58 protein-coding genes are annotated in these 42158 nt (G+C 68.3%); 48 read left to right on the forward strand and 10 right to left on the reverse strand.

Translation table 11 applies throughout. The features are described 5' to 3' along the window. On the reverse strand, positions 1-731 hold a 731-nt coding region (locus tag GTY56_RS01695; protein WP_161361827.1), incomplete at its 3' end, for a helix-turn-helix domain-containing protein. 202 nt (positions 732-933) lie between these two features. Then, complete coding sequence (locus GTY56_RS01700) at positions 934-1386, reverse strand: ATP-binding protein (protein ID WP_161361778.1); 453 nt, start codon at positions 1384-1386, stop codon at positions 934-936. Positions 1387-1541: 155 nt separating this feature from the next. Between GTY56_RS01700 and GTY56_RS01705 the strand changes: the two genes are divergently transcribed. Together GTY56_RS01705 and GTY56_RS01710 are read left to right on the forward strand one after the other, a co-directional pair. Further along, positions 1542-2420 carry a helix-turn-helix domain-containing protein gene (locus GTY56_RS01705; RefSeq protein WP_161361780.1) on the forward strand — a complete coding sequence of 293 codons (879 nt, stop codon included), beginning with the start codon at positions 1542-1544 and terminating at the stop codon, positions 2418-2420. Next, positions 2417-2599 (forward strand): DUF397 domain-containing protein, encoded by a 183-nt coding sequence (locus GTY56_RS01710; RefSeq protein ID WP_161361782.1) that lies wholly within the window; start codon positions 2417-2419, stop codon positions 2597-2599. Before GTY56_RS01705 ends, GTY56_RS01710 begins: the two co-directional genes overlap by 4 nt. Positions 2600-2672: 73 nt before the next feature. Here the strand turns inward: GTY56_RS01710 and GTY56_RS01715 are convergent, their stop codons facing one another. Together GTY56_RS01715 and GTY56_RS01720 are read right to left on the reverse strand one after the other, a co-directional pair. Then, the gene (locus GTY56_RS01715) at positions 2673-2966 is read right to left on the reverse strand and encodes a hypothetical protein (RefSeq protein WP_161361784.1); all 294 of its coding nucleotides are present in this window, start codon (positions 2964-2966) and stop codon (positions 2673-2675) included. After that, the gene (locus GTY56_RS01720; RefSeq protein WP_161361786.1) at positions 2951-3409 is read right to left on the reverse strand and encodes a hypothetical protein; all 459 of its coding nucleotides are present in this window, start codon (positions 3407-3409) and stop codon (positions 2951-2953) included. The genes GTY56_RS01715 and GTY56_RS01720 overlap by 16 nt, the downstream gene beginning before the upstream one ends. An 81-nt stretch (positions 3410-3490) precedes the next feature. On the opposite strand from GTY56_RS01720, the gene GTY56_RS01725 reads away from it, so the two are divergent. The 37 genes from GTY56_RS01725 to truA all read left to right on the forward strand — a co-directional run bounded on the left by GTY56_RS01725 (position 3491) and on the right by truA (position 29097). After that, positions 3491-4138, forward strand: coding sequence for a hypothetical protein (locus GTY56_RS01725; protein WP_161361788.1), 648 nt, complete (start codon positions 3491-3493; stop codon positions 4136-4138). A 325-nt stretch (positions 4139-4463) separates the two neighbouring features. Further along, positions 4464-4613: a hypothetical protein gene (locus GTY56_RS40255; protein WP_237524343.1), complete on the forward strand. Its 150-nt coding sequence runs from the start codon at positions 4464-4466 to the stop codon at positions 4611-4613. A 156-nt stretch (positions 4614-4769) separates the two neighbouring features. Beyond that, positions 4770-9329 (forward strand): DUF6531 domain-containing protein, encoded by a 4560-nt coding sequence (locus tag GTY56_RS01735; protein ID WP_237524344.1) that lies wholly within the window; start codon positions 4770-4772, stop codon positions 9327-9329. A gap of 12 nt (positions 9330-9341) precedes the next feature. Further along, on the forward strand, positions 9342-10091 hold the full coding sequence (locus GTY56_RS01740; protein ID WP_161361792.1) for a hypothetical protein: 750 nt from the start codon (positions 9342-9344) through the stop codon (positions 10089-10091). Next, a complete protein-coding gene (locus GTY56_RS01745) occupies positions 10088-10477 on the forward strand; it encodes a hypothetical protein (RefSeq protein ID WP_161361794.1) in 390 nt (129 codons plus the stop codon). The genes GTY56_RS01740 and GTY56_RS01745 overlap by 4 nt, the downstream gene beginning before the upstream one ends. 81 nt (positions 10478-10558) lie before the next feature. Beyond that, complete coding sequence (locus GTY56_RS01750; RefSeq protein WP_161361796.1) at positions 10559-11260, forward strand: hypothetical protein; 702 nt, start codon at positions 10559-10561, stop codon at positions 11258-11260. A gap of 415 nt (positions 11261-11675) precedes the next feature. Beyond that, positions 11676-11984 carry a 30S ribosomal protein S10 gene (rpsJ, locus tag GTY56_RS01755; protein ID WP_003948644.1) on the forward strand — a complete coding sequence of 103 codons (309 nt, stop codon included), beginning with the start codon at positions 11676-11678 and terminating at the stop codon, positions 11982-11984. Positions 11985-12001: 17 nt separating this feature from the next. Then, positions 12002-12646, forward strand: coding sequence for a 50S ribosomal protein L3 (rplC, locus tag GTY56_RS01760; RefSeq protein WP_033308969.1), 645 nt, complete (start codon positions 12002-12004; stop codon positions 12644-12646). Between the two features lie 7 nt (positions 12647-12653). Continuing rightward, positions 12654-13310, forward strand: coding sequence for a 50S ribosomal protein L4 (gene rplD / locus GTY56_RS01765; protein ID WP_161361798.1), 657 nt, complete (start codon positions 12654-12656; stop codon positions 13308-13310). Further along, positions 13310-13729 carry a 50S ribosomal protein L23 gene (gene rplW / locus GTY56_RS01770; protein WP_033308967.1) on the forward strand — a complete coding sequence of 140 codons (420 nt, stop codon included), beginning with the start codon at positions 13310-13312 and terminating at the stop codon, positions 13727-13729. The genes rplD and rplW overlap by 1 nt, the downstream gene beginning before the upstream one ends. Before the next feature lie 40 nt (positions 13730-13769). Further along, positions 13770-14606, forward strand: a complete 837-nt coding sequence (gene rplB / locus GTY56_RS01775) for a 50S ribosomal protein L2 (RefSeq protein WP_053674520.1) — start codon at positions 13770-13772, stop codon at positions 14604-14606. Between the two features lie 12 nt (positions 14607-14618). Further along, entirely contained in the window at positions 14619-14900 is a 282-nt protein-coding gene (gene rpsS / locus GTY56_RS01780; RefSeq protein WP_003992359.1) for a 30S ribosomal protein S19, read from the forward strand. Positions 14901-14942: 42 nt separating this feature from the next. Further along, entirely contained in the window at positions 14943-15290 is a 348-nt protein-coding gene (gene rplV, locus GTY56_RS01785; protein ID WP_033308966.1) for a 50S ribosomal protein L22, read from the forward strand. Continuing rightward, positions 15290-16120: a 30S ribosomal protein S3 gene (rpsC, locus tag GTY56_RS01790; protein ID WP_030317320.1), complete on the forward strand. Its 831-nt coding sequence runs from the start codon at positions 15290-15292 to the stop codon at positions 16118-16120. Before rplV ends, rpsC begins: the two co-directional genes overlap by 1 nt. 5 nt (positions 16121-16125) lie before the next feature. Further along, positions 16126-16545, forward strand: coding sequence for a 50S ribosomal protein L16 (rplP, locus tag GTY56_RS01795; RefSeq protein ID WP_003992362.1), 420 nt, complete (start codon positions 16126-16128; stop codon positions 16543-16545). Beyond that, entirely contained in the window at positions 16545-16769 is a 225-nt protein-coding gene (gene rpmC / locus GTY56_RS01800) for a 50S ribosomal protein L29 (RefSeq protein ID WP_010036720.1), read from the forward strand. Before rplP ends, rpmC begins: the two co-directional genes overlap by 1 nt. Beyond that, a complete protein-coding gene (gene rpsQ / locus GTY56_RS01805; RefSeq protein WP_030839660.1) occupies positions 16769-17056 on the forward strand; it encodes a 30S ribosomal protein S17 in 288 nt (95 codons plus the stop codon). Before rpmC ends, rpsQ begins: the two co-directional genes overlap by 1 nt. 133 nt (positions 17057-17189) lie before the next feature. Continuing rightward, complete coding sequence (gene rplN / locus GTY56_RS01810) at positions 17190-17558, forward strand: 50S ribosomal protein L14 (protein ID WP_003992364.1); 369 nt, start codon at positions 17190-17192, stop codon at positions 17556-17558. Positions 17559-17560: 2 nt separating this feature from the next. Continuing rightward, positions 17561-17884: a 50S ribosomal protein L24 gene (gene rplX, locus GTY56_RS01815; protein WP_003992365.1), complete on the forward strand. Its 324-nt coding sequence runs from the start codon at positions 17561-17563 to the stop codon at positions 17882-17884. Further along, complete coding sequence (gene rplE / locus GTY56_RS01820; protein WP_030839657.1) at positions 17884-18441, forward strand: 50S ribosomal protein L5; 558 nt, start codon at positions 17884-17886, stop codon at positions 18439-18441. The genes rplX and rplE overlap by 1 nt, the downstream gene beginning before the upstream one ends. Before the next feature lie 5 nt (positions 18442-18446). Then, a complete protein-coding gene (locus GTY56_RS01825; RefSeq protein ID WP_003948630.1) occupies positions 18447-18632 on the forward strand; it encodes a type Z 30S ribosomal protein S14 in 186 nt (61 codons plus the stop codon). A 240-nt stretch (positions 18633-18872) separates the two neighbouring features. Further along, positions 18873-19271, forward strand: a complete 399-nt coding sequence (gene rpsH / locus GTY56_RS01830) for a 30S ribosomal protein S8 (RefSeq protein WP_030839654.1) — start codon at positions 18873-18875, stop codon at positions 19269-19271. Between the two features lie 24 nt (positions 19272-19295). Next, positions 19296-19835 (forward strand): 50S ribosomal protein L6, encoded by a 540-nt coding sequence (gene rplF, locus GTY56_RS01835; protein WP_033308964.1) that lies wholly within the window; start codon positions 19296-19298, stop codon positions 19833-19835. A 3-nt stretch (positions 19836-19838) separates the two neighbouring features. Then, entirely contained in the window at positions 19839-20222 is a 384-nt protein-coding gene (rplR, locus tag GTY56_RS01840) for a 50S ribosomal protein L18 (RefSeq protein WP_007494754.1), read from the forward strand. A gap of 41 nt (positions 20223-20263) precedes the next feature. Further along, positions 20264-20869 (forward strand): 30S ribosomal protein S5, encoded by a 606-nt coding sequence (gene rpsE, locus GTY56_RS01845; RefSeq protein WP_009190144.1) that lies wholly within the window; start codon positions 20264-20266, stop codon positions 20867-20869. Between the two features lie 2 nt (positions 20870-20871). Then, positions 20872-21054: a 50S ribosomal protein L30 gene (gene rpmD, locus GTY56_RS01850; RefSeq protein ID WP_003974250.1), complete on the forward strand. Its 183-nt coding sequence runs from the start codon at positions 20872-20874 to the stop codon at positions 21052-21054. 2 nt (positions 21055-21056) lie between these two features. Beyond that, positions 21057-21512: a 50S ribosomal protein L15 gene (rplO, locus tag GTY56_RS01855; protein ID WP_030839644.1), complete on the forward strand. Its 456-nt coding sequence runs from the start codon at positions 21057-21059 to the stop codon at positions 21510-21512. A gap of 235 nt (positions 21513-21747) precedes the next feature. Beyond that, positions 21748-23061, forward strand: a complete 1314-nt coding sequence (gene secY, locus GTY56_RS01860; protein ID WP_033308963.1) for a preprotein translocase subunit SecY — start codon at positions 21748-21750, stop codon at positions 23059-23061. After that, positions 23061-23723, forward strand: coding sequence for an adenylate kinase (locus tag GTY56_RS01865; protein WP_161361799.1), 663 nt, complete (start codon positions 23061-23063; stop codon positions 23721-23723). Before secY ends, GTY56_RS01865 begins: the two co-directional genes overlap by 1 nt. A gap of 132 nt (positions 23724-23855) precedes the next feature. Then, positions 23856-24692 carry a type I methionyl aminopeptidase gene (gene map, locus GTY56_RS01870; RefSeq protein ID WP_161361801.1) on the forward strand — a complete coding sequence of 279 codons (837 nt, stop codon included), beginning with the start codon at positions 23856-23858 and terminating at the stop codon, positions 24690-24692. A 233-nt stretch (positions 24693-24925) separates the two neighbouring features. Further along, positions 24926-25147: a translation initiation factor IF-1 gene (infA, locus tag GTY56_RS01875; RefSeq protein WP_003948620.1), complete on the forward strand. Its 222-nt coding sequence runs from the start codon at positions 24926-24928 to the stop codon at positions 25145-25147. 59 nt (positions 25148-25206) lie between these two features. Beyond that, positions 25207-25320 carry a 50S ribosomal protein L36 gene (gene rpmJ, locus GTY56_RS01880; RefSeq protein WP_003974245.1) on the forward strand — a complete coding sequence of 38 codons (114 nt, stop codon included), beginning with the start codon at positions 25207-25209 and terminating at the stop codon, positions 25318-25320. Positions 25321-25513: 193 nt separating this feature from the next. After that, positions 25514-25894 (forward strand): 30S ribosomal protein S13, encoded by a 381-nt coding sequence (rpsM, locus tag GTY56_RS01885; protein ID WP_004984507.1) that lies wholly within the window; start codon positions 25514-25516, stop codon positions 25892-25894. Positions 25895-25958: 64 nt separating this feature from the next. After that, positions 25959-26363, forward strand: a complete 405-nt coding sequence (gene rpsK / locus GTY56_RS01890) for a 30S ribosomal protein S11 (protein WP_003956432.1) — start codon at positions 25959-25961, stop codon at positions 26361-26363. A gap of 125 nt (positions 26364-26488) precedes the next feature. Next, positions 26489-27511, forward strand: a complete 1023-nt coding sequence (locus tag GTY56_RS01895; protein ID WP_003966937.1) for a DNA-directed RNA polymerase subunit alpha — start codon at positions 26489-26491, stop codon at positions 27509-27511. A 173-nt stretch (positions 27512-27684) separates the two neighbouring features. Next, positions 27685-28170 (forward strand): 50S ribosomal protein L17, encoded by a 486-nt coding sequence (rplQ, locus tag GTY56_RS01900; RefSeq protein ID WP_161361802.1) that lies wholly within the window; start codon positions 27685-27687, stop codon positions 28168-28170. 72 nt (positions 28171-28242) lie between these two features. Further along, complete coding sequence (gene truA / locus GTY56_RS01905) at positions 28243-29097, forward strand: tRNA pseudouridine(38-40) synthase TruA (RefSeq protein WP_161361804.1); 855 nt, start codon at positions 28243-28245, stop codon at positions 29095-29097. A 7-nt stretch (positions 29098-29104) separates the two neighbouring features. On the opposite strand, the gene GTY56_RS01910 is transcribed toward truA, so the two are convergent. After that, complete coding sequence (locus GTY56_RS01910) at positions 29105-29974, reverse strand: hypothetical protein (RefSeq protein WP_161361806.1); 870 nt, start codon at positions 29972-29974, stop codon at positions 29105-29107. 74 nt (positions 29975-30048) lie between these two features. On the opposite strand from GTY56_RS01910, the gene GTY56_RS01915 reads away from it, so the two are divergent. From GTY56_RS01915 to glmM, 4 genes are all read left to right on the forward strand, one after another. Continuing rightward, positions 30049-30360: a hypothetical protein gene (locus tag GTY56_RS01915; protein WP_161361808.1), complete on the forward strand. Its 312-nt coding sequence runs from the start codon at positions 30049-30051 to the stop codon at positions 30358-30360. Between the two features lie 217 nt (positions 30361-30577). Then, positions 30578-31021, forward strand: coding sequence for a 50S ribosomal protein L13 (rplM, locus tag GTY56_RS01920; protein WP_161361810.1), 444 nt, complete (start codon positions 30578-30580; stop codon positions 31019-31021). A gap of 42 nt (positions 31022-31063) precedes the next feature. Beyond that, positions 31064-31576 carry a 30S ribosomal protein S9 gene (gene rpsI, locus GTY56_RS01925; RefSeq protein WP_053674532.1) on the forward strand — a complete coding sequence of 171 codons (513 nt, stop codon included), beginning with the start codon at positions 31064-31066 and terminating at the stop codon, positions 31574-31576. Between the two features lie 166 nt (positions 31577-31742). Further along, positions 31743-33101, forward strand: a complete 1359-nt coding sequence (gene glmM, locus GTY56_RS01930) for a phosphoglucosamine mutase (protein WP_161361812.1) — start codon at positions 31743-31745, stop codon at positions 33099-33101. A 108-nt stretch (positions 33102-33209) separates the two neighbouring features. Here glmM and GTY56_RS01935 read toward each other — a convergent pair whose 3' ends face one another. Together GTY56_RS01935 and coaA are read right to left on the reverse strand one after the other, a co-directional pair. Next, the gene (locus tag GTY56_RS01935; protein ID WP_161361829.1) at positions 33210-34145 is read right to left on the reverse strand and encodes a DUF389 domain-containing protein; all 936 of its coding nucleotides are present in this window, start codon (positions 34143-34145) and stop codon (positions 33210-33212) included. A gap of 31 nt (positions 34146-34176) precedes the next feature. After that, complete coding sequence (gene coaA, locus GTY56_RS01940; RefSeq protein ID WP_161361831.1) at positions 34177-35145, reverse strand: type I pantothenate kinase; 969 nt, start codon at positions 35143-35145, stop codon at positions 34177-34179. A 191-nt stretch (positions 35146-35336) separates the two neighbouring features. On the opposite strand from coaA, the gene GTY56_RS01945 reads away from it, so the two are divergent. The 3 genes from GTY56_RS01945 (at position 35337) to glmS (ending at position 39099) form a co-directional block, all read left to right on the forward strand. Next, entirely contained in the window at positions 35337-36344 is a 1008-nt protein-coding gene (locus GTY56_RS01945) for an efflux ABC transporter ATPase subunit, DrrA-related (RefSeq protein WP_161361815.1), read from the forward strand. Next, positions 36341-37156 carry an ABC transporter permease gene (locus GTY56_RS01950; RefSeq protein ID WP_161361816.1) on the forward strand — a complete coding sequence of 272 codons (816 nt, stop codon included), beginning with the start codon at positions 36341-36343 and terminating at the stop codon, positions 37154-37156. Before GTY56_RS01945 ends, GTY56_RS01950 begins: the two co-directional genes overlap by 4 nt. 95 nt (positions 37157-37251) lie before the next feature. Beyond that, on the forward strand, positions 37252-39099 hold the full coding sequence (gene glmS, locus GTY56_RS01955; RefSeq protein ID WP_161361819.1) for a glutamine--fructose-6-phosphate transaminase (isomerizing): 1848 nt from the start codon (positions 37252-37254) through the stop codon (positions 39097-39099). Positions 39100-39183: 84 nt separating this feature from the next. On the opposite strand, the gene GTY56_RS01960 is transcribed toward glmS, so the two are convergent. Continuing rightward, a complete protein-coding gene (locus GTY56_RS01960) occupies positions 39184-39543 on the reverse strand; it encodes a hypothetical protein (RefSeq protein WP_161361821.1) in 360 nt (119 codons plus the stop codon). A gap of 153 nt (positions 39544-39696) precedes the next feature. Here GTY56_RS01960 and GTY56_RS01965 point away from each other — a divergent pair, with 153 nt between their 5' ends. Then, entirely contained in the window at positions 39697-40068 is a 372-nt protein-coding gene (locus GTY56_RS01965; protein ID WP_031133117.1) for a holo-ACP synthase, read from the forward strand. 42 nt (positions 40069-40110) lie between these two features. Here GTY56_RS01965 and GTY56_RS01970 read toward each other — a convergent pair whose 3' ends face one another. Together GTY56_RS01970 and GTY56_RS01975 are read right to left on the reverse strand one after the other, a co-directional pair. Continuing rightward, positions 40111-40383, reverse strand: coding sequence for a hypothetical protein (locus GTY56_RS01970; protein ID WP_161361823.1), 273 nt, complete (start codon positions 40381-40383; stop codon positions 40111-40113). Between the two features lie 127 nt (positions 40384-40510). Continuing rightward, the gene (locus tag GTY56_RS01975) at positions 40511-41665 is read right to left on the reverse strand and encodes a hypothetical protein (RefSeq protein ID WP_161361825.1); all 1155 of its coding nucleotides are present in this window, start codon (positions 41663-41665) and stop codon (positions 40511-40513) included. Positions 41666-41861: 196 nt separating this feature from the next. Here GTY56_RS01975 and GTY56_RS01980 point away from each other — a divergent pair. Further along, positions 41862-42158 (forward strand): NAD(P)H-hydrate epimerase (locus GTY56_RS01980; protein ID WP_272923332.1); only part of this gene is annotated, 297 nt, incomplete at its 3' end.

Raw genomic sequence — 42158 nt, forward strand, 5'->3', positions numbered from 1 at the left:
GGGGCGAAGGGCGGTGGGGGTGGCAGTTGGGCTGTGAGGCGGTGGGCCAGGAGGGCGGCCGGGCGGTGGAGGGGCTCGGGTGGGAGGTCCGTCGTCAGGGCGTGCCGCACGGCGGCCGGGGAGGCGTCGCGCTCCAGCCAGGCGGCGACGCCCGGGGCGAGGTGGGCGGTGTCGCACGCGGACAGGAGGAGGCGGGGGTCTTCGCGGCGAAGCCGGCCGAGGAGGTCCGTGGCCTGCTGGAGGAGCGCCGGGGCGGAACAGGCCGGGCGCGGTACCGCGGGGAGGGGTTTGCCGCCGGGCTGCCTCGGCCGCCTCCTCGGGGCCGGGCGGGGCGCCTCCGGGCTGCTGTGCCCCGGCTGGTTGCAGGAGGTTGTGCGGGTGATGATCCGGCCGTCCGGGACGCGTTCGCGGGTGCGGCGGAGGTAGCCGTGCACCTCCAGTTCGCGCAGGGCGGCGGCGATGCGGGTCGTGCCCTCAGGGAAGCGGGCGGCGAGCGTCTTGATGTCGACGCGGGCGCCCGCGGGGAGCGACTGGATGTGCGTGCCGAGCCCGATCGCGAGCAGTGACAGCTCCGGGTGCTGGGCCAGGTGGTTGCCGATCACCGTGAAGCGGGTGGTGTGGCGGGTGTTGTCGTGAACCAGGCCGGCGTGGGGGTGCCGCCGGTTCGGGTGCTTCTTTGCGGCAACCCGGGTGTGGGCGTGCGTGGGCGCGTTAGGGTTCTGCGTATCCATCAGGAAGTTGGAGCCTTCCTCGGTGGTCAGGCCCTCGCACTGGGATTGCCGTCCCGGCGGGGGCCGTCGCATGTCTGCGGTTGTGTTGCGCTGAGCGTAGGGCAGGCAAGGACCCCCGAATCCAGCTGAGTTGCCGATGTTCACTCGCGAGGGTGAGGCAGCCCTGCGGCTGGGAGGAGGGGTGGGGTTGGGTCGGGTTCTTTCATCCTTGTGGTTCTTGGAGGAGGGCGCCTGTACCGCCGGAGCACGCACTTTCGGGTTCCGGTGCGAGGTCGATTTCGACCCAGACGGTCTTGCGGGGCGGCAGCCCTCGGGTGACGCCCCAGCGGTCGGCCAGCGCGTCGACCAGGAGGAGACCCAAGCCGGGTCGGGCTGTCGGCAGGCGGTCCGCGCGGGTGTCCGTCACCTCGATACGGAGGGTGCCGGCGACGACGTAGAGGAGCAGGCGGAAGTCACGGCCGGGGGTTCGGCCGTGTGTCGCCGCATTGGTCGACAGCTCCGCGACGACCTGCCGCGCAGGGTCCAGCGGCAACCCCCAGGAACGCAGTTGTTCCGTGGCGAGGAGGCGGGCCAGGCGGGCGCCGCGCGGGGTGGCCGAGAGCTGGAGGCTGAAGTTGCGGATCGGGGTGCGGAGTTCGGGGGAGTTCTGCTTCACGTCACTCAGCGTGGCTGCCCGCGCCTACCGTGAACAGTGACTCAGTGGGTGAGTACGGTGACTGTCCGGAGCTTGTCCGGCGTTGTCCGGGCTGTCGGGGCCGGGCGTACGGGTAGGGCGCTGGGCACGGTCGTACGACGGCGGAAGGGTGCGGGATGACGGCGGTCGAGGCGGACTCGGGGCGGCTCAAGGGCGAAGCGGACGAGCCGGGTTGGGAGGTCGATCCCGATGATGAGTGGGGTGTCGCGGTCATCGCGACCGTCGGGCGGCAGCTGAAGCTGCGGCGTGAGGCGGCGGGGATGCGGGCCGCCGAGTTCGGAACGGCGGTCGGGTACGGCGAGGACATGGTCTACAAGATCGAGGGCGGGAAGCGGATCCCTCGGCAGGACTATCTGGTCAGGGCGGATGAGGTGCTGGGGGCGGGTGGGCTGGTTGCGGCGGCTTGGGAGGACGTGAAGAGGGTTCGGTATCCCAAGAAGGTTCGGGAGCTTGCCAAGTTGGAGGGGCAGGCGGTGGAGATCGGGGTGTATGAGTGCAGCAGCGTCAACGGGCTGCTCCAGACCCCCGAGCACGCGCGGGCGTTGTTCGAGTCGTGGCAACCCGCGTACTCGCCGGACGAAGTGGAACGTCTAGTGGCTGCACGCATGGCTCGGCAGTCGGTGTTCGAGCGGTCGCCGGCACCTTCGCTGAGCTTCGTCCAGGAGGAGTCGACGCTGCTCCGCCCGGTCGGAGGCACAATGGTGTGGCGTCAGCAGCTTGAGCGTCTGCTGGAGGTGGGGCGGTTGCGTAACGTCAGGCTTCAGCTGATGCCGACGAGCAGCGAGGCACACCCCGGCCTGAACGGAAGGATCGAGGTGCTGAAATTCGGGGACGGCACCGCAGTGGGCCGGTCCGACGGCGCTTTCACCGGTCGGCCGGCCACTGATCCGAAGCACATCCGGATCCTGGAACTGCGCTACGGCACCATCCGAGCTCAGGCCCTTCCCCCGCGGGAGTCGCTGGCCTTCATCGAGCAACTGCTGGGAGAGACATGATCCGCAACGCTGAACCGGCGTGGTTCAAGAGCAGCTACAGCAGTGGCCCCGACGGCGACTCCTGCGTCGAGATCGCCATATCCCCCCACACCGTCCACGTCCGGGACTCCAAGCACGGCGAAGGCCCCCGGCTTGCGCTTGCGCCGGAGGCCTGGTCGGAGTTTCTGGCCTCCGTGTAGAGCATGACTTCGGAACCGGCGCGCGACGACCCTCTCGACTCCGCCGCTGGACGGTGGAGGAGCCCGAGGGAGCTCAGCGAGCCAGGCGAGGGCCCAGGAGCGGCAGAAGCCGGTCTCTGAGGAGGCCGCCCGCGGGCTCCATGGACATCCAGAGCAGTTTGTGGCGCGACCCGTCGGCCATGGAGAGCGTCATTCCGGAGGTGGTCAGGCCGCCGTGGATCCGGGCGTGCGTGATCTCGGCGAGGGGGAGCACCTTGTTGGTGCGGTGGGCGGAGCGGATGGCGTCGGGGTCGTGGGCAAGGGTCTGGAAGGTGTCCGGGGGCGCCAGTTCGGGCCCGACGAGCCCGACTGTCAGGGTGGCCGGCACGCCGCCGCGGATGCGGACCAACTGATCGGGGAGCAGCCACAGATCGCCGTGATCCAGTCCAGCCAGCCGGTCGTGCAGGTACGGGCGATGAGCTGCGCCGGCTCCATGCTGATCCGCCCGGCCCGGGCCACCGCCTCGTCGAGCAGCGCACCGAGCGCCTCCACGGAGGTGACCCGGCGGGACTCCTGGACGGCCCGGCCCTCGCCCCCGAGCCTGCCCTCGCTCGGCGAAGTGAAGTGGAGACGCGCGTGCCCGCTGCAGTGCACCTCCACCAGCAGCCGCACGGCCCAGCCCGCCGCCCTGAAGTGCAGTACCAGCCGCTCGCGCTCGTCGGCCCAGGGCACGGAGGACGCCTCGATCCCGTCCGAGAGCCACTGCGACCTGCGCCGCTCGATCTCCGCACCGGCCATGTCCATGGCTATCGCCTGTCTCGTCCGTCCCACGCCGCTGATCTTGTCGTACCTCACCCTCGCGCGATGGGACGATGGTCGGACTTGTGATCGAGTGAACGGGAGGCCGGCGCCATGGCCCGCTACATGGAGACCCTGACCGTCGAGCGGGGCGGTTTCCGGATCAAGGTGCCGGAGTCGTGGTGGGAGTTCGACGTACGGCCGGAGTCGCGGGACGACTCGATCCGGCGGATGGTGAACGAACGGGTGCAGCAGCGACCGGAGTTGGAGCAGTACCGGGACGCGTACGTGGACTTCCTCCGGAAGGCCGCCGCGGACGCGTGGAAGTCGGGCGCGATGTACTGCGGCTGCATGGCGGAGAGCTTCGGCGGGGACACGCCGATCACGGGTTCGGTGACCGTTTCACTCGTGGGCGGCCGCAACGAGCGCGGTGAGCCGTTGTCGAACGACCCGGCCGTCATCGCGAGCCAGCTCGCGGTCAAGGAGGCCAAGCGAGAGGGCGACTCCTGGCGCAAGGTGACGACGGTGGACATCCCGGGTGTCGGCCCGGCCGCGCGCACGCAGGGCATCGAGGACATCGCCGTACCGGGTGACGCGCTCAACCGCACGATCAGGGCCGTGCTGATGCAGACGTACATCCCGGTCCCGGGCCAGGAGGGCAAGGTCGCCCTGGTCGCCGGCAGCAGCCAGGTCCTCGACCTCGCGGACTCCTTCTTCGACATCTTCGACGCGATCACGTCGACGTTCCGGTTCACGGGCTGACGCGCCGGTGTCTCTCGGCTGGGACTGGGAGAGCGGTGAGGGCCTGCTGGGTCTGGACGACCCGGGGGCGTGGGACCTGGCCTTCGAGCGGGGCGAGGCGCGCCTCGGGACGGCGGTGATCGGCCTGGCGTTCCACTGCTCACCGCGGAGGCATCTCCGCGGATCGCCCGGGCCATGCGGCTGCCGGACGCCGCCCAGCGGGGGTTCGCCTTCACGGCGGCGGGCCACACGGCCCGCCTGAACGGGGAGTTGACGCCCGAGCTGTACGCGGCCCTGCGCGCCGAGGGACCCGGCGGAGTCGCCGAGCACCCCCATCAGGGACACCTTGACCTTCGTACCGTTCCGGAAGCTGCCGCCGTGGTTCAAGCGGCGGTGGTTGTACGTGGCGGTGCGGGACGGGCTTGAGGTCTGGTGGCTGCGGTGCGCCTACGCCGTCGAGGATGCCCGGCGGGCGGTACGCGGACACAGCTCCTGACGCCGGTCTCCGCAGCCTCCGTCGGCAGTACCGCCTTTCCGTCGAACGACTGTGCCTTGTAAGTTCACGTGTGCATACGGTTGTTGCTGGAGATATGCACGTGACGGGGGTTGCGGTATGGCAGGGCACAGGCCTGCGGACTGGCATGTCCTGGACTTGGACAAGGATCCGACCCCTGGCGATCCGCAGCGGGTGCGCACACTCGCGAAGCACCTGCACGACTTCGCCGACGACGTGTCCGATGCCCTCCGCCTGGTCAAGGGGATGGCGGGGGAGGGCACGCTCCTGGAGTGGGCGGGCAAGTCGGCGGATGTCTTCAAGGAGGACTTCGCCGACGTCCCGAAGAACCTCAAGAAGCTGAAGAAGTCCTATGAGATGTGCGGGGACGCGCTGGCGGACTTCTGGCCGAAGCTGGAGCGGGCGCAGTCGCTGGCGGACAAGGCGCTGCGCAAGGGGCGTGAGGCGCGCGACAGCCTTTCCTCGGCCCAGTCCCGTCTCACCTCGGCCGACTCGTGGGTGACACGGGCCGGCAAGGAGGCGGACAAATACAAGGACGACCCGACCGGCAGCAAAGGTGCCGAGAAGCCGGATGAGGCCAAGGTGCGGGCGGCGACGCGGGACGTCCAGCACGCCAAGTCAGCCCAGAGCAAGGCGCAGTCGGACGTCTCGGACGCGCAAGACGCTCTCGCGGCGGCGAAGAAGATGGCCGCGGATGCGCGCGCGATGCGTGACGAGGCGGCCCGTGAGGCGAAGTCGAAGATCGACGAGGCGTCCGATGCGGGGATTCAGAACCGGTCGTGGTGGGAGGAGGTCGGCGACTGGTTCACCGACAACTGGGACACCATCGTCGCCGTGTGCAAAGTCGTCGTGGCCGTCGTCGGGATCGTCGCGATGATCATCGGTGGACCGATTCTCGCCGCGATCGTGGTGGTGGCGGGACTCATCGTCCTTGCCGACTCGCTGTACAAGTATTCCAAGGGACAGGCGTCCCTATGGGATGTGGGATTCGCGGCACTGGACTGCATACCCGGCATGAAGGGCCTGACCACCCTCGGCAGACTCGCGAAGGGCATGAAGGCTGTCGGCAAAGGCGGTCTCAAGGCCATGGCCAAGGGGCTCAGGAGCGGTCTGCGCAGAGAGGCGGACGACGCCCTGGCCAAGAGCAAACCGGCGGAGGGCCGGTGCAAGGGTGGCGACCCCGTCGACATGGTCTCCGGCGAGATGCTGATGGAGCACACCGATGTCGAACTGCCAGGTCTGCTGCCGCTGATAGTGCGCCGCACCCACCTGTCCACCTACGCCTCCGGTCAGTGGTTCGGTCCCTCCTGGGCCTCGACGCTGGACGAGCGACTGGAACTCGACAGCGCGGGCGCCCTGTTCGCAGCTGAGGACGGAATGGTCCTCGTCTATCCGGTCCCCGCCCCCGGGGAATCGGTGCTCCCCCTCGAAGGACCCCGATGGCCCCTCGACTGGGACGGTGAGCCCGGTGCCCCGATCCGCATCACGAACCCGGCCACAGGGCGCACCCGTCACTTTGCGCCGACTTCCCAGCCGCCCTCCACCGCACAGAGTTTCACTCTCCCGCTCGCCGCAGTGACCGACCGCAACGGGCATCGGATGGACATCGACCGTGATGAGCGTGGCGTCCCGGTGGCCGTGCGCCATTCCGGCGGCTATCACCTGCGCATTCTCACCGACGATGCACGCATCACTCAGCTGCGACTGAGCGACCCGCAGGCCGGCCCGGACGGGATCACACTGGTGAGGTACGGCTACAACGCCGAGGGGCACCTCACCGAGATCTACAACTCGAGCGGTCTGCCGTACCGGCTCACCTATGACGATCGGGGACGTGTCACCTCGTGGACCGACCGTAAGGGCTCCTGGTACCGCTACACCTACGACGACCAGGACAGGTGCATACGAGGTGAGGGGGCGGAAGGCTTCCTCGACTGCGTCATTTCCTACGACACCGACGCTCGTGAGACCCGGTACACGAACGCGCTTGGGCACACCACGGTCCATCGCTACAACGAGTTCCTGCAACGTACGGAGATGATCGACCCGTCGGGCCGAACGGTCCGCACGGCCTGGGACCGGTACAACCGGATGCTGTCCTATACGGACGCACTGGGTCACACCACGACATTCACCTACGACTCACGCGGCAACCTCGCCGCCGTCACACGTCCGGACAGTCTTCGAACGACGGCTGAATACGACGATCTCGGTCTTCCCGTTCGACTGGTCGAGGCGGACGGGGCCGTGTGGGAGCAGCGTTTCGACGACTGCGGCAACCGTCTGAGGATCGTCGACCCGTCGGGCAACTCACGTCAGTACAGCTACGACGAGCAAGGCCGCAGCACTGCGGTGACCGACGGCCTCGGCCATGTGACCCGTATCGAGTGCAATGCGGCCGGATTGTCGATTCGAGAGACCGATGCGCTCGGAAACACGACGCACGCTGAACGCGACGCCTTCGGCCGTGTCGTCAGGGTCGTGGATGCCGAAGGCCGGGTCGAGTCCATGGGATGGACCGTGGAGGGGCGTCCGGCATGGCGTCTCGCCGCCGACGGTTCCCGGGAAAGCTGGGAATGGGACGGCGAAGGCGACCTCGTCGCCCACACGGACCAGCTCGGCCGCAGGTCGCTCATCGAGACCGGTCACTTCCACCAGCCGACCAGCCGCATCGACCGCAATGGCAGCGAGTACCGGTTCACGTACGACTCCGAGGTGAACCTGACCGAGGTCATGAACCCTCGGGGCCAGACCTGGAAGTACGTGTACGACTCCACCAACCGCCTGGTCGCCGAGACGGATTTCGAGGGGCGCTCGCTCACCTACTCCTACGACGCGGCCGGCCGCCTGGCCCGTCGCACGGATGGCGACGGCCAGGAGACCGTGTTCCTGCGCGACGAACTCGGCAGGACGGTCGAACAGCGCACGGGCGACCAGGTGTCGCGCTTCACCTACGATCCGGCCGGGCGGTTGGTCCGAGCGGTGAGCGACACCAGCACCCTTGAACGCGCCTACAACTCCTCCGGACGCTTGGTGCGTGAGGCGCTGGACGGTGCTGAGACGACCTACGCCTACGACGCACTGGGCCGTCGGACGGAACGACGCACGCCCAGTGGGATCACCTCGACATGGAGCTATGACGCCGTAGGCCGCCCGGCGTCTCTGCATGCGGCAGGGCAGACGGTCACCTTCGGGTTCGACGCCCTGGGACGGGAACGCGTCCGCGAGTTCGGGTCGTTCGCGTCGCTCACTCAGGCTTGGGACGAGCGCGGGCACCTGGTCGGACAGGAACTCCACGGCAACGGAATCCGCGGCCGAGCACTCCTGCAGAACCGCACCTACACCTACAGGCCGGATGGTCTGCTGTCCGGAATCAACGAACTCACAACGGGGCAGCGCAGGTTCGATCTCGACGCAGTCGGCCGCGTCACGGCGGTACACGCGCGAGACTGGACGGAGACGTACGCGTACGACGCCCTGGGCAACATCCAGGATTCGACCGCCCCCTCGTCGGGGGACCGCCCGACCGCGCGTGACTACGCCGGAACGCGACTTCGGCGATCCGGCCGTACCAGCTACCAGTACGACCAGCGAGGACGGCCTGTCCGCACCGTCAAGCGGCTCCTGAACGGGCAGAAGCGCATTGCCACCTACACCTGGGACGCGCAGGACAGGCTCACCGCCGCTGTCACACCGGACGGAGACCACTGGCGCTACCGCTACGACCCCACGGGACGGCGCCGCGCCAAGGTGCGGCTGGGTGCCGACGGCTCGGTCGTCGAGGAGACGCGGTTCACCTGGGACGGTACTCGCCTCGCCGAGCAGGTCAACGACTCTGGAGAGGCGCTGACTTGGGACTACTTCTCCGGCACGCATCGCCCGCTGACACAGATACGTCGTGGGGCGGACGGTGTCCGGTTCCATGGCGTGGTCACGGACACCGTCGGAGCTCCCACCGAACTCGTCGATGCCGAGGGCGCCGTGGCATGGCATCGCAGGACCGAGCTGTGGGGCCGGGAGCTGGAGCCACGCCCGGCAGATGTGGGCTCCGGTGTGCCGGTCGACTGCCCACTGCGTTTTCCTGGACAGTACGCCGACGCCGAGACCGGCTGGAACTACAACCACGCTCGCTACTACGACCCCGAAAACGGCCGCTACCTGACGCCCGACCCGTTGGGGCTTGCTCCGCAGCCGAATCACTACGGGTACGTCCCCAACCCCTTCTGCTTCATCGATCCGCTTGGCCTGGCACAACCCCGCGGCGGAAACGGAAGGTGGGTAAGGGACCCCGACGCACCGGACACCCGCCACAACCGATCTTCGGAATACCCCCATTCGTACTGGGACGAGACGCATGAGGACATGGTCACCCGATTCACCGACGAGGGCCGTGCAGCGGGTGGCTGGCCTCTCGATCAGAACGGCAATCGAATCCCGCGGGACCAGCTCACATGGCGAAACAATGCGGGTGAAGTAATTCCGGCAGACTCGAAGATCCTCACCTACGACCACAATCCGCGAGTGGTCGAACATTGGAATGAGACGGGTTACAACACCAATTATCCGGAACGTGAGGCTTGGTACAATGACACAACCGACATGGAGCCCATGACGCGGGCGGACAATGGCCGGGACGGTGCGCGCGCTCCCAGGTACCGTCAGGACACCGGGCCCAACTATTCCTGCAAGGGAGCATAAGGGGAGGTAGATGTGGATCCGGTTGCTGTAGTGTCCAAATTTCCCGGGGTAGAGGTCTTCGACGGAATCCCCGATGCCTGGCACTGGTCTCCTGTGTCAGGGTTGGATTTCGCCGCGGCGCTCAGTGCTGATGGGCGCCACCTCTTCCAGGTGAATGCTCGCGACACGTACGATCAGGCTCTGGTGGCTGCGATCCTCCGGACTGCACGCGAGAACAGTGCGCTGTTGCTGGAAAACGGTGCGTTGCTGAGTGCTCCCCAAGGTTTTCATCATCCCGGGCGCGACTTTGAGGTCATCGCGGCAGCACGGCCCGGAGTCCATCGCTACCACGAAGTTCAGCAGCCCGAGCTGCAGCAGGTCACATGGGCGGTATTCCCCGGCTACACGTGTGAGTTCGCCGATCCGGGCCGGTACTCCCTTGAAGACGCCCGGGAGAGCTTTATCCGGTTCCTTACACCGGCCGATCTCAACAGGGAGCCCGTACCGTTCCTGAGGCTCTGGTACGACAACACGGTCACCAAGGGCGGTACGGACGGGCCGGACGGAATCCTCGCAGCGGAGAAAACGCTGTATCGAGAGATCAAGCTGCTGGAAGGCGCTCCGGGAAGCTTCGTCCGCTTCGAGAACTTCCGAGGGAGCATTTTCCGGATCGAGTGGAACCCGGAGCGGGCCTGGACACTTTCCGAAGAGACGCAGAACAGCGGTCCGGAGCCTTTCGAGATCTCCGGCCTGCTGTCATTCGTGGAGCGGTCTCTGCGATGACCCAGCCCCGCCTGCGTGTCACCGTGGCCGACGACGACGTGTGGGACGGCCCTTCCGACCAGCAGATCCAGCGGCTTTTCGCCGGACTCAACGCGCGTCGGCACTTCCTCGTTCTCGAGCGGCTCGACGTGCCGGAGGGCGAGGTCGGGCAGCACTACCTGCAGATCGCGCTCCGCGACGATCTGACGCTGCTGCTCGAGACCCGGGACGGGAGCGCCATCGCACACCATCGCGCGGAAGTCGGCGTGCCGTCGGATCAGGGGGGCGCCGATCTGGTGGTCCCTGTGATGCTCGACTGGGCCGCGGGCCGACCGGGCTGGCGTACGGCACTGCCCTGGGTGCACTGGGATGCGGAGCGTGAATGCCCCTGGGGCGACCGGCGGTGAAGGCTCCCTCGCGTGGTCGCCCAGCCGGCTGGGCGTGGTGATGCGCGGGTACGGCCCGGACGCGCAGGACGACGAGGGGGAGTGGCTCTGACGCGCAGCCCGGCGTGCGACGACGGCCGGGTCCCCTCGACCCGGGCGGAGCCCATGGCGAGGGCGATCTTCGCCGCCCTCGGCGGCACCGTGGAGATCGGCGCCGTCCGCTCCGCCGGAACCTGGCTGCTCGCCGACGTCTCGGTCGGGGCCTTCCTCGCGCCCCGTGTGGAGGACCTGGGCCGTCTCATGGAGGGCGTGCGCGTGGTCGGGCGGTTCTCGGGGGAGGTCATGGCCATCGCCGACGAGCTCGGATACTTCCGGGACCACGAGGTGTCCGCCGCTTCCCTCCTGCTCTGGTCCGAGGGGATCACAGGGGTCCCCCAGCCGCCGGAGCGACTGGAAGAGCCCGCCCTGGTGCGCCGCATGTGCCGGATCGGGGTGGATCTTCAGCTGACCCGGTTGCTCCAGGCCCTCGTCACCGCCGCCCTCGCCGCCTGCACCGAAGCGGGGGAGGGGGCGGAGGCGATCTCCGGAATCGTCCGGGGCGCGACCCGCCTCGCCGACCCGGTGGAGGGCCGGACCACCCCTGCCGACATCCACCGCATGTGGCGCGTCGCCCACCTGCCCGCCATCCTCCGCCCGGCGTCCGACGCACCCGATTGGGGCAAGGCCGGCTACCGGGCCTACGACGCCGAGCTGGAGCGGCTCGTCGAGGGGGAGGGGCCCGGGCTCGTCCGGCCTTGTGTTTGACCTACGTCACCCCCGGGGTATTCTCCTCGGCTCGATTGGCGTAGCCCCCGCCCCATATGGCAGACTGTCCGAGTTGCTCGGTCGAGTGTTGATGCTGCGCGCCTCCCGCCGGGAGGACCGGAAGCGAGTCCCACAGTACTCGTCGCCCTAACTGCCACCACGGCAGCGCTGGGGCGGACGTACGGGAATCTTTCGGGAAGTGTCAGTGCGGCACCGGCCAGGCACCCGGTGGGCCTTCGCCCCCGGCCTGCGGTTCCGGAAGGGCCGTGTGCATTCCCAGCAGGGATGTTCGAACAAGGGACATCTGTGTCAGCGAGAGTGCGACACGCCCGACCGCGTGGGTCGGAGGAGCGGAAGGCAGCAACAGGAATCCACCGGGTTCCAGAGCGTTGAGAGACAGGACTACTGAGTAGCCATGGCGGGACAGAAGATCCGCATCCGGCTCAAGGCCTACGACCACGAGGTCATCGACTCCTCGGCGAAGAAGATCGTCGAGACGGTGACCCGCACTGGTGCGTCGGTCGCGGGCCCGGTGCCGCTGCCCACTGAGAAGAACGTGTACTGCGTCATCAAGTCGCCGCACAAGTACAAGGACTCGCGCGAGCACTTCGAGATGCGCACGCACAAGCGCCTGATCGACATCCTCGACCCGACCCCCAAGACCGTTGACTCTCTGATGCGACTCGACCTCCCGGCCGGTGTCGACATCGAGATCAAGCTCTGAGGCCGGTGATCTGAACGATGGCTAAGCAGATCAAGGGCATCCTGGGCGAGAAGCTCGGCATGACGCAGGTGTGGGACGCGAACAACCGTGTTGTTCCGGTCACCGTCGTCAAGGCCGGCCCCAACGTCGTCACCCAGGTCCGCACGAACGACGTCGACGGCTACGAGTCCGTCCAGATCGCGTTCGGCGAGATCGACCCGCGCAAGGTGAACAAGCCCCTCAAGGGTCACTTCGCCAAGGCCGACGTCACTCCCCGCCGCCACCTCGTCGAGATCCGTACCGCTGACGCCAGCGAGTACACCCTCGGCCAGGAGATCACCGCTGAGGTGTTCGAGGCCGGCATCAAGGTCGACGTGACCGGCAAGAGCAAGGGCAAGGGCTTCGCCGGTGTCATGAAGCGTCACAACTTCAAGGGCCTCGGCGCCGGACACGGCACCCAGCGCAAGCACCGCTCGCCCGGTTCCATCGGTGGCTGCGCCACCCCGGGCCGCGTGTTCAAGGGCCTCCGCATGGCGGGTCGCATGGGCAACGAGCGTGTCACCACCCAGAACCTGACCGTCCACGCCGTTGACGCGGAGAAGGGTCTGCTGCTCATCAAGGGCGCGGTTCCCGGTCCGAACGGCGGCCTCGTCCTGGTCCGCACCGCGGCCAAGGGGGCCTGAGGTACCGATGAGCACTGTTGACATCCTTTCGCCTGCCGGCGAGAAGACCGGTAGCGTCGAGCTCCCCGCGGAGATCTTCGGCGTGGAGAAGATCAGCATCCCGCTGATCCACCAGGTCGTCGTCGCGCAGAACGCCGCTGCCCGTCAGGGCACGCACAAGACCAAGACCCGTGGCGAGGTCCGCGGCGGTGGCAAGAAGCCGTACCGCCAGAAGGGCACCGGTCGCGCCCGTCAGGGTTCGACCCGCGCGCCGCAGTTCGCCGGTGGTGGCGTCGTGCACGGTCCCGTGCCGCGTGACTACTCGCAGCGGACCCCGAAGAAGATGAAGGCCGCGGCCCTGCGCCACGCCCTCACCGACCGGGCCCGCCACAACCGCATCCACGTCGTCTCCGGCGTCGTCGAGGGTGACAACCCGTCGACGAAGGCCGCCAAGACGCTGTTCGGCAAGATCTCGGAGCGCAAGAACCTGCTCCTGGTCGTCGACCGCGCCGACGAGGCCGCGTGGCTGTCCGCCCGCAACCTGCCCCAGATCCACATCCTGGAGCCGGGCCAGCTGAACACGTACGACGTTCTCGTCTCGGACGACGTGGTCTTCACCCAGGCCGCCTTCGAGTCCTTCGTGTCCGGCCCGAAGGCCAATGACACCGAAGGGAGCGAGGTCTGATGGCTATCCGTCACCCCGCTATCGCCTCCAAGGCGGCGAAGAAGGCCAAGGCCGCGCGCGTCGCCAAGGCGCGCCGCCACGCCGCCGAGGGCAAGAACACCGTCGAGACCCCGCTGAGCAAGTCCTTCACGGACCCCCGTGACGTGCTGCTCAAGCCGGTCGTCTCCGAGAAGAGCTACGCGCTCCTCGACGAGGGCAAGTACACGTTCATCGTGGACCCGAGCGCCAACAAGACCCAGATCAAGCAGGCCGTGCAGTCGGTCTTCTCGGTCAAGGTCACCGGGGTCAACACGATCAACCGCCAGGGCAAGCGCAAGCGGACCCGCACCGGCTTCGGCCAGCGCGCGTCCACCAAGCGCGCGATCGTGACCCTCGCTGAGGGCGACCGTATCGACATCTTCGGCGGTCCGACCGCCTAAGGGCGGTCCGGATCGTCCGATATCGGACGAGGACTGAGAAATGGGAATCCGCAAGTACAAGCCGACTACGCCGGGCCGTCGTGGCTCCAGCGTCGCCGACTTCGTCGAGGTCACGCGGTCCACGCCGGAGAAGTCGTTGGTCCGCCCCCTGCACAGCAAGGGTGGCCGTAACAACTCCGGTCGTGTGACCGTCCGCCACCAGGGCGGTGGCCACAAGCGCGCCTACCGCGTGATCGACTTCCGTCGTCACGACAAGGACGGCGTGCCGGCGAAGGTCGCGCACATCGAGTACGACCCCAACCGCACCGCGCGCATCGCGCTCCTGCACTACGCGGACGGCGAGAAGCGCTACATCCTCGCACCGCGTGGCCTGAACCAGGGCGACCGCGTCGAGAACGGTCCCGGGGCCGACATCAAGCCGGGCAACAACCTTGCCCTGCGCAACATCCCGGTCGGTACCACGCTGCACGCCATCGAGCTGCGTCCGGGCGGCGGTGCGAAGTTCGCCCGCTCCGCCGGCGCCTCGGTGCAGCTGCTCGCGAAGGAGGGCTCGATGGCCCACCTCCGCATGCCGTCCGGTGAGATCCGCCTGGTCGACCAGCGCTGCCGCGCCACGGTCGGCGAGGTGGGCAACGCCGAGCAGAGCAACATCAACTGGGGTAAGGCGGGCCGTAAGCGCTGGCTGGGCGTCCGCCCGACCGTGCGTGGTGTGGTCATGAACCCCGTGGACCACCCGCACGGTGGTGGCGAAGGCCGTACCTCGGGTGGTCGCCACCCGGTGTCCCCCTGGGGCAAGAAGGAAGGCCGTACTCGTTCGCCCAAGAAGGCGTCGAACAAGTACATCGTCCGCCGCCGCAAGACGAACAAGAAGCGCTAAGGACGGGTTGAGATGCCTCGTAGCTTGAAGAAGGGGCCCTTCGTCGACGACCACCTGATCAAGAAGGTGGACGCCCAGAACGAAGCCGGCACCAAGAACGTCATCAAGACCTGGTCCCGTCGCTCCATGATCGTGCCGGCCATGCTCGGCCACACGCTCGCGGTGCACAACGGCAAGACCCACATTCCGGTGTTCGTCACCGAGTCGATGGTCGGCCACAAGCTCGGCGAGTTCTCGCCGACGCGCACCTTCCGGGGTCACGTCAAGGACGACCGGAAGTCGAAGCGCCGCTAAGCGCGGGGTGGAATGACCATGACAGACACTGGAAGGACAACCATGGAAGCCAGGGCCCAGGCGCGGTACATCCGCGTCACGCCCATGAAGGCCCGCCGCGTGGTGGACCTCATCCGTGGCATGAGCGCCACGGAGGCTCAGGCGGTCCTGCGTTTCGCCCCGCAGGCCGCGAGCCAGCCGGTCGGCAAGGTGCTGGACAGCGCCATCGCCAACGCCGCGCACAACTACGACCACACCGATGTCGACAGCCTCTTCGTCTCCGAGGCCTACGTCGACGAGGGCCCGACCCTGAAGCGGTTCCGCCCGCGCGCCCAGGGCCGTGCCTACCGGATCCGCAAGCGGACCAGCCACATCACCGTGGTCGTCAGCAGCAAGGAAGGAACCCGGTAATGGGCCAGAAGGTAAACCCGCACGGGTTCCGGCTCGGTGTCACGACCGACTTCAAGTCGCGTTGGTACGCCGACAAGCTGTACAAGGACTACGTCAAGGAAGACGTCGCCATCCGTCGGATGATGACGTCCGGCATGGAGCGCGCCGGCATCTCCAAGGTCGAGATCGAGCGCACCCGTGACCGCGTGCGTGTGGACATCCACACCGCTCGTCCGGGCATCGTCATCGGCCGCCGCGGCGCCGAGGCCGACCGCATCCGCGGTGACCTCGAGAAGCTCACGGGCAAGCAGGTCCAGCTGAACATCCTCGAGGTCAAGAACCCCGAGACCGACGCTCAGCTGGTTGCCCAGGCCGTCGCCGAGCAGCTCTCCTCCCGCGTCTCCTTCCGCCGTGCCATGCGCAAGAGCATGCAGTCGGCGATGAAGGCCGGCGCCAAGGGCATCAAGATCCAGTGCGGTGGCCGCCTCGGTGGCGCCGAGATGTCCCGCTCGGAGTTCTACCGCGAGGGCCGTGTGCCCCTGCACACGCTCCGCGCGAACGTGGACTACGGCTTCTTCGAGGCCAAGACGACCTTCGGCCGCATCGGCGTGAAGGTCTGGATCTACAAGGGCGACGTCAAGAACATCGCCGAGGTCCGCGCCGAGAACGCCGCGGCCCGTGCGGGTAACCGCCCGGCCCGTGGTGGCGCCGACCGCCCGGCCCGTGGTGGCCGCGGTGGCGAGCGTGGCGGGCGCGGTCGTAAGCCGCAGCAGGCTGCCGGCGCCGAGGCCCCCAAGGCCGAGGCTCCCGCCGCCGCCGCTCCGGCTGAGAGCACCGGAACGGAGGCCTGACCGTCATGCTGATCCCCCGTAGGGTCAAGCACCGCAAGCAGCACCACCCCAAGCGCAACGGCATGTCCAAGGGTGGCACGCAGGTCGCGTTCGGCGAGTACGGCATCCAGGCGCTGACCCCGGCGTACGTGACGAACCGCCAGATCGAGGCCGCTCGTATCGCCATGACCCGCCACATCAAGCGTGGCGGCAAGGTCTGGATCAACATCTACCCGGACCGCCCCCTCACCAAGAAGCCCGCCGAGACCCGCATGGGTTCCGGTAAGGGTTCTCCTGAGTGGTGGATCGCCAACGTCAAGCCCGGACGCGTGATGTTCGAGCTGTCGTACCCCAACGAGAAGATCGCGCGCGAGGCTCTGACCCGTGCGGCTCACAAGCTGCCGATGAAGTGCAAGATCGTCAAGCGCGAGGCAGGTGAAGCGTGATGTCGGCCGGTACCAAGGCGTCCGAGCTGCGCGAGCTGGGCAACGAGGAGCTGCTCAACAAGCTCCGCGAGGCCAAGGAAGAGCTGTTCAACCTCCGCTTCCAGGCGGCGACGGGCCAGCTCGAGAACCACGGCCGGCTCAAGGCCGTCCGTAAGGACATCGCGCGGATCTACACCCTGATGCGTGAGCGCGAGCTGGGCATCGAGACGGTGGAGAGCGCCTGATGAGCGAGAGCAACGTGACTGAAGAGACCAAGACGGACCGCGGTTTCCGCAAGACCCGTGAGGGTCTGGTCGTCAGCGACAAGATGGACAAGACCGTCGTCGTCGCCGTCGAGGACCGCGTCAAGCACGCGCTGTACGGCAAGGTCATCCGCCGTACGAGCAAGCTCAAGGCCCACGACGAGCAGAACGCCGCGGGTGTCGGCGACCGCGTCCTCCTCATGGAGACCCGGCCGCTGTCCGCGACCAAGCGCTGGCGCGTCGTCGAGATCCTCGAGAAGGCCAAGTAATTCCCGCCAGGGAATTCCAAGGGCAAGCACATCCCTCCTAGGGGGACCCCCTAGGAATCGTTCCGCCAGGCTCGGGGCGGGTGTGTAAGTTGCGCACCCGCCCCGGGAACCGGCAGACAATCAGGAGATAGACGTGATCCAGCAGGAGTCGCGACTGCGTGTCGCCGACAACACTGGTGCGAAGGAAATCCTTTGCATCCGTGTGCTCGGTGGCTCCGGTCGCCGCTACGCGGGTATCGGTGACGTCATCGTCGCCACCGTCAAGGACGCGATCCCCGGCGGCAACGTGAAGAAGGGTGACGTCATCAAGGCGGTCATCGTTCGCACCGTCAAGGAGCGCCGCCGTCCGGACGGCTCGTACATCCGCTTCGACGAGAACGCCGCCGTCATTCTGAAGAACGACGGCGACCCTCGTGGCACCCGTATCTTCGGCCCGGTCGGCCGGGAGCTGCGCGAGAAGAAGTTCATGAAGATCATCTCGCTCGCGCCGGAGGTGCTGTAAGCATGAAGATCAAGAAGGGCGACCTGGTCCAGGTCATCACCGGTAAGGACAAGGGCAAGCAGGGCAAGGTCATCGCGGCCTTCCCCCGCGAGGACCGCGTCCTGGTCGAGGGTGTCAACCGGGTCAAGAAGCACACCAAGGCCGGTCCGACGGCTCGCGGTTCGCAGGCCGGCGGCATCGTCACCACCGAGGCGCCGATCCACGTCTCCAACGTCCAGCTGGTCGTGGAGAAGGACGGCAACAAGGTCGTGACCCGCGTCGGTTACCGCTTCGACGACGAAGGCAACAAGATCCGCGTTGCCAAGCGGACGGGTGAGGACATCTGATGACGACCACCACCAGCCCGCGTCTGAAGCAGAAGTACCGTGAGGAGATCACGGGCAAGCTGCGTGACGAGTTCAAGTACGAGAACGTCATGCAGATCCCCGGTCTCGTCAAGATCGTGGTCAACATGGGTGTGGGCGACGCCGCCCGCGACTCCAAGCTGATCGAGGGCGCCATCCGCGACCTCACCACGATCACCGGTCAGAAGCCGGCCGTCACCAAGGCCCGCAAGTCCATCGCGCAGTTCAAGCTGCGTGAGGGCCAGCCGATCGGTGCCCACGTCACGCTCCGTGGCGACCGCATGTGGGAGTTCCTGGACCGCACCCTGTCGCTCGCGCTGCCGCGCATCCGCGACTTCCGCGGCCTGTCCCCCAAGCAGTTCGACGGCCGTGGCAACTACACCTTCGGTCTCACGGAGCAGGTCATGTTCCACGAGATCGACCAGGACAAGATCGACCGCACCCGGGGTATGGACATCACCGTGGTGACCACGGCGACCAACGACGCTGAGGGCCGCGCGCTCCTTCGTCACCTCGGCTTCCCCTTCAAGGAGGCGTGAGCGAGATGGCGAAGAAGGCTCTGATCGCTAAGGCTGCTCGCAAGCCCAAGTTCGGTGTGCGTGGCTACACCCGCTGCCAGCGCTGCGGCCGCCCGCACTCCGTGTACCGCAAGTTCGGCCTCTGCCGCGTGTGCCTTCGTGAGATGGCTCACCGTGGCGAGCTGCCGGGCGTGACCAAGAGCTCCTGGTAATCCCCCTTATAGGGATTCGCAGGGCTCTCGGTAAGCACGTAGGGGTGGCAGGACGCCCGGCCCGCATGGCTTAGGCTTGTGGGGTTGGGCGTCTGCCGCCGCCCTTGCATCGCGGACAGCTGTCCGCTCATTGAATGCTTACTACGCCGTAGGTCCACCGCGCCGCACCCGTCCCGTCTCGGATCGGGGAGAGGGATGGCGCACCAGGAAACCCCGGCGAGAGAGGCCGAAGGCCAATTCATGACCATGACTGATCCGATCGCAGACATGCTGACCCGTCTGCGGAACGCGAACTCGGCATACCACGACTCCGTGACGATGCCGGCGTCCAAGATCAAGTCGCACATCGCGGAGATCCTCCAGCAGGAGGGCTTCATCACGGGCTGGAAGGTCGAGGACGCCGAGGTCGGCAAGAACCTCGTCCTGGAGCTGAAGTTCGGCCCCAACCGTGAGCGCTCCATCGCGGGCATCAAGCGGATCTCCAAGCCCGGTCTCCGGGTGTACGCGAAGTCCACCAACCTGCCGAAGGTTCTGGGCGGCCTGGGCGTGGCCATCATCTCCACGTCGCACGGACTCCTGACCGACAAGCAGGCGCAGAAGAAGGGCGTGGGTGGGGAAGTCCTCGCCTACGTCTGGTAATTCGGGAACGGAGGAGAGACAGCAATGTCGCGTATCGGCAAGCTCCCCATCCCGGTTCCCGCCGGCGTGGACGTCACCATCGACGGCCGTACGGTCGCGGTCAAGGGCCCCAAGGGCGAACTGACCCACACCGTCATCGCGCCGATCGACATCGCGAAGGCCGAGGACGGCACCCTTCAGGTGCTGCGGCCGAACGACGAGCGGCAGAGCAAGGCCCTGCACGGCCTGTCCCGCACGCTGGTGGCGAACATGATCACCGGTGTGACCCAGGGATACGTCAAGAAGCTCGAAATCAGCGGTGTCGGTTACCGTGTCGTGGCCAAGGGTTCCAACCTGGAGTTCTCCCTGGGCTACAGCCACCCGATCCTGGTCGAGGCCCCCGCGGGCATCACCTTCAAGGTGGAGTCCCCGACCCGTTTCTCGGTCGAGGGCATCGACAAGCAGAAGGTCGGCGAGGTTGCGGCCAACATCCGCAAGCTGCGCAAGCCCGACCCGTACAAGGCCAAGGGCGTCAAGTACGAGGGCGAAGTCATCCGCCGCAAGGTCGGAAAGGCGGGTAAGTAAGCCATGGCATACGGACAGAAGATCCTTAAGGGCGACGCCTACAAGCGCGCCGCGATCAAGCGCCGCCACATCCGGATCCGTAAGCACATCAACGGTACGGCGGAGCGTCCGCGTCTGGTCGTTACCCGCTCGAACCGCCACATCGTGGCCCAGGTGATCGACGACATCAAGGGTCACACCCTTGCGTCGGCGTCCACCCTGGACACCTCGATCCGCGGTGGCGAGGGCGACAAGTCCGCGCAGGCCAAGCAGGTCGGCGCCCTGGTCGCCGAGCGCGCCAAGGCCGCCGGCGTCGAGGCTGTCGTGTTCGACCGTGGTGGTAACCAGTACGCGGGGCGCATCGCCGCCCTGGCGGACGCCGCCCGCGAGGCCGGGCTCAAGTTCTGAGCCGGTTCCGTAGCTAGCGGAAACAGAGAGAGGTAATTCCAATGGCTGGACCCCAGCGCCGCGGTGGCGGTGCCGGTGGCGGCGAGCGGCGGGACCGGAAGGGCCGTGACGGCGGCGCTGCTGCCGCCGAGAAGACCGCGTACGTTGAGCGCGTTGTCGCGATCAACCGCGTCGCCAAGGTTGTGAAGGGTGGTCGTCGCTTCAGCTTCACCGCGCTGGTCGTGGTGGGCGACGGTGACGGCACCGTGGGTGTCGGATACGGCAAGGCCAAGGAGGTGCCGGCCGCCATCGCCAAGGGTGTTGAGGAGGCCAAGAAGCACTTCTTCAAGGTCCCCCGCATCCAGGGCACCATCCCGCACCCCATCCAGGGTGAGAAGGCTGCCGGCGTCGTGCTCCTGAAGCCCGCGTCGCCCGGTACCGGTGTTATCGCCGGTGGTCCGGTGCGTGCCGTGCTCGAGTGCGCCGGTATCCACGACGTGCTGTCGAAGTCGCTCGGCTCCGACAACGCGATCAACATCGTGCACGCGACCGTGGAGGCCCTGAAGGGTCTGCAGCGTCCCGAGGAGATCGCGGCCCGCCGTGGTCTGCCGCTCGAGGACGTCGCCCCCGCGGCTCTTCTCCGTGCGCGTGCCGGGGCGGGTGCGTAATCATGGCGCAGCTCAAGATTACGCAGGTCAAGTCCTACATCGGCAGCAAGCAGAACCACCGTGACACCCTGCGTTCCCTTGGTCTCAAGGGCATCAACACGCAGGTCGTCAAGGAGGACCGCCCCGAGTTCCGCGGCATGGTGCACACCGTCCGCCACCTCGTGACGGTCGAGGAGGTCGACTGATCATGGCGGAGCAGAACCCGCTCAAGATCCACAACCTCCGTCCCGCCCCGGGCGCCAAGACCGCCAAGACCCGTGTGGGTCGTGGTGAGGCGTCGAAGGGTAAGACGGCCGGTCGTGGTACCAAGGGCACGAAGGCCCGTTACCAGGTTCCGGAGCGCTTCGAGGGTGGCCAGATGCCCCTCCACATGCGTCTCCCGAAGCTGAAGGGCTTCAAGAACCCGTTCAAGACCGAGTTCCAGGTCGTGAACCTCGACAAGCTGGCCGCGCTCTACCCCGAGGGTGGCGAGGTCACCGTCGAGGGTCTGGTGGCCAAGGGGGCCGTTCGCAAGAACAGCCTCGTCAAGGTCCTCGGCCAGGGCGAGATCTCCGTGGCGCTGCAGGTGACGGTCGACGCCGTCTCCGGCTCCGCCAAGGAGAAGATCACCGCCGCCGGCGGTTCTGTCACCGAGCTCGTCTGAACACCACAGGCGTCTCGATGACCTGAGCGATCCCGACCGGGGATACCCCACAAATGGGGTATCCCCGGTTGGTCGTTCCTAGGGCGGCAGTCTCGCCGGTAAGGTGGCCTGCACTGCCCACTTTTCACTGGGTGCTTCACTTCGGGCACTCACAGCGGCAGTTGACCGTTACCTATTCGTCGAACCTCAAGACCGTCACCCTTGACGCAGTTGCGCGGGGGTCGCAGGAGGCACCGTGCTCACCGCGTTCGCCCGGGCGTTCAAGACGCCCGACCTGCGCAAGAAGCTGCTCTTCACGCTCGGCATCATCGTGGTCTACCGGGTCGGTACGCACGTACCCATCCCAGGCGTCGACTACCGGAACGTCCAGACCTGTATCGACAACGCCCAGGCCAACCAGGGCATCTTCGGCCTGGTCAACATGTTCAGCGGCGGCGCACTGCTGCAGATCACGATCTTCGCGCTGGGCATCATGCCGTACATCACGGCGAGCATCATTCTGCAGCTGCTGACCGTGGTGATTCCGCGCCTGGAAGCCCTGAAGAAGGAGGGCCAGGCCGGTACGGCGAAGATCACGCAGTACACCCGTTACCTGACGATCGCCCTCGCCATCCTTCAGGGCACCGGCCTCGTCGCCACCGCCCGCAGCGGCGCTCTCTTCACGGGCTGCCCGGTGGCCAGCCAGATCGTCCCCGACCAGTCGATCTTCGTCACCATCACCATGGTCATCACCATGACCGCCGGTACGGCCGCCGTGATGTGGCTCGGTGAGCTCATCACCGACCGCGGCATCGGCAACGGCATGTCGATCCTGATGTTCATCTCGATCGCCGCCACCTTCCCGTCCGCGCTGTGGGCCATCAAGCAGGAGGGCTCCCTGGCCGGCGGCTGGATCGAGTTCGGCACGGTCATCCTGGTCGGCTTCGCCATGGTCGGCCTGGTGGTCTTCGTCGAGCAGGCCCAGCGCCGCATCCCGGTCCAGTACGCCAAGCGCATGATCGGCCGCCGTTCCTACGGCGGTACGTCGACCTACATCCCGCTCAAGGTGAACCAGGCGGGTGTGATCCCCGTCATCTTCGCCTCGTCGCTGCTCTACATCCCGGCGCTGATCGCCCAGTTCGCGGGAGGCACCTCGGGCTGGAAGACCTGGATCGAGCAGCACTTCGTCAAGGGCGACCACCCGTACTACATCATCACGTACTTCCTGCTGATCGTTTTCTTCGCGTTCTTCTACGTGGCGATCTCCTTCAACCCCGAGGAAGTCGCCGACAACATGAAGAAGTATGGTGGCTTCATCCCGGGCATCCGGGCTGGCCGACCGACCGCTGAGTACCTGAGCTACGTACTCAACCGGATCACCTGGCCGGGTTCGCTGTACCTGGGGCTGATCGCTCTCGTGCCGACGATGGCGTTGGCAGGTTTCGGGGCAAACCAGAACTTCCCGTTCGGCGGCACCAGCATCCTGATCATCGTGGGTGTCGGTCTCGAGACCGTGAAGCAGATCGAGAGCCAGCTCCAGCAGCGCAATTACGAAGGGTTCCTCCGCTGATGCGTATCGTCCTCGTCGGGCCGCCGGGCGCCGGTAAGGGAACGCAGGCCGCGTTCCTGGCCAAGAACCTGTCGATCCCGCACATCTCCACGGGCGACCTGTTCCGGGCCAACATCAGCCAGCAGACGGAACTCGGCAAACTGGCGAAGTCCTACATGGACGCGGGCAATCTCGTGCCCGACGAGGTCACCATCGCGATGGCGAAGGACCGCATGGAGCAGCCGGACGCCGAGAACGGTTTCCTGCTGGACGGCTTCCCCCGCAACGTGTCCCAGGCCGAGGCGCTCGACGAGCTCCTCGAGACCGAGAGCATGCAGCTCGACGCGGTGCTGGACCTGGAAGTCCCCGAGGACGAGGTGGTCAAGCGCATCGCCGGCCGCCGCATCTGCCGCAACGACTCCGCGCACGTCTTCCACGTGACGTACAAGCAGCCGGCCAAGGACGGCGTCTGCGACGTCTGCGGCGGTGAGCTGTACCAGCGCAACGACGACTCCGAGGAGACGGTCCGGACGCGCCTGGAGGTCTACCACACCCAGACCGAGCCGATCATCGACTACTACAAGGCCCAGGGCCTGGTGGTCACGATCTCGGCGCTCGGCAAGGTGGAGGACGTCACGACCCGCGCCATGGAGGCGCTGAAGCGTGGCGAGGGCGACAAGTAGTCGTCCGTACGCAGCTACGGCCGCGGTTCCCCTCGGGGAGCCGCGGCCGCTGTGTGGGTGGGGCCGGTCGCGCGGCCCCGTATCGTTGAAGGCGTTCGTTGTCGCCGAAGGTCCAGAAAGGCCGTAGCTCCCATGGTGCAGATCAAAAGCCCCGAGCAGATCGCCAAGATGCGTGAGGCGGGGCTGGTCGTCGCAGCCATCCACGCGGCGACCCGTGAGGCCGCCGTGCCCGGAGCCACGACGAAGGATCTCGACCAGGTCGCCCGCAAGGTGCTCGCCGAGCACAACGCCAAGCCGAACTTCCTCGGCTACGGCGGCTTCCCGGCGACGATCTGCACGTCGGTGAACGAGGTCGTCGTCCACGGCATCCCGTCGGACGACGTCGTCCTCAAGGACGGGGACGTCATCTCCATCGACTGCGGCGCGATCATCGACGGCTGGCACGGCGACGCGGCCTTCACGGCCTTCGTGGGGTCCGGCCACTCCCCGGAGCTGGTCGAGCTCTCCCGGGTGACCGAGGAGTCGATGTGGGCCGGCATCGCCGCCATGAAGCAGGGCAACCGCCTGGTCGACGTCTCCCGGGCCATCGAGACGTACATCCGCCGCCAGCCCAAGCCGGGCGGTGGCAAGTACGGGATCATCGAGGACTACGGCGGGCACGGCATCGGCACCGAGATGCACATGGACCCGCACCTGCTGAACTACGTCGACCGGCGGCGCGGCAAGGGGCCGAAGCTGGTGCCCGGCTTCTGCCTCGCGATCGAGCCGATGGTGTCGCTGGGGACGCCGAAGACGGAGGTCCTCTCCGACGACTGGACCGTCATCACGACCGACGGCACCTGGTCGTCCCACTGGGAGCACTCCGTGGCTCTGACGGAAGAGGGGCCGTTGGTGCTGACGTCTCCCGACGGGGGGAAGGCGAAGCTCGCCGAGCTGGGGATCGTGGCCGCGCCGGATCCCCTGGGCTGAGTGCCTTCCGGGGTGGGCCGTGCTGCCGGCGGCGCTGCGGGGTTCGTTGTGGCCCGTCGCGCGGTTCCCCGCGCCCCTGGGGGCGCGCTTAAAGCTGTCGGTGCCGGGGCAGACTCTCTCGATTCGTGTTTCCGGGAGCCCTGACGTAGACTGACTCGTCGGCTCTTGTGTACCCGCATGCCTGCATGCGCCCGCACAGAGTCGATCAAGGTAGTCGATTCGAAGGGCGAAGCGTGGCCAAGAAGCAAGGTGCCATCGAGATCGAGGGCACTGTCGTCGAGTCTCTTCCGAACGCCATGTTCAAGGTCGAGCTCCAGAACGGCCACCAGGTCCTGGCACACATCAGCGGCAAGATGCGTATGCACTACATCCGCATCCTCCCTGACGACCGGGTCGTGGTGGAGCTGTCTCCGTACGACCTGACCCGTGGCCGGATCGTCTACCGCTACAAGTAGATCTTGCCCGCATCCTGCCTCCGGCGGGGTGGTGGCACTGACCCGGAGAACCTCACCCAATGAAGGTCAAGCCGAGCGTCAAGAAGATCTGCGACAAGTGCAGGGTGATCCGCCGTCACGGCCGGGTCATGGTCATCTGCGACAACCCGCGCCACAAGCAGCGCCAGGGCTGACGCACGACCGATCCCTCTGCATCCATCGCAGAGATTCGCGCGACGCAAGCTGAATATGTTCATACGCAGGACCCAGGCGGACGCGTTCCGTCTGACACCCCCGGTTCGGAGGCTGGGGACTCAGTTCGTACCTGGTACGGCGGCTGGGAGTCGGTTCTGCGGAAGACCTCCGACAAGTAACTGGAGCCATTGAATGGCACGCGTTTCCGGTGTTGACATCCCGCGCGAAAAGCGCGTGGAGATCGCCCTCACCTACGTGTTCGGCATCGGCCGGACCCTCTCCCAGCAGACGCTGGCCGCCACCGGCGTGGACCCGAACACCCGTGTTCGGGACCTCTCCGAGGAGCAGCTGGTCGCGATCCGCGAGTACGTCGACAACAACATCAAGACCGAGGGTGACCTCCGTCGCGAGATCCAGGCCGACATCCGCCGCAAGGTCGAGATCGGCACCTACCAGGGTCTGCGTCACCGTCGTGGTCTGCCCGTCCGCGGTCAGCGCACCAGCACCAACGCTCGTACCCGCAAGGGTCCGCGTCGCGCCATCGCCGGCAAGAAGAAGCCGGGCAAGAAGTAGTCCACAGCGGACGCCTGTCCACGGTCTTCGCTGTAGGACCGACCACCTCCCGTAGGAGTTATAGATGCCCCCCAAGGGTCGTCAGGGCGCTGCCAAGAAGGTGCGCCGCAAGGAAAAGAAGAACGTCGCTCACGGCCACGCGCACATCAAGAGCACGTTCAACAACACGATCGTCTCGATCACGGACCCGTCCGGCAACGTGATCTCCTGGGCCTCCGCCGGCCACGTCGGCTTCAAGGGCTCCCGGAAGTCCACGCCGTTCGCCGCGCAGATGGCCGCCGAGTCGGCTGCCCGCCGCGCCCAGGAGCACGGCATGCGCAAGGTCGACGTCTTCGTCAAGGGCCCGGGCTCCGGTCGTGAGACCGCGATCCGCTCCCTCCAGGCCACCGGCCTCGAGGTCGGCTCGATCCAGGACGTCACGCCGACCCCGCACAACGGCTGCCGTCCGCCCAAGCGCCGCCGCGTCTGATCTTGGACGCAGGCCACTTGGTCTGAGGTTTTCGGGCGGTATGGCTCTTCGGGGCCATATCGCCCGTACCCTTGTTTCACATCAGGGCGTCAAATAGCGGGCGCCCCTGACAGAAGGATCACAACATGCTGATCGCTCAGCGTCCCTCGTTGACCGAAGAGGTCGTCGACGAATTCCGCTCCCGGTTCGTGATCGAGCCGCTGGAGCCGGGCTTCGGTTACACCCTCGGTAACTCCCTGCGCCGGACCCTCCTCTCCTCGATCCCGGGTGCGGCGGTCACGTCCATCCGCATCGACGGCGTGCTGCACGAGTTCACCACCGTGCCGGGCGTCAAGGAGGACGTCACCGACCTGATCCTCAACATCAAGCAGCTGGTCGTCTCCTCGGAGCACGACGAGCCGGTCGTGATGTACCTGCGCAAGCAGGGCCCGGGTCTGGTCACCGCCGCCGACATCGCGCCGCCGGCCGGTGTCGAGGTACACAACCCCGACCTCGTCCTCGCCACGCTCAACGGCAAGGGCAAGCTGGAGATGGAGCTGACGGTCGAGCGCGGCCGCGGTTACGTCTCCGCCGTGCAGAACAAGCAGGTCGGCCAGGAGATCGGCCGGATCCCGGTCGACTCGATCTACTCGCCGGTGCTCAAGGTCACCTACAAGGTCGAGGCCACGCGTGTCGAGCAGCGGACCGACTTCGACAAGCTGATCGTCGACGTCGAGACCAAGCAGGCGATGCGCCCGCGTGACGCCATGGCGTCCGCCGGCAAGACCCTGGTCGAGCTGTTCGGTCTCGCCCGCGAGCTGAACATCGACGCCGAGGGCATCGACATGGGCCCGTCCCCCACGGACGCCGCCCTGGCCGCCGATCTGGCGCTGCCGATCGAGGAGCTGGAGCTCACGGTCCGCTCCTACAACTGCCTCAAGCGTGAGGGCATCCACTCCGTGGGTGAGCTCGTGGCGCGTTCCGAGGCGGACCTGCTCGACATCCGCAACTTCGGTGCGAAGTCGATCGACGAGGTCAAGGCGAAGCTGGCGGGCATGGGCCTGGCGCTCAAGGACTCCCCGCCCGGATTCGACCCGACCGCCGCCGCGGACGCCTTCGGCGCCGACGACGACGCGGACGCCGGTTTCGTCGAGACCGAGCAGTACTAAGAGCCCGGGCCTTTCCGTCCGTACTCTGCCGCGGGTGCGCTGTGCTTGATCGCGCAGTTCCCCGCGCCCCCTCCAGGCCCCTGCGGGGGCCTGGATCTCCGACGGGCAACCGCTCGCTCGGATACTGACCCCGGTACCTGATACGGCCGGGGCAGACACCTAGGAGAAGCACCATGCCGAAGCCCACCAAGGGTGCCCGTATGGGCGGCAGCGCCGCGCACGAGAAGCTGATGCTCGCGAACCTCGCGAAGTCGCTCTTCGAGCACGGCCGCATCACCACCACCGAGGCGAAGGCCCGCAAGCTGCGGCCGTACGCCGAGCGTCTGGTCACCAAGGCGAAGAAGGGCGACCTTCACAACCGCCGTCAGGTGCTCCAGGTCATCACGGACAAGAGCATCGTGCACACGCTCTTCACCGAGATCGGCCCGCGCTACGAGAACCGTCCGGGTGGCTACACCCGCATCACCAAGATCGGTAACCGCCGTGGCGACAACGCGCCCATGGCCGTCATCGAGCTGGTCGAGGCTCTGACGGTGGCGCAGGAGGCGACGGGCGAGGCCGAGGCCGCGACCAAGCGCGCCGCCAAGGACGCCGACGCCGCCGAGGCTCAGGTCGACACGACCAAGGCCGAGGACGCCGAGGAGTCCAAGGACGCGTAAGCGTCTGCCGGGCGGGCCCGTTCCCTTTCACAGGGGGCGGGCCCGCCTTTGCGTTGGTGAGAGGATCCTGGGGTGAGTGACGAAGTAGAGGCCGGCCACGTCCGGGTCCGGCTTGATCTGTCGTACGACGGGAGTGAGTTCTCCGGGTGGGCCAAGCAGGCCGGGGGGCGGCGGACCGTGCAGGGGGAGATCGAGGACGCCCTGCGGACCGTGACACGGTCGCGGGAGACGTACGAACTGACCGTGGCGGGGCGTACCGATGCCGGGGTGCATGCGCGCGGGCAGGTCGCTCACGTCGACCTGCCGCGTGAGGTCTGGGCCGAGCACCACCAGAAGCTGCTGAAGCGGCTCGCCGGGCGGCTGCCGCGGGACGTCCGCGTCTGGGCCCTCAGGGAGGCGCCCAGCGGCTTCAATGCCCGCTTCTCGGCGGTCTGGAGGCGGTACGCCTACCGGGTCACCGACAATCCCGGGGGCGTCGACCCGCTGCTGCGCGGCCATGTGCTGTGGCACGACTGGCCCCTCGACGTGGACGCCATGAACGAGGCGGCCCGGGGCCTGCTGGGCGAGCACGACTTCGCCGCCTACTGCAAGAAGCGGGAAGGCGCGACCACGATCCGCACCCTCCAGAAGCTGAGTCTGGTGCGGGGGGACGACGGGATCATCACCGCCACCGTGCGGGCCGACGCCTTCTGCCACAACATGGTGCGCTCGCTCATCGGGGCGCTGCTGTTCGTCGGGGACGGGCACCGGCCCGCCGACTGGCCGGGGAAGGTGCTGGCGGCCGGCGTACGGGACTCGGCCGTGCACGTCGTACGGCCGCACGGACTGACGCTGGAGGAGGTCGGCTACCCGGCCGACGACCTGCTCGCCGCGCGCAACAAGGAGGCGCGGAACAAGCGGTCGCTGCCGTCGGCGGGCTGCTGCTGACCTTCGGCTATTCGTTGGCCGCGGCCGAGGCCTGGACCTCGCCGCGGCGGCGGATCTGGTCGAACGTGAACTGGGCGAGGTCGTCGCCGGTCTTGTAGACCGGGAGGTCCTTGGGCGTCACGTTCTTGCCGTTGGTGAAGCCGGCGTTGGTGAAGTAGGCGTAGCGGCCGTAGGAGTTGCTGGTCGTGCGGCAGAACCCGGATTCGCAGAAGGGCTTCACACCGCCGCCGGAGAGCGACTTCACGAAGCTCTTCTTGGTGCTCTGGCCCTTGGCCTTCACGGCCTGCGCCTCGGTGTCGAAGACGGCCACGCCGACCGTCACCGCCATGCCGTCCTTGACGTAGGTGGCGCGTATCAGGCGCGTGCAGTCGTTCGCCGTGAGGATCTTGGGGAGCGTGCCGCCGACCGCCGAGCCGCAGTTGCGGGTGTCGGCGGTGGGGCCCTTCTTGTACAGCGTCCCGGCCTCGGTCAGCTGGGTGCCCGGGAAGAGGGTGTCCGGGCTGAGCGGGGCCTTGTCCTTCTTCGCGCTGGCGATGAAGTCCTTCGGGTCCAGCGGGGGAGGGGCGCTGGTCGGGGCGAAGGACGGGGCCGAGGCGGTCTGGCTCGGGATGTCGGCCGACGGCAGGGAGGTCGGGTTCCCCTGCTTGTCGCTGCCCGCCGAGACGACGGCCACCGCGACGGCGGTGCCGATCGCGACGGTGGCGAACGCGCCGCCGCCGATCAGCAGCAGCCGGCGTCGCTTGTTGCGGGCCTCTGAGGCTTCAGCGAGCGCCGCCCAGTCCGGCGACTGGCCGCCCCCGCTGTTCCAGGGCTGCTGCGACTGCGGTTTCCAGGGATCCCACTGGGACTGAGGTCCCCCCTGCTGCCCAAAGCTCATGGGCCGCATCTTAGACGGGACAAGGGGTGTGCTGGTCCGCCCGGACGGGCTCTCCAACCCCTAGCGTTCCTCCCATGCGCACGGGCAAAGGCGACATCTCCGGGTGGTTGGGGCGAGTGCTGCCGGCGGTGGTGCTGCTGGGGTGTCTGCTGTCCTGGCCGGCCCTCGCGGCCGGGGTGTGGCCGTCGGTCCTGGTGGGGGCGCTGGGGGCGCGCCGCCGTCCGCGCGCCGGCCGGTCCGTGGTGCGGTGGTGTGCGGCTCTCGCTGTGGACGTCGCCGTCTCGGCGGTGTTCCCGTGCGTACGGCCGCTGCGGCGGCGGACGCTGCGGAGGGCCGTCACGCTCTGCGCCGTCCTGTACGTCTCCGTGACCGAGCGGCTTCGGTGATCCCGCGTTTTGACCCTTGTGGTGTACCCCGGTATTCTGCTTGTTCGTTGTGTATTGGCTTGCTCATTCTCACGGGACGGGCCCTTACACCGGTCCACCGGGCCGATGACCAGCGACCCCACGTACGCGGTATGCGTCGCCGCAGTGCGGTCCAGGCTGTCGTGATCGTTTCGGTGACCAGTTATGGACCATTCACTCGAAGCGAAGGCTACGAACCGTGCGTACGTACAGCCCCAAGCCCGGCGATGTGACGCGCCAGTGGCACGTCATCGACGCTCAGGACGTTGTCCTGGGCCGTCTCGCCACCACTGCCGCGACGCTCCTCCGGGGCAAGCACAAGCCGATCTACGCGCCGCACGTCGACGCTGGTGACTTCGTCATCATCATCAACGCCGACAAGGTGCACCTCTCCGGCAACAAGCGGATCCAGAAGATGGCGTACCGCCACTCCGGCTACCCGGGTGGTCTGCGCTCCGTCCGCTACGACGAGCTGCTGGACAAGAACCCCGAGAAGGCCATCGAGAAGGCCGTCAAGGGCATGCTCCCCAAGAACACGCTGGGCCGTCAGATGCTCTCGAAGCTGAAGGTCTACAAGGGTGACCAGCACCCGCACGGCGCGCAGCAGCCGCAGCCGTTCGAGATCACCCAGGTCGCGCAGTAAGTCCGGCCACCCCCTAAGACTGAAGAGAATCTGAGGAGCATCGTGGCCGAGACCACTGCCGAGCAGCCGCTCGAAGAGATCGACATCGACAGCTACACCACCGAGTCCGAGGTTCCCGTCGAGGGCGAGTACACCTCGGAGTCCATGGCGTCCCGCTTCGGCGAGCCCCAGCCGGCCGCCGGCCTGGGCCGTCGCAAGAACGCCATCGCCCGCGTCCGGATCGTCCCGGGCACCGGCAAGTGGAAGATCAACGGTCGCACCCTTGAGGACTACTTCCCCAACAAGGTGCACCAGCAGGAAGTCAACGAGCCGTTCAAGGTTCTCGAGCTCGAGGGCCGCTACGACGTCGTCGCCCGCATCGCCGGTGGCGGTGTCTCCGGCCAGGCCGGTGCGCTCCGTCTCGGTGTCGCCCGTGCGCTGAACGAGGCCGACGTCGACAACAACCGCGGCCCGCTGAAGAAGGCCGGCTTCCTCAAGCGCGACGACCGTGCGGTCGAGCGCAAGAAGGCCGGTCTGAAGAAGGCCCGCAAGGCTCCGCAGTACAGCAAGCGCTAATCGCGTCGCCCGTCCTTGCGACTGGCTTCGCAACGATCGCCCCGGCGGCACGGTTGTGCTGCCGGGGCGGTTTCGTTTACACATCCCCTACACCCCCCGGACAGTCTCAGGGGGTGCACTCGGGAATGTGAGCCGCATTCTCATCAGTAATTCGGAGGACACCACTGTGGGACGACTCTTCGGCACGGACGGCGTGCGCGGTGTCGCCAACGCGGATCTGACGGCGGAGATGGCCCTGGGCCTCTCCGTGGCCGCGGCACACGTACTGGCCGAGGCGGGCACGTTCGAGGGACACCGGCCGACCGCCGTGGTCGGACGTGACCCCCGTGCGTCCGGGGAGTTCCTGGAAGCCGCCGTGGTCGCGGGTCTCGCCAGTGCCGGCGTGGACGTCCTGCGGGTCGGCGTGCTGCCGACACCCGCCGTGGCGTACCTGACCGGGGAGCTCGGCGCCGACCTCGGTGTGATGCTCTCCGCCAGCCACAACGCCATGCCCGACAACGGCATCAAGTTCTTCGCCCGCGGCGGGCACAAGCTCGCCGACGAGCTGGAGGACCGGATCGAGTCCGTCTACGAGGAGCACCGCACCGGCGCCCCGTGGGACCGGCCGACCGGGGCCGGGGTGGGCCGCGTGCGCGCGTACGAGGAGGGCTCGGAGCGGTACGTCGCGCATCTGCTGAGCGTCCTGCCGAACCGTCTCGACGGGCTGAGGGTCGTCCTCGACGAGGCGCACGGCGCCGCCGCCCGGGTCTCGCCCGAGGCGTTCCAGCGGGCCGGTGCCGAGGTCGTCACGATCGGGGCCGAACCGGACGGGCTCAACATCAACGACGGGTGCGGTTCGACGCACCTGGACAAGATCAAGGCCGCCGTCGTCGAGCACGGCGCCGACCTCGGCATCGCGCACGACGGCGACGCCGACCGGTGCCTCGCCGTCGACCACACCGGTGCGGAGGTGGACGGTGACCAGATCCTCGCCGTGCTCGCGCTGGCGATGCGGGAGCGGTCCGTGCTGCGGTCCGAGACGGTCGTGGCCACGGTGATGTCGAACCTCGGGTTCAAGCTCGCCATGGAGCGCGAGGGCATCCGGCTGGTGCAGACCGCCGTCGGCGACCGGTACGTGCTGGAGGAGATGAAGGAGCACGGGTTCGCCCTCGGGGGCGAGCAGTCCGGGCATGTGATCATCCTCGACCACGCGACGACCGGTGACGGCACGCTGACCGGGCTGCTGCTGGCCGCTCGGGTGGCTCAGAGCGGCCGCACGCTGGCGGATCTCGCCGGTGTCATGGAGCGGCTGCCGCAGGTGCTGATCAATGTGCCGGATGTCGACCGGACGCGGGTGGGGACGTCCGCGGAGCTGTCGGCGGCCGTCGCGGACGCGGAGCGGGAGCTCGGGGAGACCGGGCGGGTGCTGCTGCGGCCCTCCGGCACCGAGCCGTTGGTCCGTGTGATGGTCGAGGCGGCCGATATCGAGCAGGCCCGGTCTGTGGCGGGGCGGTTGGCCGATGCGGTGAAGTCCGCGCTCGGCTAGGGAACCGGCTCGGGGGTGGGGGGCTGCGGTTGGCTTCGGGCTGACCGTCCGTCGTGGCTTGTCGCGCCCACGCGGCGGAGCCGCACATGGACACAGCCCCGCGCCCCTCTAGGCGTTGACCTTCTCGCGTTGTCTCGACCAGAGCCACTTCTGGATCAGCAGGGTGGCCGTGCCCGCGACGACGATGCCCAAGAGGTTCAGCAAAAGCTGTTCCGTGGAGCCCCACGTCTGTTTCGTGTCGCCGTAGCTCAGGGCCACGGCCGCGTTCGCCGCTGCCGGGACCGTGGTGACGGAGATGGCGACGCCCACCAGCGCGCCCGACTTGGCGGAGGTCAGGGAGAGGGTGCCGGCGATGCCGGCCAGGACCGCCACGACGAAGGAGAATTTGTCGGGGGCGTAGATGAAGCCGGTGTTGGGGCGGTCCGCCTCCAGACGGCTCTCGGTGAACTGGCCGGCCGCGTCCATCAGGAGGCTGAAACCGACCGTCACCGCCATCGCCACCGCGAAGCCCACCAGCAGCGCGATCAGCGAGCGAAGGGCCAGGCGCGGCCGGCGCCGGACGATCGCGGTGCAGATGCCGGTGAGGGGGCCGAACTCGGGGCCCACCGCCATGGCGCCCACGATCAGGATCGCGTTGTCCAGGACCACACCGCAGGCGGCGATCATGGTGGCGAGCGTGATGAACGCGAGGTAGGTGACGGAGAGGGTCGACTCCTCGTGCGTCGCCTCGGTCAGCTGCTCCCACAGGACCGCGTCCGCGCCTTCACCCGGAGCGTCGGCCTCGGCCCGGTCGGCCCGCTCGGACAGGGACAGGTCGATGGACTCGACGGAGATCGAGCCGGTGGTGTCGATGCCCAGTTCCCGCAGACCGGCGAGGAGTTCGTCGCCCGCCTCGCGCGCCACGTCGCACATCACCACGTCCCCGGCGGGGTCGCGGGCGGCGCCCGGCAGCACGACGAGGTGGGTGGTGCCGACCGTCTTCTCGATGAGCAGGATCACGTCGTCGGCCCGGTCGGCCGGTGTGATCACGCGCAGGTGGAGCATGGCGCTCATCCCGTCCGCCTTTCCGCTGCCGTCACAGTTTGCGCAGGCTGAGCCGCTGCACCTTGTGGTCCGGGCCCTTGCGCAGAACCAGGGTGGCCCGGCCGCGGGTGGGGGCGATGTTCTCCACGAGGTTGGGCCGGTTGATCGTGCGCCACATCGTCCGGGCGTAGTCGAGGGCCTCTTCCTCCGAGACCTGCGTGTACTTGCGGAAGTACGAGGACGGGTTCTGGAAGGCGGTCGCGCGCAGCTTGCGGAAGCGGTTGAGGTACCAGGTCTCGATGTCCTCGACGCGGGCGTCGACGTACACGCTGAAGTCGAAGTAGTCGGCCAGACCGACGCGGGTGCGGCCGTCCTTGCCGGGCAGGGCCGGCTGGAGGACGTTCAGGCCCTCGACGATCAGGATGTCGGGGCGGCGGACCGTGAGCCTCTTGTCGGGGACGATGTCGTAGATGAGGTGGGAGTAGACGGGCGCGGTGACCTCGTCCTTGCCGGCCTTGATGTCGGCGACGAAGCGGGTCAGGGCACGGCGGTCGTACGACTCGGGGAAGCCCTTGCGGGACATCAGGCCGCGGGCCTGGAGTTCCTGGGTGGGCAGCAGGAAGCCGTCGGTGGTGACCAGCTCGACGCGCGGGTGCTCGGGCCAGCGCGAGAGCAGGGCCTGGAGGAGGCGGGCGACCGTCGACTTGCCCACGGCGACCGAACCGGCCACGCCTATGACGAACGGGGTGCCCGACTGGGAGCCCTGTTCGCCCAGGAACGTGTTCAGCGCGCCTCTGAGGCCGTCGGTGGCACCGACGTAGAGGTTGAGGAGGCGGGACAGCGGGAGGTAGATGTCCCGCACCTCGTCGAGGTCGATCACGTCGCCGAGACCGCGCAGCTTCTCGACCTCCTCGGCCGTCAGCGGCAGCGGCGTCTTGTCACGCAGCGCGCTCCACTCGGTTCGGGTGAGGTCGACGTAGGGAGTCGCCTCCGGGCGGGGCCGGTGGGCGCTCCGGGGCATCGAGGAGACCGGAGAGATCACAGTCCATTGTTACGGGCGTACGAACGGATGGTGAGGTGGGATCCGTCACGCGTGGTGTTCGTCCCGCTTCCTCCTGAGAAACGACGGTGCAGGAGGAATGTCAGTGGTGTGCGTCACAGTTGTGGGAGAGGTGGACCCGGTCCGGGGTCCACGGACGCCTGGGGGTTCCCATGACGTACGCGATAGAGGCGGAGGGCCTGGTCAAGCGGTTCAAGGAGACCGAGGCGCTGGCCGGTGTCGACCTGGCGGCCCGCAAGGGCACGGTGCTCGGGCTGCTGGGGCCCAACGGTGCGGGGAAGACGACGGCGGTGCGGATCTTCGCGACACTGCTGCGCCCGGACCGGGGCAGGGCCCGCGTGGCCGGCCACGACGTGGTCCGGGAGGCCGGGGTCGTCCGCTCCCTCGTCGGGCTGACCGGGCAGTACGCGGCGGTCGACGAGAACCTGACCGGCACGGAGAACCTGCTGCTCATCGGCCGGCTGCTGGGCCTGCCGAGGCGGGAGGCGAAGGCGCGGGCCGGTGAGCTGCTGGAGCGGTTCCAGCTGACCCACGCGGCCGGGCGGGCCGCGAAGACCTTCTCGGGCGGCATGCGCAGGCGCCTGGACCTCGCCGCCAGTCTGGTCGGCCGCCCCAGCATCCTCTTCCTCGACGAGCCGACCACGGGTCTCGATCCACACAGCCGTGGTGAGCTGTGGGACCTGCTGCGCGGGCTGGTCGCGGACGGTGCGACGGCGCTGCTGACCACGCAGTACCTGAACGAGGCCGACGTCCTCGCCGACGACATCGTGGTGATCGACAAGGGCCGCGTGATCGCCGAGGGCACGCCGGACCAGTTGAAGGCACAGGTCGGCGGCCAGGTGCTGGAGCTCAGGCCGATCGCCGGGCAGGACCTCGCGCGGGCACACGCGCTGGTGGCCGGGGCGGCGGGGCCGCAGGCCAGGATCGAGGGCGAGACGGTCACCGCCCCGGTGAAGGACCCCGAGCTGATGCCGGCCGTCGTGCGCGCGCTGGACCGGGAGGGCATCGCGGTCGGGGAGCTGGCCCTGCGCCGCTCCTCCCTCGACGAGGTCTTCCTCTCCCTGACCGGCCACCGCGCCGAGCCGGGCGAGGCCGAGGAGGACGGCGGCGCGGCAGTCCGGGAGGACGAGGAGCTGGAGAAGGCGGTGAGCCGGTCATGACCGCCACCGCCACCACCCTCACCGCACCGGTCACCGCGTCGGGCCGGGTGCCGCCCCTCGCCGGGCTGCGGCAGACCTTCACGATGGCGTGGCGGAGCCTGGTCGCCGTCAAGCACAACCCGCTCGAACTGGTCGACTACAGCATCACGCCGATCATGTTCGTCTTCCTGTTCACCTACGTGCTGGGCGGACAGATGGCCGGCTCGCCCGACGCGTACCTGAAGTACGCGCTGCCCGGGATCATCGTGCAGAACACCCTGTTCATGACGATGTACACGGCGATGGCGCTGAACACCGACCTCACCAAGGGCGTCTTCGACCGGCTGCGCAGTCTGCCCATCGCCCGCTCCGCGCCGCTCATCGGCAGGATCACCGCGGACCTGGCGAAGCACCTGTGGGCGCTGCTGCTGATGATCGGCCTCGGCCTGGTGCTCGGTTTCCGCGTCACCGGCGGATTCGGCGGCTTCCTGCTCGGCACCCTGCTGGTGGTGGTGTTCGCCGCGGCCGTCTCCTGGAGCGCGGTGCTGATCGGGATGCTGGCCGGCGACGCCGAGAAGGTCCAGGCGTTCGCCTTCACGCTCATCTTCCCGATCACCTTCACCAGCAGTGCGTTCGTCGTCGTCGACACGATGCCCGGCTGGCTCCAGGCCTGGAGCGACGTCAATCCGGTGACCCACCTGTCGGACGCGTTCCGGGGGCTGCTGCTGGGCGGGGCGGTGGCGGAGCCGGTGCTGTGGTCGTTGGTGTGGGCGGCGGGCATCGCCCTGGTGTTCTATCCGCTGGCCATGCGGGCTTATCGGGCGAAGGTCTGAGGAGCCGCCGCAGGGGTCACCGAAGGCTGGATTATTTCCGATTCCGGGCACGCGGAAGGGGTTTTCCAAGAGCGTCGGCCCGTAGGCTGCGGCTCATGTGCGGAATCGTGGGATACGTGGGGCCGCAGTCGGCGCTCGATGTGGTGATGGCCGGGCTGAAGCGGCTGGAGTACCGGGGGTACGACTCGGCGGGCGTCGCCGTCCTGGCCGACGGCGGGCTGGCGGCGGCGAAGAAGGCCGGCAAGCTCCTCAACCTGGAGAAGGAACTGGACGGCAGGCCGCTGCCGGCGGGCGCCACGGGCATCGGGCACACGCGTTGGGCCACGCACGGCGGGCCGACGGACACCAACGCCCACCCGCACATCGACAACGCGGGACGGGTCGCGGTGGTGCACAACGGCATCATCGAGAACTTCGCCGAGCTGCGGGCCGAGCTGGCGGAGCGCGGCCACGAGCTGGCCTCCGAGACGGACACCGAGGTCGTCGCGCATCTGCTCGCCGAGGAGTTCTCCTCCTGCGCGGATCTCGCCGAGGCGATGCGGCTGGTGTGCCGGCGGCTGGAGGGCGCGTTCACGCTGGTCGCGGTGCACGCCGACGAGCCGGACGTGGTGGTGGGCGCGCGGCGGAACTCACCGCTGGTGGTCGGCGTCGGCGAGGGCGAGGCCTTCCTCGCCTCGGACGTCGCCGCGTTCATCGCCCACACGCGCTCGGCGATCGAGCTCGGCCAGGACCAGGTGGCGGAGCTGCGCCGGGACGGCGTGACGGTGACCGGCTTCGACGGCCGCCCGGCCGACGTCCGCTCGTACCACGTCGACTGGGACGCGTCGGCCGCGGAGAAGGGCGGCTACGACTACTTCATGCTCAAGGAGATCGCCGAGCAGCCCAAGGCGGTCGCCGACACCCTGCTGGGGCGGATCGACGGTTCCGGGTCGCTGACGCTGGACGAGGTCCGGATCCCTCCAGGGGTGCTGCGGGAGATCGACAAGGTCGTCATCGTCGCCTGCGGCACCGCCTTCCACGCCGGGATGATCGCCAAGTACGCGATCGAGCACTTCACGCGGCTGCCCTGTGAGGTGGAGCTGGCGAGCGAGTTCCGCTACCGGGACCCGATCCTGGACGCGCAGACGCTCGTCATCGCCATCTCCCAGTCCGGCGAGACCATGGACACGCTGATGGCGCTGCGGCACGCCCGCGAGCAGGGCTCCAAGGTGCTGGCCATCTGCAACACCAACGGCTCGACGATCCCGCGCGAGTCGGACGCGGTGCTGTACACGCACGCCGGGCCGGAGGTGGCCGTCGCCTCGACCAAGGCGTTCCTGACGCAGCTCGTGGCGTGCTACCTGGTCGCGCTGTACCTGGGCCAGGTGCGGGGCACGAAGTGGGGCGACGAGATCCGGGCGGTGATCCGCGACCTGTCCTCGATCGCCGGTGCGGTGGATCAGGTGCTGGGCACGATGGAGCCGGTGCGGGAGCTGGCCCGCACGCTGGCCTCGAAGAAGACGGTGCTGTTCCTGGGGCGGCACGTGGGGTATCCGGTGGCGCTAGAAGGCGCGCTGAAGCTCAAGGAGCTCGCCTACATGCACGCGGAGGGGTTCGCGGCAGGGGAGCTGAAGCACGGGCCGATCGCCCTGATCGAGGAGGACCTGCCGGTGGTCGTGGTGGTGCCGTCGCCGCGCGGGCGCTCGGTGCTGCACGACAAGATCGTGTCCAACATCCAGGAGATCCGGGCGCGGGGTGCCCGGACGATCGTGATCGCGGAGGAGGGCGACGAGGCGGTCGTGCCGTACGCGGACCACCTGGTCCGGATTCCCGCCACGCCGACCCTGTTGCAGCCGCTCGTCGCGACGGTGCCGCTTCAGGTGTTCGCGTGCGAGCTGGCGACGGCCCGGGGGAACGAGGTGGACCAGCCGCGGAACCTGGCCAAGTCGGTGACGGTGGAGTGAGCGGGAGTCCGAAGTGAGCCAGAGGGGCGAACGGCCGGATGCCCTTCGCCCCTCGCCGGCCGGTCAGGCCGTCAGGTATCCGGCTCAGACGGGCAGGCAGGCCGCCGGGACCCAGCCTTCCTTGCTGGTGCTGTTGGGGCCGCCGAAGTACCACTTGTTGCTCGTCTTGCCGCAGGCCGTGTAGGTGCCGCCCTTGGTGGGCTTGCGGTCGCCGAAGCAGACACCGCCCGGCTTGCCCTTGCCCCAGGTGCCGAGCGCCGTGGAGCTCGTCTTGGGCTGGCTGCGGAGGTTGACGGTCTGCTTGGGCTTCACGTTGGTCAGCGCGCTGCTGCAGTCCGGCTTCGTCGCCGCTGCGGCGGTCCCGGCGGTGGCGACGGTGCCGGTGAGGGCCGTGGCGAAAAGGGCCATGGCGGTGGCCGCGGTTCCCAGCGACGTGAACTTCATGACGTCCTCCCGTTTGTGTGCGATGCCGTTTGCTCATCGCGGTCAGCGCGAACTCTATAGCGGGCGGGTGCAGTTGAGGATCATGGGGTGGCCCGCGCGGCGTATCGGACGCCTCTCCTGCCGGATCCCGCCCGTCACCGTAGGGTGCTGTCCATGAGCATCATCGGGGTCGGCATCGACGTTGCCGAGATCGAGCGGTTCGCGGCTTCACTGGAGCGCACGCCCGCCCTGGCCGGGCGGCTGTTCGTGGAGCGGGAGTTGCTGCTGCCCAGCGGGGAGCGACGGGGGGTCGCCTCGCTCGCCGCGCGGTTCGCGGCCAAGGAGGCCCTGGCCAAGGCGCTCGGCGCTCCGCCCGGCCTGCTCTGGACCGACGCAGAGGTGTGCGTCGAGGACAGCGGCCGGCCCCGGCTGCGGGTGACCGGGACGGTCGCCGCGCGGGCCGCCGAACTCGGCGTGCGGACCTGGCACGTGTCGCTGAGTCACGACGCGGGCGTCGCCTCGGCCGTGGTCATCGCCGAGGCGTGAGGCACACCTCACTGAGGGTGTCAGGGAAGGTGCCCGCAACCCCTACGCCAGGCTCCAGAGCAGCGTGACCGTGCCGACGAAGCCGATCGCGCCCAGGGCCGTACCGACTGCCGCCGGCCACAGCCGGCCCGTCCCCCTGCGGGCGTAGTGGAGGCCCATCGCCCCGAAGGCCACCGCGAGCGCTCCGGCCAGGACCGTCCACGGGAACAGGAACGCCCAGGTGCCCGCGGCCGAGAAGACACCGAAGATCAGGGCCGTGGGGCCGAGGGCGGTGGCGGGGCTGTCTTCTTCTCCGGGTGCTGTCGAGCTGGTCATGTCTCGCCGATCCCCCTTTTTGAACGAGTTCAAAACACGGCTCGATCGTACGCCGTGAAAGGGGCGGTCCGGGGGGAGGGCCCCGAAGCCCCCGCCGAGTGGGGTGGCGAGGGCTCCGGGAGCAGGGTCAGCAGACCGACTGGCTCGTGTTCACCCGCGTGATGTTGCGGAACTCCGTGTTCTCGCCGCACGGGCTCTCCCTGATGGCCGAGTTGGTGACCGTCAGGTTCTGGATGGTGATGTCCTTGTTGTTGGCGAACTCCGAGCGGGCCGCCAGGCGCAGTTCGCCGCCGCCCGTGATCGTGCCGCTCTGCGCCGCGAGGCTGACGTTGTAGCAGTTCTCGATCAGGACCGAGTTGTTGCCCGTGTTGGAGAGCGTCACCTTGTCGATGACGGCCCCGCCGCTCTCCGAGACGCAGAACACGCCGCGTCCGCCGCCCCGGGCGACGACCTCTCCGACGCGGATGTTGGCGGGGTAGCCGCTGCCGATCCGGCCGTTGCGGTTGGCCATGCGGAAGGCGGCGTAGCCGGTGCCGGTGCCGGCGTTCTCCGCGTCCACCTTGGTGACCCTGGCGTTGATGGTCTGGTTGAGCAGCAGGCCCGACTCGCCGACGTTGCGGGCCGTGACCGTGCCGATGGTGATGCCGTCGACGCCGTAGGTCTCGACCGCGTGGCTGGACGCGCCGGAGACGTAGACGTTGTCGATGCGGACGTTGCGCGTCCACTGACTGGTGTCGCCGCGGTTGTCGATGCGGACGCCCAGGCCGCGGGAGAGGCGCATGTCGATCTGGCCGAGCACCACGTTCTGGACGTTGCGCAGGAAGATGCCGTACAGCGGGGTGCCGGTGAGCTTGAGGTTCTGGACCTCGACGTCGCGGGTGCCGCGCGAGTACACCGGCGCCTGGTCGCCCGAGCCGCTGCCGGTGACGTTGATCGTGCCGCAGACGTCGAGGACGGTGTAGCTCGGCAGGGAGATGCGGGAGCCCGCCGGGATCGAGCCCGAGCCGCGGACCACGACCCGTTCCTTCGCGGTGCGCCCGGCGGTGAGGCTGTTGACGGCCGCCTGGACGGCCGCGCGCAGGTCGGTGCCGGTGTAGACCGTGCTGCCGCCGCGCCGGGCGGTCCAGGTGCCGCCGCTCTGCACGGCCTCGGCCTGGTAGGAGCCGTCTCCGCAGGCCAGTGCGCGCGTGGGGGCGGCCGTGGCGGGGGCGGTCAGGGTGCCGGCGGCGGTGAGGAGGGCTGTGGCGCCGGCGGCGGCCAGTAATGCGGCTCTGCGTCCCATGGGGGCCTCGGTTTCGTCGAACGTGGGGGTGTGTGCAAGCGCTTTCTGCGCGGCCGGGAGTCTGGCAAAGGGGCGGTACAGCGTCAATGGATGCGACACGGTTCCGCACGGCACGGGGTGGGCCGGCCGGGCGGGGAGATGCGGGAGGTGCGTGTGAGGGGGAGTGGCCCGGCGGTCGTACGGGAAACTCGACCGCATGCGTACTGCGTACAGCGTGGAGACGGTCCGGACCGCCGAACGGGAGCTGATGGCGCGGCTGCCGGAGGGGGCGTTGATGCAACGCGCCGCCGCCGGACTCGCCGCGGCCTGCGCCGACCTGCTGGGGCGGGTGTACGGGAGCAGGGTCGTGCTCCTGGTCGGCAGCGGCGACAACGGGGGTGACGCCCTGTTCGCCGGGGCCCGGCTGGCCCGCCGGGGGGCCGGGGTCACGGCGGTGCTGCTCGCGCCGGAGCGGACGCACGCGGCGGGGCTCGCGGCGTTGCGGCGGGCCGGG

It is taken from the genome of Streptomyces sp. SID5643 (assembly GCF_009872555.1).
GTDB classification, from domain to species: Bacteria; Actinomycetota; Actinomycetes; order Streptomycetales; family Streptomycetaceae; genus Streptomyces; species Streptomyces iakyrus.

Excerpts from the sequence above, each read along its gene's own strand:
- rpmD (WP_003974250.1), top strand. The coding sequence starts at position 20,872 with ATGGCGCAGCTCAAGATTACGCAGGTCAAGTCCTACATCGGCAGCAAG.
- rplO (WP_030839644.1), top strand. The coding sequence starts at position 21,057 with ATGGCGGAGCAGAACCCGCTCAAGATCCACAACCTCCGTCCCGCCCCG.
- rplW (WP_033308967.1), top strand. The coding sequence starts at position 13,310 with ATGGCTATCCGTCACCCCGCTATCGCCTCCAAGGCGGCGAAGAAGGCC.
- rplB (WP_053674520.1), top strand. The coding sequence starts at position 13,770 with ATGGGAATCCGCAAGTACAAGCCGACTACGCCGGGCCGTCGTGGCTCC.
- GTY56_RS01865 (WP_161361799.1), top strand. The coding sequence starts at position 23,061 with ATGCGTATCGTCCTCGTCGGGCCGCCGGGCGCCGGTAAGGGAACGCAG.
- rpsQ (WP_030839660.1), top strand. The coding sequence starts at position 16,769 with ATGAGCGAGAGCAACGTGACTGAAGAGACCAAGACGGACCGCGGTTTC.
- GTY56_RS01705 (WP_161361780.1), top strand. The coding sequence starts at position 1,542 with ATGACGGCGGTCGAGGCGGACTCGGGGCGGCTCAAGGGCGAAGCGGAC.
- GTY56_RS01825 (WP_003948630.1), top strand. The coding sequence starts at position 18,447 with ATGGCGAAGAAGGCTCTGATCGCTAAGGCTGCTCGCAAGCCCAAGTTC.
- rpmJ (WP_003974245.1), top strand. The coding sequence starts at position 25,207 with ATGAAGGTCAAGCCGAGCGTCAAGAAGATCTGCGACAAGTGCAGGGTG.
- rpsC (WP_030317320.1), top strand. The coding sequence starts at position 15,290 with ATGGGCCAGAAGGTAAACCCGCACGGGTTCCGGCTCGGTGTCACGACC.
- rplD (WP_161361798.1), top strand. The coding sequence starts at position 12,654 with ATGAGCACTGTTGACATCCTTTCGCCTGCCGGCGAGAAGACCGGTAGC.
- GTY56_RS01915 (WP_161361808.1), top strand. The coding sequence starts at position 30,049 with ATGCGCACGGGCAAAGGCGACATCTCCGGGTGGTTGGGGCGAGTGCTG.
- rplX (WP_003992365.1), top strand. The coding sequence starts at position 17,561 with ATGAAGATCAAGAAGGGCGACCTGGTCCAGGTCATCACCGGTAAGGAC.
- glmS (WP_161361819.1), top strand. The coding sequence starts at position 37,252 with ATGTGCGGAATCGTGGGATACGTGGGGCCGCAGTCGGCGCTCGATGTG.
- rpsK (WP_003956432.1), top strand. The coding sequence starts at position 25,959 with ATGCCCCCCAAGGGTCGTCAGGGCGCTGCCAAGAAGGTGCGCCGCAAG.
- rpsS (WP_003992359.1), top strand. The coding sequence starts at position 14,619 with ATGCCTCGTAGCTTGAAGAAGGGGCCCTTCGTCGACGACCACCTGATC.
- GTY56_RS01725 (WP_161361788.1), top strand. The coding sequence starts at position 3,491 with ATGGCCCGCTACATGGAGACCCTGACCGTCGAGCGGGGCGGTTTCCGG.
- rplC (WP_033308969.1), top strand. The coding sequence starts at position 12,002 with ATGGCTAAGCAGATCAAGGGCATCCTGGGCGAGAAGCTCGGCATGACG.
- GTY56_RS01965 (WP_031133117.1), top strand. The coding sequence starts at position 39,697 with ATGAGCATCATCGGGGTCGGCATCGACGTTGCCGAGATCGAGCGGTTC.
- GTY56_RS01895 (WP_003966937.1), top strand. The coding sequence starts at position 26,489 with ATGCTGATCGCTCAGCGTCCCTCGTTGACCGAAGAGGTCGTCGACGAA.
- rpsH (WP_030839654.1), top strand. The coding sequence starts at position 18,873 with ATGACCATGACTGATCCGATCGCAGACATGCTGACCCGTCTGCGGAAC.
- GTY56_RS01970 (WP_161361823.1), bottom strand. The coding sequence starts at position 40,383 with ATGACCAGCTCGACAGCACCCGGAGAAGAAGACAGCCCCGCCACCGCC.
- GTY56_RS01975 (WP_161361825.1), bottom strand. The coding sequence starts at position 41,665 with ATGGGACGCAGAGCCGCATTACTGGCCGCCGCCGGCGCCACAGCCCTC.
- GTY56_RS01950 (WP_161361816.1), top strand. The coding sequence starts at position 36,341 with ATGACCGCCACCGCCACCACCCTCACCGCACCGGTCACCGCGTCGGGC.
- GTY56_RS01745 (WP_161361794.1), top strand. The coding sequence starts at position 10,088 with ATGACCCAGCCCCGCCTGCGTGTCACCGTGGCCGACGACGACGTGTGG.
- rplQ (WP_161361802.1), top strand. The coding sequence starts at position 27,685 with ATGCCGAAGCCCACCAAGGGTGCCCGTATGGGCGGCAGCGCCGCGCAC.
- GTY56_RS01710 (WP_161361782.1), top strand. The coding sequence starts at position 2,417 with ATGATCCGCAACGCTGAACCGGCGTGGTTCAAGAGCAGCTACAGCAGT.
- rpsM (WP_004984507.1), top strand. The coding sequence starts at position 25,514 with ATGGCACGCGTTTCCGGTGTTGACATCCCGCGCGAAAAGCGCGTGGAG.
- GTY56_RS01935 (WP_161361829.1), bottom strand. The coding sequence starts at position 34,145 with ATGCTCCACCTGCGCGTGATCACACCGGCCGACCGGGCCGACGACGTG.
- GTY56_RS01945 (WP_161361815.1), top strand. The coding sequence starts at position 35,337 with ATGACGTACGCGATAGAGGCGGAGGGCCTGGTCAAGCGGTTCAAGGAG.
- GTY56_RS01960 (WP_161361821.1), bottom strand. The coding sequence starts at position 39,543 with ATGAAGTTCACGTCGCTGGGAACCGCGGCCACCGCCATGGCCCTTTTC.
- coaA (WP_161361831.1), bottom strand. The coding sequence starts at position 35,145 with ATGCCCCGGAGCGCCCACCGGCCCCGCCCGGAGGCGACTCCCTACGTC.
- rplF (WP_033308964.1), top strand. The coding sequence starts at position 19,296 with ATGTCGCGTATCGGCAAGCTCCCCATCCCGGTTCCCGCCGGCGTGGAC.
- rpmC (WP_010036720.1), top strand. The coding sequence starts at position 16,545 with ATGTCGGCCGGTACCAAGGCGTCCGAGCTGCGCGAGCTGGGCAACGAG.
- GTY56_RS01910 (WP_161361806.1), bottom strand. The coding sequence starts at position 29,974 with ATGAGCTTTGGGCAGCAGGGGGGACCTCAGTCCCAGTGGGATCCCTGG.
- rplR (WP_007494754.1), top strand. The coding sequence starts at position 19,839 with ATGGCATACGGACAGAAGATCCTTAAGGGCGACGCCTACAAGCGCGCC.
- rplE (WP_030839657.1), top strand. The coding sequence starts at position 17,884 with ATGACGACCACCACCAGCCCGCGTCTGAAGCAGAAGTACCGTGAGGAG.
- rpsE (WP_009190144.1), top strand. The coding sequence starts at position 20,264 with ATGGCTGGACCCCAGCGCCGCGGTGGCGGTGCCGGTGGCGGCGAGCGG.
- rpsJ (WP_003948644.1), top strand. The coding sequence starts at position 11,676 with ATGGCGGGACAGAAGATCCGCATCCGGCTCAAGGCCTACGACCACGAG.
- map (WP_161361801.1), top strand. The coding sequence starts at position 23,856 with ATGGTGCAGATCAAAAGCCCCGAGCAGATCGCCAAGATGCGTGAGGCG.
- rplV (WP_033308966.1), top strand. The coding sequence starts at position 14,943 with ATGGAAGCCAGGGCCCAGGCGCGGTACATCCGCGTCACGCCCATGAAG.
- rplP (WP_003992362.1), top strand. The coding sequence starts at position 16,126 with ATGCTGATCCCCCGTAGGGTCAAGCACCGCAAGCAGCACCACCCCAAG.